This is a genomic window from Candidatus Neomarinimicrobiota bacterium (genome assembly GCA_018647265.1).
In the GTDB taxonomy this organism is placed as follows: domain Bacteria; phylum Fidelibacterota; class Marinisomatia; order Marinisomatales; family TCS55; genus TCS55.
Genome location: JABGTK010000004.1, coordinates 1 through 57,671, shown reverse-complemented (window position 1 = coordinate 57,671; position 57,671 = coordinate 1). Strand labels below are relative to the sequence as shown.

The following is a 57,671-nucleotide window of genomic DNA, read 5'->3' as shown; positions in this document are numbered from 1 at the left end:
TCCAGATCTCCTTGAAATACTATATGTGGATGGTCTTTGGAAACGCGTTTTCCATCACCTAATCCTGTACCCCCCTTATCTCCCGTTTTAGTGGTGACTTTTGAAATCCGCATAAATCAGAAAAATATATAACTAACCAGAAGAAACAATGGAATAAGAATGGGCATGGACCATTTAAATAAGTATCCGAAAAAGGAGGGCATTTCTATCCCCGATGATTCAGAAATAGATTTTACCATAAAGTTGGGCGCATTGCCTATATATGTATTTGCTCCCATGAAAACAGCACCAGCTGAAATGGCCAACAAAGTTTGACTCAAATCACCCATGAGCAATGAAGGATCGCCTCCGGCAGTATTGAAGAACACAAGATATGTGGGTGCATTATCCAAAAAGCTGGACAAAATTCCAGTGGCCCAGAAATACATATAATTAATGGGTCCTGCCTCATTTGAAACAGAATTAATCACCGCAGATAGAGCACCATCTGTACCGGCTTTTAATATGGCGATGGCGGGAATGATTGTAATAAATATTCCGGCAAAAAGTTTGGCCACTTCTACAATGGGAAACCAAGTATACTCATTAGCTTCTCGAATGGTTTGGCTCGTCATTTTCCAACTAGCAACAGTTAAGCCGAGTAAAAGGATATCTCTAACAATATTTTGTAATTCCATATGAACGTGGTAAACATCAAAAGAAATATGGGGATCCCAGAAACCGCTCAACAAAACACCACCGATTACGCCAACCAATAATAAAAGGTTTAATGATCCTTTAATACCCAGTTTCTCAGGAGATACTGGAGCAGGATGGGATTCTTCCCGATTGTATAGAAATGTATCAAAAGCAAAAAAGATAGCTAATAAACAAACAGCCATAAAGAGCATGGGTACAAACATGGCTGATGTGGTCCAGAAAAAATCCACACCTTTTAGGAAACCCAGAAACAGGGGCGGGTCACCAAGAGGCGTCAGGGACCCTCCAATATTTGCCACGAGAAAAATAAAGAATACAATTACATGGACTTTATTCTGTCTATCCTTATTGGCACGAATAAGAGGACGAATCAATAGCATTGCTGCACCGGTGGTTCCCATCCAACTTGCCAAAATTGTACCGATAAGTATTACGCCAGTATTTACAATGGGTTTCCCCACCAACGATCCCGTTAGCTGAACACCACCGGAAATAGTGAATAATGCCAAAAGTAATATGATGAATGGAATGTATTCCAGTAACCCTACGTGGAGGAGTTCATAAAGCGTGACTGAAAAACCAGCACTAAATAAAAATGGAACAATTAATAATAAAGCCCAGAATGCAGAAATTTTTCCAAAATTTCGATGCCAAAAATGGGGTGCCACTAGTGGAAACCCAGCAATGGACAAAAGAATTCCGGCAAATGGGATTACCCATAATATGGATAAATTCGCCCCATCTAAATGGGGAGTACCACTGCTGCCGCTAGCAAATGCCATGACAGGTAACAATAATATGGAGATTAGTATTTTCATTCGAAGTGTATATTTAGGTGTTATGTGTTAATCAATAAGCGTTGAAATTAAACGGTTCAGTACAACCATCCTAATTTTTGATTTGCACTTTCAATCGAAAAAATTTATTAAATTTAACCATGCAAATTTTCTTCGCAATTTTAGTTATCGGTGTGGCCGTCTTGGGAATGTCCATTGGTGTAATTTTTAATCGTAAGCCTCTGCAAGGATCTTGTGGCGGTGTGGCCAGTGATTGCGTTTGCTTGACCGGAGGAATTTGTGATGACCCCTCTCAGAAACCGTAATAATAGCTAATTAACGATTGGCATCCCAGACGATGCCACTGACTTTAATTCTTCATTTTCATTTATGATCCATAATGCTTCGAATCCATCTAATGATTCAACCAATGCTAATCCTTTTTCCACTTCCATAACATTTAGTGCAGTTGCGAGAGCGTCCGCATCCATACAACTTGTTGCAATAACTGTAACTGACGCAATGTTTGATTTGGTGGGACGACCTGTCCGTGGATCAATAATATGGGAGTACTTTACATTGTCGTATTCTTTAAAATTCCTGTAATTCCCCGAGGTGGCCATAGCTTGGTTTGTAACGGATGCTACCAAATAAATTTCTTCCCCAGGAAGGGTACCGACCATAGGATTATCGATTCCAATCTTCCATTGTTTTCCTTTATTATTTTTCCCCATTGTTCGGACTTCACCACCTATTTCTACCATAAAATATTTAACATCAGCATTACGAATGTATTCATAAAGTTGATCGACACCCCAACCTTTTGCAATGGCATTGAGATCTATCATTTGTCCTTTTCGGGATTTTATTAAAGTGGAACGGGATAAGTTGATTCCATTATAACCAACTTTCACCATTGCCTCGACAACTTCTAGATCTGTGGGCGGCTCCCACTGTTCAAGATATTCCCTATCTCCTTTCCCCCTACGCCAAACTAAGACCGATGGCAATACAGTTACATCCAGCGCACCTTCGGTTTTTTCTCCCCAATAAATGGCACGACTCAGGACAGTGGAAAATCCATCAGAAATATTGAGTGCTATTCCGCGACCTAATTTGTTAAATAATGAAATTTCACTATCCAACCGATATGTGGACATTTCTCGATCAATTTTGGACAGGATAGAATCCATGCCAAACTGAAGTTCTTCCAAGTTTAATTCTAATGATGCACTTGGAACAATTCGAATGGAATAGGTCGTACCCATTGTATTGCCATGGATTTCCATATATTTCTTTGGCTGAGAGCAACCCAATAGGCCTGCAATAGTAACAAAGCCCAACAGAAGTCGGGCTTTATTAAAAATTATAATCTTGTTTTGTTTAACCAAATTTATCATAATCGATCATTTCATCTTCTACACCCAAATCATAAAGCATCTTATCCACTGCATCAATCATCATGGGTGGACCACACATATAATATTCGATTTCGGTTGGATCTTCATGGTCTTCCAAATAGAGATCATGAGCTGCTTGGTGAATAAATCCGGTAGCCCCTTCCCAATTATCTTCGGGCATAGGCTCGGATAATGCGACCGTATATTTGAAATTTGGATGTTCTCTTTCTAATCTGAGAAAATCTTCATGGTAAAACATTTCCCGCATGGAACGAGCGCCATAGTAGAATGAAATTTTTCGATCGGTATTTTGTGTGTCCAAAAGATCAAAAAGATGGCTGCGTAAAGGGGCCATCCCTGCACCACCACCAATATATACCATTTCACGATTAGAATCTTTAGCAAAAAATTCACCAAATGGACCTGATATGGTCACCATATCTCCTGGTTTCAAATTAAATATATATGATGAAGCAATTCCGGGCGGGACGTCATTCCATAAAGCTGGTGGAGGTGTAGCAATTCGCACATTGAGCATAACTATATTCCCTTCAGCAGGATGGTTTGCCATAGAATATGCACGAAAGCAATCATCATCATTATTAGCAGTAACATCCCAAATATTATATTTATCCCAATCAGGATGATATTCCTCCTCAATTTCAAAATTTTTGAAACTCATATTTTGATACTCAGGAATATCAATCTGGATATAGCCGCCCGCTTTAAAATCAAGGATTTCACCTTCAGGAAGTTCAAGAATCAATTCTTTAATAAATGTGGCTACATTTTTATTGGAGCGAACTTTGCATTCCCATTTACGGATATTAAATATTTCATCGGCAACATGGATATCCATATTCTCTTTAATCTTAACCTGGCATGCCAAGCGCCAATTGTCCTTCGCATCCTTACGATTAATATGGCCTGTTTCTGTTGGTAAGATTCCGCCACCCCCTTCATTCACCTGACATCTGCACATGGCACAAGTGCCACCACCGCCACAGGCGGAAGGTAGAAAAATATTTTCGCTCGCTAAAGCTGAAAGAAGTGTCGCTCCGGGACGAGTGATAATTGCTTTGTCATCATCCCCATTAATTTTAATGGTTACATCACCTTGAGGAAGCAATTTGGATTCTGCAAAATTCAGGAGGAGTACCAAAACAAGGATTACTCCGGTAAAAACAGAAATACTCAGAATAGTGAAAGCCATTAAAGGTCAATCCCCGAAAATGCCATGAATGCCATTGAAAGCAATCCTGTTAAAAGCATGGTAATGCCTAAACCACGGAGTTTTGCTGGCACATTAGAATAACGAAGTCTATATCTTATGGATGCCATAGATGCAATGGCCAAGAACCAACCTAACCCAGAACCAAAACCAAATACGGTAGATTCTATGAAAGTATAATCCCGTTCAACCAAAAATAATGATCCGCCCAATATGGAGCAGTTTACTGCAATCAAAGGTAAGAATATTCCTAAATTATGGTAAAGTGTTGAAGAAAAGCGATCCATAATCATTTCTACCAATTGTACCATGGCGGCAATTACTGCGATGAAAACAATGAAATTTAAAAAGCTTAAGTCTACATTTGGAAATCCGGCCCAACTCAAGGCACCTTTTTGAAGGAAATAATGATGAATAGCCCAGTTCGCCGGTGCCGTAATGGTCAGAACAAATGTGACCGCTAAACCCAAACCGATAGAAGTATCCACTTTTTTAGAAATAGCCAAAAATGAACACATACCTAAGAAGTAAGCTAATAAAATATTTTCAACAAAAACTGCTTTAGTCAAGAGGCTAATATAATGTTCCATTAATCTAATCCTCCTCTATCTTTGCCACTATTCGCTGGACCCAAACAATAAGTCCCAAAATAATAAATGCACCAGGACTCAATACCATGAGTCCCATATTTTCATAACCAGCAGCGTAGAATGAATCGGGAATAATCTGGAATCCAAAAACAGTTCCACTACCCAATAATTCTCTGAAGAAAGAAACGGCAATGAGAATCATACCATAACCCAATCCATTACCCAGCCCATCTAAAAAAGATTTACCAGGTGGATTCTGCATTGCAAAGGCTTCCGCCCTACCCATAACGATACAGTTTGTAATAATTAATCCAACAAATACAGAAAGCTGTTTGCTTATATCATACATGTAAGCTTGGAGAATCTGATCGGTCAAAATCACCAAGGAAGCAATAACGGCTAACTGAACAATAATACGCACTTTAGAAGGGATAAAATTTCGGAGCATTGCAATGACTGTATTCGATACAGATAATACCGCCACAACTGCCAAGGTCATAACAACAGCTGTATCCATTTTTACAGTAACCGCTAAAGCAGAACAGATTCCCAAAACCTGGAGCGTGATGGGGTTATTGTTCATCAACGGATCATTGAGAACTACTTTTGATTTTTTACTGAATAAAGCCATTAGGCGCCCTCCCCACTTCTAATCCGACGAAAGAAAGGTTCGTAGGTTTTCAGATCTTTGAGTAAAAATTTATTTAATCCTTTTGAGGTCATGGTGGCACCGGAGATACCATCTACCTGGTGGAATGCTTCCGATGATGTCTGGTCAACTTTTCCTTTAATCGCTTGAATTCCAATTAATTCTCCAGAGCTATCAATGAATCGCTTCCCCTTATAATTATTTTGGAACCAGGGTTTTTCCACTTCACCGCCTAAACCAGGTGTTTCACCATGTTTATAAAATGTGATCCCCTTAGTAGTGACACCATCTGCTTCAATGGCAAAATATCCATAAAGGGTTGACCACAGACCTTTACCTGAAATGGGAATGGCATAACCATTGATCTTGCCACTCATTGTCTTTATATAAATTGGGTGCAGATTAACATCCACATCAGAATTAATATCTTCCGGCGTTTTCCCCAATACTATTTCACCATTATTATCTACTACGATACCGGAAATGTAATCATCAAAAATGGTTTGGACAGTTTCTGGAGTCCAGGGATTTTCTTCTGAAGGGGCGAAATCCAGCGAGCGTAAAATGTTTTTCTTAATATCAATTTCAATATTAAGATCCTGCTGCTCCTTAAGCGCTGAAGCAGCCAAGGAAAGGAAAAAACCCAAGATTACCGTAACTACCGTTGTAAAGATTAGTGTATACGAATTACTGCGCATATCGGGCAACTCTTCGTTTAATATTTCCTTGAATTACAAACCAGTCAATTAATGGCGCAAATGCGTTAAGTAAAAGGATTGCCAACATTGTTCCTTCTGGGTAAGCAGGGTTAATTGATCTTACAATGACAGTAAGCATTCCAAACAATATTCCATATACCCAGCGACCTTTATTGGTATGAGATCCCGTTACAGGTTCCGTGGCCATAAAGGCCATTCCGAATAGGAAGCCACCCATAACCAAATGGTAATATCCCGGGAGTGACAGCATCGTGTTGGATGAAAATGAGGCCATTAGATTGGTTAAAAATGCCGTCCCAAATAATCCAAGCAGGGCTCCTGCCATCACGCGCCAGTTGGCAATTTTGGTAATAGCTAAGAATAATGCTCCAAAAATAATGAGAAGCTTACTCGTCTCACCAATCGAACCGGGAATCCAACCTATGAACATATTCCACCATGAAAAATCAAATTGAGTCACACCACTTAACAATGCTTCAGCATTCTGATTAACCTCTGCTGCTGGTACAGCTAAGGCAGTTGCACCGGAATAACCGTCTGGACCGATCACCCAAACCTTATCACCGGAGATTCGTGCGGGATAGGTAAAAAATAAAAATGCACGAGCGACCAACGCAGGGTTGAAAATATTCATCCCAACACCGCCAAAAATTTCTTTCCCAATCACGATCCCAAAAGTAGTGGCAATGGATACTTGCCACAGTGGAATGGATGCAGGCATCACCAATGGAATCAAGGCACAGGTGACTAAGAAGCCTTCACTAATGGGATGCTTTCGAACTATGGCAAACAGAATTTCCCAAAAAGCACCTGTCGTGAAGGTGATAATTATAATAGGTAAAATTGTTCCAAAACCAAACCAAAAGTTTTCCCCATTGGTGCGCTCGATTCCAGTGGCGATACCATTTTGAACACCTACATTCATAGCGCCAAAAATATATAATGGGATGAGTGCCATGACAACCAGTATCATCACCCGTTTTGTATCAACACTATCACGAATATGAGGACCTGATTCCGTCACTTCATCCGTACTGAAAAGAATCGTATCAGTTGCTTCAAATAAGGGATATAATTTCTCTAAAGCGCCGTCCTTTTCAAATCGATGGGCATTGGCTTCTAAAGTTTTTCGGAGAAATTTAAGCATCTATCCTTCTTTCTCCATGAGCTCTAACCCATGGCGGATCATACCGCCAACATTAATCTTACTCGGACAGGCAAAAGAACAGAGGGCGAAATCTTCATCATCACATTCCATTATTCCCAATTGTTCCATCTCTTCAATATCCTCGGCATGAATCGCACGGTAGAGAGCATTGGGCAGAATATCCATTGGAAGTACATCTTCCCAAGCATTAATGGGTACCATATATCTTTCACTACCATTATTCAGTGTATTAAAGAAAAACAGTTTTTTCCCGAATCCCAAAAATGAATTGGTTAAGCTATAGCGCGTCGAGGATGAACCGGGCCGGAGCATCCCCATGAATTCTCGCTCACCGCCTTCAGGCAAGACAGACACCGAGGAATCATAAAAGCCCAAGAATCCATCAGAGTATGTTTTAGTTCCCGTAAGCACATCACCGGAAATGATACGTTGCTCTCCTCCGTATAAATTATCTTTAAGAAGTGCCTCTAATTGAACACCTATTCTAGTTTTAATATGCGTTGGGTTTTTAACGCCGGGTCCGCCAATTGTTGTAAATAAAGTTGTATCATATTTTCCTGTAAGGAAAAGATTACCAATCCGTACAACATCTTGAGCGTTTACCGTCCATACCACATCATGCAATCCCAATGGCCCAAAATGGTGTATTTGAATACCAACATTCCCCGCCGGATGGGGCCCATCAACAGTATATACTTTGGCACCTTGAGCTTCAATGAGAGTATCCGAAACGGTATTTTCATTCATAGACAAATGAACATGGCCATTGGTTAATTTTTGGAGCACATTTATGCCAGTTTGGAATTGCGACAGTCGCCGTCGAAGGGCAACATCTAGATTGACTGAAAGTGGTGCTGTATTCCAGCCAGAAATATAAATATCTCGAGGTCTTTCATCTGGGTTCGCCACTTTATTAAAAGGCCGCTGGCGAATGAATGGAAACATATTTCCATTGAGTAAAGCAGATAATACTTTTTCTCTATCTAATTTTGGTATTTCAGCTGAGCGGAAAATTTTGAATGATTCTAATTCTTCCTTTTCAGCCAATTCAATAATAATTTTTTCTATAACACGCCGTGGACCGTATTGAATAGAGGTTACTTTACCACCACCAGGCGAAGGGTATGATACTTCTGGATTGGTTTTGCAACTAAATAGGGCGGATCCCAATTTTACTGAATCACCCTCTTTCACGCAGAGTTTTGGTTTTAATCCGCGAAAATCAGTTGGTTGAATGGCTACAAATTTGGGTTGATATCCTTTTTGGACCTCATTGCTGGGAACACCCGCGATGCGGATATCATGTCCTTTTCTTATATTTAAATCAGCCAATTATATTTCCCCAAATGGCAAAGTAGATAATGGTTACATTCCCTGAAAAATGACTAAAGATTCACTTACCCAATTCGCTACCGGTCCAAAATACCAACCAAAAACAAAGGTGGGTATTGCCAAAGACAATAAAAGCACTGTAACCAATTTAGAATCCGGCATTGAAACACTTTCACTTCGTTCGCCAATTAAATACATATGCTTCACAACACGAATATAGTAATAAAGAGACACAACACTATTTAATGCACCAACAATAGCTAACCAATAGTATTGCGAACCACCTTCGATAACTGCCGCAAAAATATAAAATTTTCCAATGAATCCAGCTGTGGGTGGCAGTCCCGTTAAGGCTATCATAAATAAGGTCATGACACCACCGACAAAGGGCATATTCCATCCAAGGGCATTGAAGTCCTCAAAATCTTCTCCGCCTGTTTTATTCTGGACAAAAATGACCACAAAGAATGCACCTAGGTTCATGAAAATGTACATAACCAAGTACATCATAATACCATACACCCCAGATTGAGACATCAAGGGTAGGGCCATCATCATATATCCAGCGTGGGCAATACTTGAATAAGCCAACATTCGTTTAACACTTTTTTGTTGAATGGCTACGAGATTACCAATGGTCATTGTTGCCGCTGCCAAGATTGCCAAAAGTTGGGGCCATGGAACACTGTTTACTGCAGACCATGATTCGGAGGCAAACCCATTTCCATCACCAAACACTTGGTTAAAGAAACGAATCAACATGGCAAAACCGGCAGCTTTTGGCGCCACCGATAAGTATGCTGTAATAGTTGTGGGTGATCCTTCATAAACGTCCGGCGTCCAAAAGTGAAATGGAACAGCAGATATTTTATACCCAAATCCCGCTAAAATGAACACAGCAGAAAGAATCAGGGCCAAATTCGCATCAGGACTCAAACCGGCAATAGCCGCTTGCATTTCGAAAAATTTTGTAGTTCCTGTTAAACCAAACAGGATGCTTAATCCATAGAGCATGATTCCCGATGAGAAGGCACCATAAATGACATATTTAAGGGATGCTTCATTGCTTCTTGTCTCTTTTTTAAGGTATCCCGCTAAAAAGAAGGACATAATTGAAACCACTTCTATAGCCAAATACACCATTAGAATATCAATGGCAGATGCCATCATAAATAAACCAAAAGCCATAATAGCCATTACTGAGAAGTATTCACCGACTCTGTATTCTTTAAGCTCATTGCTATTAAAACTCATAAGAATCACTAAGGCTGTAGATATAAGAATGAGGACTTTAAAAAATTCTGAGAATGGATCTAATGCAATAGAGCCCATAAAAAGGTCAGTAACAGCGCTGCCACCAATACGGATGGCAAACAAGGTCATGGCGAGTCCACCAAGCACCCACCATGCTACCTTAAAGGACTCTTCCTTCCGGTAGAAAAGATCGGCTATAATGGCTACCAAAACCGTCACGGTCAGAATTAATTCCGGCCAAAAGTAAGCTAAGCTATTGAGATTGCTCATGCAAATGCCTACATTACGCTGGAGAGTCCACCAAGGGACACAACCTGGTCAATCAAAACATTCATTGTTTCTGCTATCAAATCCAAGAACGGACGTGGATAGACACCTAAGAAGATGGTGATAACAGCCAATGGAACAACGGTGAATAATTCACGTCTATTAATTTCTGGTAAATCATTATATTTTTCATTGGCGGGGCCAAAGAACATCCGTTGGAAAGCCCATAAGAAATAAGCCGCATTCAAGAGAATTCCAAGGGTAGAAATAATTACAATAGCTTTAAAAACCGGGAAAGCGCCGATGAAAATCATCATTTCACTTACAAATCCACTGAACATGGGTAATCCCAGTCCTGCAAAAAATGCAATAGCGACAAAAGCAGTATAAACGGGCATTTGTGATGCAAGTCCACCAAAGCCTTCAATATTCCTATGATGTGCGCGATCATAAATGACTCCAACCAAGATAAATAACATGGCCGAAATAGTGCCATGGTTAAACATCTGGAAGACTGCACCATTAAGACCTGCCTGAGCGCTGACCAAATTATCACCATGCATACCTGCTGCTGCGATGACAGCCGCCATTCCTATCAAAGTATAACCCATATGGTTCACAGATGAATAGGCAACCAATTTTTTGAGATCTGTTTGGGCAAGAGCACACATGGCACCCCAGATCACATTTATTAATCCTAAAACAGCCAATGCGCCCGCAAACCAAAATACACCATCAGGAAGCATTGTATAATTAATTCTAAGGATTCCATAAACACCCAATTTCAATAGAACACCGGCCAAAATTACAGATATTGCTGTAGGTGCTTCTACGTGGGCTAATGGTAGCCAAGTGTGAAATGGGAAAACTGGAACTTTAATCGCAAATCCAATAAACAAAAGTACCCAGATAACTTTGATTGCACTCATTCCCCACCATAGTACGCCGTTCAACGCAGTTGGAGCTGTTTCCATCAACACCAGCATGTCGAATGTATTACCGCAAGTAAAATATAAGGCCAAGATTGCGATTAGCATCAATACAGAACCGAATAAGGTGTAAAGGAAAAATTTAATGGCGGCATATTCTCTTTGTGGTCCGCCCCACATGCCGATGAGGAAATACATGGGTAACAGCATGACTTCCCAGAAAATATAGAACAGGAAGAAATCCAGTGACAGGAAGACACCCATGACACCAGTATTCAACAATAAGAAAAGGGCAAAATACCCTTTTACCGCTTTATTAATGTTCCAACTGACGAACACGCTGATAAAACCGATCAGCGCCATCAGTACAACCATAGGCAGACTTAAACCGTCTACACCCAGGATGTATGTAATGTTAAATGATGGAATCCATTCAGCCCTTTCCATGAACTGGAAGGTACCGACGGACGGATCAAAGATTCGCCAGAGGTATAATGCCAATACCAACTGAATTCCCAATGTGACTGCAGAAACTTGTTTTATGAGTTCCGTTTTGTCACGAGGAATCAAGGCGATTGCAACCATACCGATAACCGGTAGCCAAATGATCCAACTGAGTAAATGATTCATACTTAGCCCTTTATGAAATCTCTATATCGTCTGGATAACCAGAATGATAATTACACCAACCAATGCGAATAACATATAATTCTGCAATCGGCCGGTTTGAATCTGTTTTAATTGTTTTCCGAATCCTTCCGCGGAGCGACCCACGCCATCAACCAAAGTTTGATCTAATCCTTCATAATCCATTCTACCTGTAATACGAGACAAGAACTTTGTTACATGACCAAAACCGTTGATAAAGTATTTATCATAAAGGTCCCAATCCACGTAAGCCACAGCACGGGATAATTTTAAAAATGGTTGATAGAGGAAGCGGTCATAGTTTTCGTCAAAATAATATTTATTCAGGGATAGTTTGTAAAAGAATCCCATTTTTGAAGCCCACATTTGGGGCGAAAGTTTTTTCTTTATATACATGAGATAGGATAGTCCGATACCAAGTGATGCCACTAATAATGAAAGTGCCATGGCAGGATAATGGGCATGGTGAATGCCTTCATATATCGCGTGCGCTGTTGGATTTCCAGGAACGGATGAGTTGCCCGCAACAATTAATTCGGTAAACCAGCCATGATCTGAAATAGGATTAAAATAGGGAAATGTGTAAAAAAGAAAGAAACTCAACCCAGCCAACAATATAAGGGGAAATGTCATGACGCGGGGTGATTCATGGATACCTTTAAATACTTTAGGCATTTTAGCTTCACCATGAAATGTCATAAAGATCAGCCTAAACATATAGAAAGCAGTAATGGCGGCGGCGCCAAAACCAAATATTGGTAGTAAAAAATGTTGAGGATACTGTTGGGCAAAAGACAGACTTCCAGCTAATATTGCATCCTTGGATAAAAATCCTGAGAATAGGGGTACTCCAGAGATCGCCAAAGTGGCAATTGCCATTGTCCAATAAGTAATGGGCATTTTAGATTTGAATCCGCCCATATTTCTCATATCCTGAGGATCTGTATCATCATTATGAAGATCGTGCAAAGAATGATGCATGGCATGGATTACAGAACCGGAACCATAAAATAAACATGCTTTAAACATGGCGTGGGTCAAAAGGTGAAAGAATGCGGCTACATAATTTCCAACGCCAACAGCTAGGATCATATATCCCAATTGACTGACGGTAGAATAAGCTAAAACTTTTTTAATATCGTTTTGGGTAATGGCAATCGTTGCAGCAAACAATGCTGTAAAACCACCGACATAAGCGATGATAGTTAATGCTTCTGGAGAAAATAATGGAAATAATCTAACGGTGAGATAAACACCGGCAGCAACCATGGTAGCAGCATGCATCAAAGCTGAAACGGGGGTAGGTCCTTCCATCGCATCTGGGAGCCAAATGTGGAGTGGAAATTGAGATGATTTCCCCACAGCGCCCATAAATAATCCAGCTCCCGCCAAGGTTAGTAAGGTACCGCTAATCATTCCTTGAGAAACGCCAGCAAAAACTTCCTGAAAATTAAATGAACCGATTGCTGTGAAGATGAGCATAATGCCGATAAAGAAACCAATATCTCCTACCCTATTGGTCAAAAATGCTTTTTTTGCAGCATTGGCGGCTGAATGTTTCTCAAACCAATGACCTATTAATAAAAAAGAGCTGACACCGACCAACTCCCAAAAGATATAAAGGGAGATCAGATTGTTAGCCAATACAATTCCGTTCATGGAAAAAGTAAATAAACCAAGATAAGCGTAATAGGTATTATAACGAATATCGCCCTTCATGTATTCCAATGAAAAAATGTGGGTCATGCTAGAGATTAATGCTACCACCACCAACATTACGATCGTGATATTATCAACCCAAAAACCCAGTTCAATTTTGAAGGCACCTAAATCAATCCAAGTAAACTTAGCTTCATGAGAAAAACCGGGATCCCAATTCATGAACATATTCATCAGTAAGGAAAGGGATAAAATGAGCGTTATTAATACAGCACCAACGGATACCCAATCGCCTTGTCTCGGGAGACGTTTACCAAATATAAAATTGATAAAAAAGGCTCCTAAGGGCAGAAACAGTATCAGTAAGCAAAAATCAGTAATGATGTTCCCTGTAATCATTGTTTCATTTCACTAACATCATCAATGTTGATGGTATTAAAATTGTTAAAAATATTAATTATGATTGCCAAGGCTACTGCCGCTTCTGCCGCAGCTAAAACAATAATGAATAACGCATAAATATGACCGGTGATGTTCATACCGCCAAATCGGGCAAAAGCAACTAAATTAATATTGGCAGAGTTGAGGATCAATTCCACTGCCATCAATACAGCCACACCATTTCGCCGTGTGATTACGCCATACAATCCTAATGAAAAAAGGATTGCGCTCACCAATAAATAATTATTTAAGCTATCCATTAATTCTCTTTCCTTGAGAGAGTGGTTGCACCGATTAATGCGCCCAATAATAAAAGGGATGCCACTTCAAAAGGTAGTAAATACTCCATCATAAGTAATCGCCCAATTGTTGCAGTAGTCTCCACCGGTTCTGTTGTCGCCACTTGATGCCAAGGTGTATTTAAAATCATATATCCTAGAATACCTACAAATCCCAGAACGACAAGAGTGCCACTTCCTTTTTGAACAGACGTATGGTTGATATTTACGGAAGTAATTTTATTCGTCAACATAATTCCAAAAATAATTAAAATCAGTATTCCACCCACATATACAACCACTTGGACAATTGCGATAAAATCCGCCCATAGGAATACATACAAACCCGTCACACCCATAAAAGAGAAAAGGAGCGCATATGCGGAATAGAGTAGGTTTTTACTTTGGACCACCATTAATGCGGATCCAAGGGTAATCCCTACAATTATCCAAAATACAAAATCGGCCATTAGGCTTGCGCCTCCGGTTTTTTAGGATTTTTCAATTCTTCTCTTTGTTCAGATGTAGTGGATTTGGCAAACTGGTATATCAGATCGGTTCGGTCAAACTCTGAAAATTCATAATCTATAGGATGTTTAGAACTGTTTGGACCACCTACCATAAAGATACATTCTTCGGGGCACGGATAAGTACATAGGTTGCAGTAACAACATTCAGACATATCTATGGTAAAGCGACTTACCACCATTGCCTTGTTTGATCCATTGGAGGTCACACCTGTATGGCCAACATCAGGAATATCTTCCCCGCGAATAGGTGCTTTAATTGTATTGATAGTAATACAATCTACCGGGCAAGCACGTTCACATTTGAGACAGCCAATACAATCATCAATATCTACATGAAGCCGTGACCGGATTACATTATAATCTTCATGTTCGAAACCGATATTACGCTCAGGACGGGGCCACCGTTCTTCGGGGTATTGAAGGGTCACATTGTCCCGTTTTATGTTTATCATGTGGCGCCAAGTTATGCGCATTCCAGTCCACAATGTGTTTACGGTATCATAAATATCTGTGAAATACTTTGACATAGTTTATCCGAAAATTAATTTCCAAATACCGACGCCAAATATGTTCAACATAGCGATCGGGATGAATACTTTCCAACATACATGCATGAGCTGATCCACACGAAGGCGGGGAAACGTCCAACGAAACCACATCATGACAAAAATCAATGAAGCTACTTTACCCATAAACCAGAATAATCCCCATGCGCCTGTATCAAATAATCCAGGTATTGGACTCCGCCAACCACCTAAGAATCCAGCCACAGCCAAACCACTGACAATCAGCATATTGGCATATTCGCTTAGGAAGAAGATGGCCCATCGGAAACCGGAATATTCCGTCATCCAACCGGCCACAAGTTCAGATTCAGCTTCAGGAATATCAAAGGGTGTTCGATTCGTTTCAGCAATTGCGCTGATAAAAAAGATGAAAAATGCTAAAAATGAGAAAGGATTATTAAAAATGATCCAATTTGGAAGAATGCCCCAAACAGTACCGGACTGATGATGAATCAATTCTTGGAGATTCATGGTGCCCGCCATCATAATGGGTACAATGATGGATAATCCAGCTGGGATTTCATAACTGATTATTTGAGCGGCAGAACGCATGGCGCCATAGAGAGACCATTTATTATTGGAAGCCCAACCGGCCATAACGATTCCAATCACACCAACGGATCCCACAGCTATAATATAAAAAACACCCACATTAAAATCCACAACTTGGAGCGTTTGGCTAAAAGGAACGGCGGCCAATCCCATGAAGGCACCAATAAAAATAATGAAAGGTGCCATTTTAAATAAAATTTTATCTGACGATTCTGGAACCGTATCTTCCTTTACCAAAAGTTTTATTGCATCGGCAGCAGTTTGGAGTAATCCCCATTTACCGGCATGGAGTCCCGGCCCTTGCCCCATGGGTCCAATTCGATCCATCATGAAAGCAGACACTTTTCGTTCAACATAAACTGCAACCATAGCATTGAGGGCCATCACTAAAAATAATGGAATCCCAGAAATGACGACCGCTAAAATAAACGCCAGAACAGGAAAATCGCCTATCGTGGCTAACCAACCCATGAGCATATCAACGGTCATCGATCGATTTCTCCTAATACAATATCTAAGCTGCCCAAAATAGCAATAACATCCGAAATCATCCATCCTCGTGAAATTTCATCTAAGACCGATAGTGCCGTAAATGCAGGAGAACGCATTTTCACTCGAGAGGCCACCGGCGTGCCGTCACTCACAATATAATAGCCAAGATCGCCACGAGGACTTTCTGTTCTACGATAAATCGAGCCTTTAGGCGGACGAATTTTTTTCGGTATCGCCTGATGTACATCACCACCAGGAATATCTTTCAAAGCTTGGCGAATGATTTTAACACTTTCTATTACTTCTTGCATTCGAACCAAATAACGGTCAAAACAATCGCCAACGGTTCCCAATTCACCCGTCCCTATGGGTACTTCAAAATCAAATCTGTCATAGATTGAATATGGTTCATCTTTTCGGACATCCCATTTTACGCCTGATGCGCGCAAATTTGGTCCAGTTACGCCATAGCTCACAGCCACATCAGCAGGAAGCACTCCCACATCGGCAGTTCTTTCAACAAAAATTTTATTATACGTGAGCAATTCATTGTACTCACTAATCTGCGGTTCAAAGTAATCTAGAAATCCGATACAGATTTTTTCAAAATCTTTAGGTAAATCATGGGATACACCGCCAACCCACATATAATTATAAAGGAGGCGCGCACCACAGGTGTATTCAAACAAATCCAAGATACGTTCCCGATCGCGGAGCATATATAAAAATGGGGTAAAAGCGCCGATGTCTAGGCCGTAAACACCGAGAGCAAGAAGATGACTTGCGATTCGATTCAGCTCCCCCATGATAACGCGGATATAGTCTACTCGTTCTGGCACTTTAATTTCCATTAAGTCTTCCATGGCAACAACATAACCAAAGTTGCTATTCATGGCAGCGAGGTAATCACAACGGTCCGTAAATGGAATCACCTGTTCATAGGTGACATTTTCAGAATGCTTTTCGAAACAGCGGTGAAGATATCCGATATGAGGCCGAATTTCAGAAACGATCTCACCGTCGGTCATAACCTCGAGACGCAACACACCATGGGTGCTGGGATGCTGGGGCCCAATATTGAGGATCATTTGATCGCCCTTAACTACTCCCATCCCGACTCTTCTTTCATTTTTGGTACCACTATTCCGTGGTAATCCAATTGCCCTTCATAATCTTTTCTCAAAGGCCAACCTTCCCAATCATCGGGACATAAAATTCTTCGCAGATCGCGGTGCCCTTCATAAACAATTCCAAACATATCGTATGTTTCGCGCTCGAACCAGTCACCAATCCGCCATAATTGTTCAATAGATGCTACCTTAGGATTGGCGCGATCATGACTGATTACAACTTCGATTTTATGGCGATGCTCCATGGAGTGCAGATTGTAGCGCGTTTGCAAGGGGCCCTCTTCTCCTGTATCAATACCAGTAATACATTCTAATTGATCGAAAGAGAGGTTCGGGTCATTCTTCATAAATGTAGCAACATCCAGCCATTGGTCATCAATTAATTCAACTTGACGGTCTGCCAGTTCCTTGTTTTCAACGATAGTACCAGGAAACTGGCTTTCGATCGCAGCTTTAATTTCAGCTGATGTCATGCAGATTTTCGGGTGAGCGGACGCTCAGTCTGAATTTTTTCCTGGAGTTTCAACAGACCTTCAATCAAGGCTTCTGGACGGGGCGGGCAACCGGGGACATACACATCTACCGGTACTACCAAATCCACACCTTTAAGGACGTGGTATCCATGCTGCCAATAAGGACCGCCGCTTGTGGCGCAACTTCCCATTGAAATCACATATTTGGGGTCGGCCATTTGTTCATATAATTTTTTAACGCGCAGTGCCATCTTCATGGTTACTGTTCCTGCCACAATCATTACATCTGCTTGTCGCGGAGAGGAACGGGGCATCATACCAATCCGTTCTAAATCATGACGACTGGCAGCCGAAGCCATCATCTCGATCGCGCAGCAAGCCAATCCAAACTGGAAATACCATGGCGATGTTGAACGGGCCCATCCTAGGAATTTGTCCAGAGACGCAACGATGACATTGTCTTGAAATCTATTTTCTAAAACACCCATTATGATTCCTGTGTTGTTTGGGATTTCTCAATCAAGTTAGCATATCGGCCACGGCCATACTTCACATTATACTTGACCCAATCCAAGTCACCCTTTTTCCAGACATAAGCAAGACCGATCATTAAAATAACCAAGAAGATTGCCATTTCTACAAATGCCAGCATTCCCAATTCATTAAATACAACGGCCCACGGGAATAAAAATACAACTTCTACATCAAATATGAGAAAGATAAGAGCAACCACATAAAAACGAATATTGAACTGTACCCAGGCAGAGCCTTCAGATTCTTCACCGCATTCATATGTGGCAAGTTTATCAGGATTGGGATTGGAAGGGGCAACCAACTGCTGGATAAGCAACGGTACATAGACGAGTACAATGCCCATGAAAATGAAAATAAATATGGTGCCGAAGTCGCGATACATTTGTTTTTTGACTCGTTTCGAGTCGGCGAATTTAGAATTTATTATTGAGCTTGGTCAAGATAAACTTCATGAATTTTTTACTTATTTTTCTGACGGTAATAACAAATTAATTAAATCAATTTGAATTCCATTTGATGTTCCCTGTTTTACTATCCTAAATTCGTCAACTTATGTTGAGGCTAAATTCATTCATAGCAATACTCATGCCCTACTTCCCAAAATGGTTTGTTCGCCCATTTGCCAAACCGTATGTTGCGGGAGAATCACTAGAAGAAGCACTGGGAATTGTTCAAACACTCAATGATGAAGGGTTCGCTGCTACCATGGATATCCTTGGTGAATTTGTTCATTCCACCGATGAAGCCAACCAGATCAAGGACGCCTATTCTGATGTGATTCAAAGAATTGCTGATGCTAATCTAGATAGTACTATTTCGGTAAAGTTGACCCATTTGGGACTTGAACTCGACCCACAAATGGGAGAAGACAATATCCTTGCATTGGCCCAAAAGGGGAAAGAGAATAATGTGGGTGTCACTATTGATATGGAAAATTCTCCTTACACAACCCAAACATTTGAAATCTACAAAAGAACTCTTTCCATCTACAATAAAATGGGTACCGTGATCCAAGCCTACCTCTTCCGCAGTTTGGATGATATTAAATTATTAGACTCTCCCCTTCTTAACCTACGCATCTGCAAAGGTATATATAAGGAGGCATCGGAAATTGCAATTCAAAAACGAACTGCCATTAATGATAATTATGTGGAGATGGCCAAGACATTATTGAATGGCAGTGGTTATGCTTGTCTCGCCACTCATGACATATCTCTCATTGATAGATTGGAAGCATTAATCGAGACGGAAAACATTTCACCCAACCGCTTTGAATTCCAAGTACTCTATGGTGTTCCCATGGGCAATCGTTTAGAACAGTTGAAAGCTAAGGGATACAAAATTCGTGTTTATGTTCCCTTCGGAGAAGCTTGGTTTGAATATTCTGTCCGACGCCTTAAAGAGAATCCAAAAATTATATCCTATGTGATGGGTAATTGGTTCAAGCGGTAAGAGTTTAAGTATTAACTTTATCCACACTTGAAGGTATAAACACTAAAACACAAGAAGACGCTGATTCATGAACGATTCTACTACAATTAAAAAAATATTTAATTTAAAAACCATCGCCGTGGTGGGTATGTCCCCCAAATCTGAACGGCCCAGTCATTATGTGGCCTTATATTTAAGAGATAATGGATATACCATAATCCCTGTAAATCCGGGACAGACAGAAATTGCAGGAGAGACATGTTACCCTTCTTTAAAAGACATTCCAGTACCTGTTGATATTGTGGACGTTTTTCGCAGATCAGAACATGTTATGCCTATTGCTGAAGCCGCCATTGATATTGGTGCTAAAGCACTTTGGCTCCAGGATAATGTCATCAATGAAGAGGCAGCCCGATTAGCAGAAGAAAAAGGACTGTTTGTGGTCATGAATGATTGTATGATGCGGCGACATAGACAACGTCAATAAAATTAAACGGTACGAGAATCTTTCTCGTGTTGTGCCTCTATTCCCCTCGTTTCCCCCAACCCATTTTTCGGCGGAGCGTCTGAAAATAATTAGAATCCTCAAAATCGATCATGCGGATTTCAAAAGGTGCCCGTTGAATAAATATTTTGGCATTTGGAGCAAGGTATTCACTTACTTGCCCGTCCACGGCAAAGGCTATTTCTTTTAAGTCATCTTTGGGGAAACTAATCTCGAGATTACGATCATCAGGTAGAACAATAGGTCTTAAGGTTAAGGTATGCGGACTAATAGGCGACACGACCATAGCTTTCAGGCGCGGCATCACAATAGGGCCACCTACAGATAAGGAATAAGCAGTTGAACCGGTAGGTGTGGCAACAATAAGTCCATCTGCTTTATAATCAGAAACAAAGCGGTCGTTGGCCAAAAGGCGCATGGTAATAATTCGATTGGATTTTCCCCGATCAATCACAAAATCATTCAGGGCATAAAAAACTTTAAGGCCTTCCCCATTGACAATTTCTGCTTTAAGTACCATTCGCCGCTGAAGCCCATAAGACCCAGCCAAAACCATATCCAATCGACTGAACATTTCATCAACCGTCACTTCCGCCATAAATCCCAATTCACCTAAGTGGATACCCAAAATCGGTGTTTTGCGATGGCCTACTGCTCGAGCCGCAGAAAGCATAGTGCCATCACCGCCCAGTGTTAGCAAAAAGTCAATTTTATAAAAATCTTCTGCCGATTCGATTACATTAAATTTATAATTGGATTCATTCCCGATTTTCTCCCTAATCCGCTTGGTAATAAATGGGGAAATCTTCTTTTCTTCAGCCCATTCCATGATAGGATCAAGTAATTTCCAAAATCGGGTTTTATCCGTATTCCCCCAGATTCCGAAAGATTTTGGTTTTTTTACCGAGGCCGACATTAGCCTTCAAAATCCTCCGTTTTTACTTTTCCATCAGTATCTTTCATAAGCACTTTGATTTGTTGCTCAGCCGATTCCAAATGATCCTTCAATGAATCGGTAAGTTTTACACCTTCTTCAAATAAAGTTAAACTTTTTTCCAGAGATTCACTTTCTCCCTCTAGGGATTCTACTATTTTTTCAAGGCGCCCCAAAACTGCTTCAAATTCAAATGTTTTTTGTTTACTCATCGTTCAATTTAATCTTTGTTTTTATTTTACTCAATTACCTTTAGCACCAGTGGATATCTTCCTCTTTTTCTCAGCTTCCATTGATCCTTGCCCTGTTTTCAATAAAAATGATTCACCCACTTTTAATTCATCTGCATATCGAAGGATACTGCCATCAGACTTAAAAGCTAAGCTGTATCCCCGGTTGAGAATATCGTTTGGATTCAATACAGTCAATTCTTTTTCAAATCCTTTAAGCTTCGTTTTAGCCAAGGATATTAAGTGATTCATGGAAAAACTCAATTGATGAGTCAGAACACCCAGTTTTTCTCGATTACGATTCAAAATAGTACGGGGATGCTGTAAAGTTTGACGATCAATCAAGTGGTCGAGCATTTGCCATAGACGATTCAACCGATGTTGAATTATCATGGTTAATCGGTCGAAGTTTCGGGACAACTCCATTTTAATTTCGTCAGTACTTGGCGCAACCAATTCAGCTGCTGCAGAAGGTGTGGGCGAACGAAGATCAGCCACCATATCACTTATGGTAACATCAGTCTCATGCCCTACAGCCGAAATAATAGGAATGGAACAAGCAGAAATCGTTCGAGCTAACGCTTCTTCATTGAATGCCCATAAATCTTCTAACGATCCGCCACCGCGACCAATGATGATAACATTCACATCTTCCAGAGATTCAAGATCTTTGATACCACCAATAATATCATCTGCTGCTTCACCCCCCTGAACCAATGCCGGTCTTATAATAATTTCTAAATATGGTGCCCGGCGGGACAAAATATTAATCATATCTCGCAGGGCTGCCCCAGTACGAGAAGTGACAATACCAATTTTTTTAGGATAAGATGGTAATGACTTTTTCAAACCTTCATCGAATAATCCTTCAGCAGCCAACTGTTTTTTCAGCGCTTCGAATGCCAAGTACAATGTGCCGATCCCCGCCGGTTCCATCATCTGAACCATCAATTGGTACTGGCCACGGGGCTCGTAGACTGTTATTTTCCCTTGGAGCAAGATATCCATTCCATCTTCAGGTTTGAAGTGGATTGATTGGTTAAATCCCCGAAACATGACACAGCGCAATTCTGCGCCACCATCTTTTACGGTGAAATACATATGTCCGGAAGAATGGTGCTTAAAGTTTGAAATTTCACCCTGAACCCAAACACTCGAAAAGCGTGATTCGATTTGCCCCTTAATCTGGGCGGTAATTTCGGAAACAGATAATGCTGTACGAGATTGGCTCATGGCAATTCTGGGGAACCTGCTTCAAGCCAGCAATATTCCCAAATGGACGCAATTCGAACTACAGCGCGACCTAACCGATCGTTTAGTAACGGCCCTGTCTCTTGATATAAAATATCCAAATATGGCTTTTCGAATGGCAGAATATTATAAGTATTTAATTCTTTAGCCTGATCTATAGTGAGCAATTTCCTAGCCTTTGAATCAGCATCAAAAAGCTGTTCATGTACAGCAAAAGATTCTTTTACAATTTTCATAGAAAATGAAACTGGATCTACCACGACCTCTTTGGAACCGATAGCTTTGATATTTTTAACATATATATCAACAAGACGCCCTTCCCAGCGAAAGTGAACGCCTTCGTTTCCTGTAAATTGACCATTATAATTTAAAACAGTATGCAGTGGCATATGGAGGTCCGCCACGTAATGCCCAAGGACACCCATATAATAGACAGCTTCATCAAATCGTTTAGCCTTAAACAGGTAAATAATTCGATCGCATGTTTTTTCTATGCTCCAAGGCACCATACCCATTTTTTTTACATTCGCTTCACCATATTTTGCTAGAAGCGAATCATAATCCATGGGAATATTATCGAATGGATATTGGTCGTAAAAATCCGCATCAATAAAATGACGGGGAAATTCATTTTTATCGGTCCCTTTGATATAATCAGGGGCCGGAGCATACCATTTCAGAGCGTCTGAATTTCGTTTCAGAAATTGACCGAATGGACCGTTAAGTTGTCGGGATGCTGTATAATTTAATCGACGATGGCCGTCATACCCCCAAGCCCTGACAAAAGATGTCAGGACGAGGGGAACGGTTAAAAGCCAAATAATACTGGCCCGTTTCATTTTAAACGGGTCTTATACTTTTTTCTTTTTATGACGATTGGCGCGCAAGCGTTTTTTCCGCTTGTGAGTATTCATTTTACGCCGTTTACGTTTTTTACCGCAGGGCATGTCACCTCTTTATTTTGTCAGATTTTCGTTTACGTGTAAACGCATATGTTTCGCCGGTTTAAATGTCGGCACATGGCGTTCTGGTAAATATATTGCTTCACCTGTTCCAGGGTTACGTGCTTTTTTGGGCATCCGATGTTTAACACCAAATGTACCAAATCCACGTAACTCAACACGTTCATTCCGTCCTAGTGATTCAACGATAGTGGCCATTACGCCATTCATTACCGTTTCTGTTTCAACCTTTGTCAATCCGGTGGCTTCTGAAACAATATTTACTATATTTTGTTTGGTCATGATTCTTACTCCATCCGCCAGCGATAAGCCGGTAGTTCATCAAACCAGCTGCTGACTGTTTGCCCCAAATTCCCGGAGAACCAGTCCAACAGCGAGGGGCGTTTCTTCTGTTTTCGAACCGTTTTTGGTTTTCCTGAAATATTACCCATTAATCCCGCTAATGTAATAGCATCTTCATAAGTACCAATAACATCAATAAGGCCTAATTCTTTTGATTGCAATCCGGTAAAAACGCGACCATCGGCTAAGAGAATTACATCTTCTTTTGCAATGGTTCGGCTCTCCGAAACAGCGTCAACAAATTGATTATACATATCTGTAACCATTGCATTAAGATGAACCCGATCTGCATCTGTTACATTTCGTGAATATGATCCCACATCCTTTAATTTTCCACTCTTTACTGTTTCAAATTTGATACCGACTTTATCCAATAATTCTGTCAATACAGGATATTGTATAATAACGCCGATACTGCCAACAATGGTACCCGGATTGGCCATCAAAGTATCCGCAGCTACAGCAATATAATATCCGCCTGAGGCTGCTACCGTTCCCAAACTAGATACTACCGGTTTTTCTTTCCGAACCGATTTTACTTTTTCATAAATTTCTTGGGTTGGTGCCACCAATCCTCCCGGTGAATCTATCCGAAGAATAATGGCAGTAATATCATTTCGAGATCTAAATTTTTCTAATTGCTTTACCGTCGATTCAGCAGAAACAATAGGGCCGTTTATATTTACGATTCCAACCTTTTTTCCAGGGCCATCACTAGAAGACCCATTAGACCACGTACCAATCTTAAAAGCCATCACTAAGGCAAAAAAGCTCCCCAACCCCCACCAGAGCCACCTCTGGTTAGATGTGGGTCGTTTTAACCCTGCTTGATCCATAATGTCAATTTTTGCCCGGGATAAATATGCTGCCCGTATTTAATGCCATTCCATATTCTGATTTTGGAAGCACGCGTACCATAATCTTCTGCAATATGACCCAGTGTATCACCCCGTTTAACTTTATACGATACTTTATTATATCCCGACATTGCGGAAGCTGGCACTGATGCTAAATTCATTCCTGGTACAGGGATGGTCAATTTCTGTCCAATGCGTATCATACTACGGTTTTTTAATTTATTTACTGCAGCCAAATCATGAATTGATACGCGGTATTTCTTTGCAATTGTCCAGAGACTTTCACCATTTTTTACTTTATGTGAAATAAATTGAGGCGCAAATCTTTCCGTTTCTGGGAGTGCATTATAATTTTTCACAAAAATATCTTTTTTCCCTTTGGGAATCTTCAATGCATAAGCGCTTGTGGGTGTGGCTGATTGCCGAAGTTCAGGATTAAGATTTTGTAATGTTTTAAACGATGTTTCTGCGGAACTGGCCAGAACAGTTAAATCAGCACTATTTTCAATGGTAACAATATCATAAGCCAGAGCTGATTCTTTTTTCTCCTTAACAAAAAAGCCATATTTCTCAGGCGTTTTTGCAATAATAGTTACAGCCAAAAAATAGGGGATATAATTTTTTGTTTCCCTAGGGAGTGAATGAAGCTGCCAAAAATCCGACGTCTGGTGCAAGCGGGCACCTCTCCTGATTCGGCCTTCACCTGCATTATAAGCAGCCAAGGCTAAATACCAATTATCAAATTCATCATAAAGATCGGTAAGGTAGGCACAAGCAGCACGGGTTGCTTTTTCAGGATCACGCCTTTCATCCACATACCAGTTTCTTTCTAGGCCATACATTTTACCTGTGGAATAAATAAACTGCCACATACCATTGGCCGCAGCTTTAGAATAAGCCTTTGGATTCAATCCCGACTCAATCATGGCCAAATAGATCAATTCTGGCGGCAGGTTACATTCATCTAAAATCTGAGATATCATTGGACCGTACACATTTAATCGATCTAGCCATATTTCAAATTGTCGCCGACCTTTGGTTTGAAAATACTTAATAGTTTGATCCACTTTTTTATTGCGAATCAAGGGAATATGTCCATCACGATCTTCCACTACTGTGAATTGGGATGCTCCCATTTCTACTTCTAACGGTTCGGTAAAAGTGGTTACATCCATCCGTAACTGTTCCGCCGTAATAGCCGCATCCTCTTTATCCAACGTATTGAACCTGTGGATATATAACTCCACTAGCGATTCCTCAAAACGATTGAACTCGTCTTTATCCTCATCATTCTTTTCGCCATATTGGTCTGCTTCAGTTAACAGGTCAAAAATACGATTAAGTGTATAAACAACTTCCAGCGTATCTTCCATAACGTCAGCAATTAAAGCATCGGATAGCAATACTTTTATGTCGCGTAATAATTGCGGTAAACGGTTTTCATTGTTTTCAAAACCGTTCCCATTTTCATAATGTTCTTGTGATTCCTGAACCGGTTTCTCTTCTTGAGAGAAGCCTTGGCCCACACTCAACATTGTTAATATTAAAATTCTTGTAAATGTCTGTTTCATGAATATTTAGGGTAAATTTAGCTGGCGAAATTAGGCGACTGGGGCTTCCCTAGTCAAGACCTTTTCCCCATGTTTTCGAGTATTTTTGTTGTACTATAGCCTTCCAAAAAAGGCAGGATGATTACTTTACCTCCATTAGCTTCAACTTCATTACAGCCGGCAATTTCATCTTTTTGGTAATCACCGCCTTTAACCAATATATTGGGTAATAATTCTGATATTAATTTTTTTGGAGTTTCCTCATTAAAAATCACAACTGCATCCACATAGTCCAGAGCCAGTAGCGCTTCACCCCTTTCCTCTTCTGGATTGAGAGGCCTCTCAGGCCCCTTTAGATGTTGCACCGACTTATCTGAATTAAGACCAATAATTAAAAAGCCACCCAGTTCCCGAGCTTCTTTTAAATAGGTAGTGTGTCCTTTATGGATTATATCAAAACATCCATTGGTAAAAACAACTATTATTCCTGTCGCCTTTAATTGGACAATGTTTTCTATAGCTTCAGACTTAGCCCAGATTGCCATATGATCTCTTTACCGGACAAATTATGCAATGTTTATCATTACAAAATGATTCTTCTAATACAATAAGTCCCTGAAGTATGGAAAATGTTTTTAATTGGCTGGTTGACAAAACACCACTGAATTGTTTTTGAAAACGCCCATAACTATAACCCAGTTTTAAATTGAGCCATTCTTCTTTTAATTTTTTATAGGAATTAAAATCTCTCTGATTCAGGCAAGTGCTTGCAGCTAGTGGGTTAAAAATATTTCCAGTCAACTCAACATACAAATTTAGATTAACCATTGATTTTAGTTTTAATAATACCTCGGCTGGAGGAGTAATTAATATATTTATGTATTGAAACAAATTGTAGACATTTGAAATTCTATTTTCTGGCCAGGCATTAGGCCGAATTCCTCTGTGATGCCATTGAATATTTATCAATTCAGGGGAATCAGGGGTTTTTCCTCTTTGAAACAATTCAAGCAAATGAAGAAAGTTGTTTTCATTTCCTCCCTTACCAAAAAGTTTGAAACTATCTTGAAGCACCCTATTCTTCCAGTTTCGCGATTGATATCGATGCACTTTTTGGGACCAGCGTTTTAATCCAAATTCTATGAGTGATTTTTCTAATGATGGCCCTACGTTAGGCATCTTTAAATCACATTGTAAATCTTCACCCTTGGGGTTAAAATAAATTAGACGGTTATTTAATTTTCGATCTGCCTTATCCGGAAAGGCGGTGATGTGTAAAATTATATTGTTATATTTTGGATCGCTTTCATGCCCGTGGTAAAACCAATCTCTGGCGCGAATATGAACCTCAATTTTTCCAGAAATTAATTTACCTTCAGTGAAAATGATAGCGTCATGAATATCTGGCCCTTCATTTTTATTGACAATGCCCGGATTGATTATCATGATTGGTTGGCGATTAATATCATTAAAAATGGTGCCTTTCCGAACTTTGATCCAAGCATCAACTAGGGATTTTTCATAAATAGGTGATTCTGAAACATACCCACTTTGCCATGGCATAGCGTCCGGAATCGAATAGATTGATTTAGACCGCATTTTGCCATTCTTCTTTTAGAGCCACAACATTCTCCCGCACACTGGCCACAAATTCATTCCGGGAATCATAGGGCTGGGTTTTTGTATCAATTGGACTTCCAATTCGTAACTCAATTGTTTGACTATTTAAAGTTAATCCTTTTTTCTTCATGACATCTCTAGTTCCGCAAAGAGCAATGGGCACAACAGAGATACCCATATTCATAGCCAAAACGAGACCACCCTTTTTAAAAGGCATTATTGCACCATTTAATGAACGGGTGCCTTCAGGAAAAATGATGATTGAGCGAGGGTTTTTAGCCATGGAATCTTTTGCTTTATCCAAGGAATTTAATGCTTTTGCATGATTTCTTCGATCCACAAAAAAGTGCCCACCTGCCATCATGGCCCAACCAAATATTGGAATTCTTTTCAATTCAATTTTTGCAATAGCCACCAAGTGGTAAGGCAAACCTGCAAATACCAATGGAATATCCATTGCTGATTCATGATTGGCGACGAACACATAGTTTCCTTCTTTGTCAAGCTTTTCAAGTCCAACAATTTGATATTGAATACCACCAATCATTAGTAACCACTTGGACCAAGTTTGAGTAATCCAACTTAAAAATTTACCGCGCCACTCAAAGATAGATCCAACAATTCCTGCTGTGGCGAAAATAATCGTCCACAAAACTACATTAATTAAAAACCAAACAGATCGGAGACTAATCTAGGACCTCCGCACCGAGATATGATTGTAGCGGCTTGGGAATATCAATACTTCCATCTTCTTTTTGGTATGTTTCCAGAAGTGCCACCAATAGCCTTGGTGTGGCAACACCACTGCCATTTAAGGTATGGACAAATTCAACTTTCTTATAATTAGCTTTGCGGTAACGAATATTGCCCCGACGCGCCTGGAAATCTTCAAAATTACTGCAAGAAGATACTTCCAACCATTTTCGTTCACCCGGCGCCCACAATTCCAGGTCGTAACATTTGGCTGCAGAGAAACTCAAATCTCCTGTACATAATTCAATCACTCGATATTTCAATCCCAATGATTGCAAGATGTACTCAGCATGGATAACCAATTTTTCCAATTCTTCATATGAATTTTCCGGTTTAACCAATTTAACCAGTTCCACCTTATTAAATTGGTGAAGTCTTAGAAATCCTCTTGTGTCCTTTCCATAAGAACCTGCCTCCCGACGGAAACAAGCCGAATAGGCGGCATAATTAATTGATAATTGATCTTCATTTAAAATTTCATCTTTATGTATGTTTGTCAAGGGTACTTCTGCCGTGGGTATCAGCCACAGGCCATCCTTTTCAGAAAAATACATATCTTCAGAAAATTTTGGTAATTGTCCTGTCGTAATTGCAGATTCTGAGCGAACAAGAAAAGGCGGGAAAATTTCTGTATAACCGTGCTGGTCCGTTTGTACATCCAGCATATAGTTAATCAGCGCCCGTTCCAGCTTTGCGCCCCTTCCTGTATATAATGGAAAACCGGAACCAGCAATTTTAGCGCCCCGTTCAAAATCAAAGAGCCCCAGTGCTTCGCCCAATTCCAAATGATTTTTAAGCTCAAAATCATATTCAGTTGATTCGCCCCATTCACGCACCAATGGATTATCTTTTTCATCCTTCCCTGCAGGTACAGATTCATGTGGAAGATTGGGTAAACCCAATAAAAGCTCATCCAACTTAGTCTTTGATTCCTGAGTTTTTTCTTCTAACACTTTTATATGTTGAGAAACCTCCCGCATGGAGTTAATTGCATCATCCGCATTTTCCCCTGATCTTTTAGCTTTGGCAATTGCATCAGAAGCTTTATTTCTTTTGGCCCGCAAATCATTGGCCTGTCCTAAATCTGTCCGGTACTTTTCATCTAATTTTAATATACCCTCAATTGCTGGATTTTCCCCTTTAGATGTTAGTTTTTGCGCAACTTCTTCTGGGTTATTGCGGATATGTTCAATTGGTATCATTTAGTTCTTTTCTCGGTACATGGGTAACAAATTTGGATCCATATCTTTTAACAAAGGTAAAATATGATCTTTTTCAGATACCAATTTATCACCAATGCCCCATTCAATCCCAATTTCAGGATCATCCCAGTAGATACCATATTCATCTTCCGGATGATACACATCAGTACATTTGTACTGAAATATGGCCGTTTCCGATAAAACAAAATATCCGTGGGCAAACCCCGGTGGAATATAAAAACGGGTGTGTGTTTCGTTATCCAAAAGGGCTGATTCAAATTGGCCAAAGGTGGGCGATCCTTTGCGGATGTCCACAGCCACATCCAATACTTTACCTTCACTTACCCAAACCAATTTCCCCTGGGCAAAATTCAATTGATAATGCAATCCGCGCAATACACCTTTGGATGACTTGGCTTGGTTATCTTGCACAAATTTGGAAGGTAAGCCATGAGCCTCAAAATCAGAAGATTTAAAGGATTCAAAAAAGTATCCCCGATTATCTAAGTGTACATTTGGTTGGATTTTAACCACCCCACCGATGGATGTTTGGGTTACTTTCATTATGATTTTTTGCGCCCCACATTATCGTAAGTAAATCCTAATGAATTTAATTTATCCATACTTAAAATATTTTTTGTGTCTAGAACAATAGGTGTTTTCATTAAGGATTTCAATTCATTCAAATCCATCCCTCGTAATTCATTCCACTCTGTCAGAATCACACAAGCGTCAGCACCATCAACTGCATCTTGCCAAGATTCATAATACTGAATTTTGGGATAGTGTTTTTTAAAATTTCCCATGGCTATTGGATCATAAGCACGAACATTTACACCGGAATCAATTAATTGTGGTATAATCACTCTTGAAGCAGCTTCCCGTACATCATCTGTTTGGGGTTTAAATGCCAATCCCAATATAGCCACTGATTTTCCATTTAATTTATTATTCAGAAGATTATTTATTTTTGAAACCATTCTCTGCTTTTGAGATGCATTCGTTTTGATAGCTGCTTCTATTGTGGGCAAGGGACTACCATTTTTTCGGCCGGTAGCCGCTAGTGCGTGGGTATCTTTTGGAAAACAAGAGCCACCGAATCCAGGTCCAGGATGTAAAAACTTAGGACTTATCCGTCCGTCGATACCCATCGCTTGAGCAACTTCATGAACATCTGCATCAACAACTTCGCACAAATTTGCAATCTCATTGATGTAACTTATTTTCAATGCCAAAAATGCATTTGCAGCATATTTAATCATTTCAGCCGTTTCAACTGAAGTAGAAAGGATTGGTGTTTCATTGATGTAAAGAGGGCGATAAACTTCTCGCATAATATCAATTGCTTTATTTGTTCTGGCGCCAAGTACAACTCGATCGGGATGTAAAAAATCTTTTACGGCAGCTCCTTCCCGCAAAAACTCCGGGTTGGAAACATAATCAAATTCTGCTTCAGGATTTATGGATTGAATAATTTCTTCAATCTTTTTTCCTGTTCCAATGGGGACGGTGCTCTTGGTACAAATTATTTTATACTCATTTAAATTTTCACCGATTGCTTTTGCTACTACTTCAACAGCATCCAAATTTGCTTCCCCATTACTACCTTGGGGTGTACCTACAGCAATAAAAATAACGTCCGATTCTTTTATTGCTTCAGCCACATCTGACGAAAAATGCAAACGACCTTTTGTTACATTTTGTTTCACCAGAGATTTGAGCCCCGGTTCGTAAATTGGAACTTTTCCCGATTTTAATTGATCAATTTTATCAATATCAATATCAACACATGTAACATGATGACCAAATTCAGAAATACCAGCGCCACTCACCAAGCCAACATATCCAGTGCCAATTATTGTAATTCGCTTCATTTAAATTCTTTCTTCAAATTTTATGATAATCCTCTTTTTCGGCGGATAAACCACTCAATGCATAAAAGGAGAATCATGATAAATAATAAGATTCTACTCTCGTTAAATTTAACAATTTCTGCCTTGAATTCACGACGTACTTTTGGATTGATTTTAATTAAAATACTATCTCGTGATGTCCATTTGAAAAATTGTCCATTAGTATTATCTGAAATGGATGTGAGCAACTTTTTGTTTAAATGAACTTGATTGAGTTCAATCTGGCTTTCCAGTACTTGAAATGCACCTGATTGGATTGGGATTTTTTCTGAATTAAACTGGATAGAATAGTTATATTCGCCAGGACCGGGTGCTCGGAATTCTCCTACCCAACGTTGCTCTTCTATATTGAATAATATATCTCGAGAAATAATATTTGTGACACCATTTTTGATATTAATAATTATATTTACCGCTGCACCCATTTCTTGATTAAATGGTTGTGTTCCTGTAATCTGCACCATTTCTCCCTGTTGATATCGATCTTTATTGAAACGAAAAAAGTTCTCATGTTCACCACCAGTTTTCAACAGCCATGAAATGGATTGATCCCAAATGATCGAAAACGGCCCGTCCTTATCTAACTTTTGGTCATTAAAGTAAAGTATATTAATCCCTGGGGATGTCCACGTCATCGTCCGGATATTGCCATTCTCATTTCTTAACCAAAGGGGCCAATTCGATTCGGAAATTGCTAGAGTATCTGAAGTTAATTCTCTTCCAGAAATAAGAATATTTTGATTTAAGGGCGGCAGATCAGTTTCATCGAAATTTTGTTCCTCAACAAAATTCCAATAATTAGGTTCAGTTTCTGGGACACTGTCTATAGTGGCAATACCGAGAATGGATGTTATCCCCTTTAAAGATGAATTAGACTGATTAGGGCCTGAGAATAAAAGAAGCGCAGCTTGATTTGCCAAAACTTTTTTTCCAAGAATTCGAATAAAATTAGAAGATAATGGTTTTATTGGATAATTTTCAAAAATGATTAATTCATAAGGTGTTTCCCAAAAAGATTTAATGGCAGGACGAAAACGCTTTTCTGTCATTCGTGTAAAATGATCCAATTCTATTCGCGGATTTTGCTTTAGAACTCGCTTTAAAACAGCTGTATTTTTATTTGGACTCCCAGTTAAAAGTGCCACTTTATATCGATCTTTCAATACAAGAAGATTGAAATTCTGTCGGTTATTTTGAATGTTAATTTCATCTTCTACCGATGAAACTCTGACCTCATACTTTTGTTTACCAATTTCTTTGGGCCGAAAACGAAAATTTACTTCCCTTCTGGATCCCTGTCCCGCGAGTCGAATATGTTTTGATCCTACCAAGGATTGATTATTATAAAGTGACACACTGAGTCGATCGCTTATATTCCCAACAGATTGGATTGTAGTACGAACATTCACACCATCACTTTTTAATACAACCGTTGGTACATCAATAGACTGAATCGCCACATCAACCAACTCACTGTTTTCCCCTATTCCTAGTGTATAAACAGGAATATTAACGTTTTCAAATTTTAAAATCGGATTTTTTCCTTCTGTGATTATACCATCAGAAACGATTACAACACCAGCGAGATTCTTTTCATCTTTTTTTATTTTTTCCGAAACGATTCCCAAATTTGTTGTAACGCCCATTCCATTTAGTTTTGGGGAATTCACTTTTTTGATTTTGTCTGAAAATTGATATAAATCGTAAGAAATATTTTTTTCCTTCAAGCGGTTCATAAATGACAGCACCCCAGATTGAATCGCATTGAGAGACGGTGTTTGATGATACTTTATACTGGCGGAATTATCAATAAAAATGGCCCAATCCAGTTTTTTCTCTTTTTCACCCGAAAAATTTACAATTGGGTTTAATAACAATAATCCAAAAATGATAAAGATTAGGATGCGACAACCAAGTAATAATTGATACCATTGTTCATTTGAAAGAATTTTATATAAATAGTAAATCAATCCGATGCCAATAAAAATTGTCGCCCAAAAAATAAAGTCCACCTCATGGAGAAAATTAAAATCCATTACTTATGCTAATTTCAAATTAGGTTGAATAGGGAAATCGATATTACTTTTTATCCCCCGCGACAAATACAATTCACCCAAATAAGCAATCATTGCTGCATTATCAGTACAAAGGGATAATTCAGGAAAAATCACTTTTTCTGTAGCTAACATTAATTCCACATTTTTTCGCAAAGATCGGTTGGCCGCTACGCCGCCAGCAATAACACAGGTAATGCAGTCTGTTTTTTTCATAGCCCATTTTAATTTGGTAATTAATACATCTACAATAGCCTGTTGATAACTTGCTGCCACATCATTCATATTTTCATTTTTATGGCTATCCATATAATAAAGAAGGGATGTTTTTAGTCCACTAAAACTGAACTCAAGATTGCCCTTTTTCATCAATGCCCGTGGGAATTTGATAGCATTTCTATTTCCGCTAATACTCAATTTTTCTATTTCAGGACCGCCGGGATATCCCAGACCCAATATCCTCGCCCCTTTATCAAATGCTTCACCGGCTGCATCATCCCTGCTTTCGCCCAACATAGAATAGTCATTCACATCCTTAACGTGCCATAATTGAGTATGCCCACCAGAAACTAGGAGACAGACAAAAGGGAATTTTAACGCAGGATCAGCCAGAAAGTTCGCAAAGATATGGGCTTCTAAATGATTTACACCAATAATGGGAAGCCCAAGCCCTAAGGCTAATCCTTTTGCAAAACAAATTCCGGTAATCAATGTTCCCGATAAACCAGGACCTTGAGTCACAGCTATTCCTTCTAATTCTTGAGGGGATATTTTCGCATCCTTTAATGTATCCGAAACCATGTCATTTAATAATTTCTCATGTTCGCGGGAAGCGATTTCAGGAACGACACCACCATACTTTTGGTGAATGGTTTGGGTACTAATTTGCGATGAGATTATTGAACCATCCATAGATACTGCCGCTGCAGTTTCATCGCAGGATGTTTCAATCCCGAGGACGATCAACCGACCCTCTTGGTCACCACTAATTCAATACTTTGTGGGGAGAGATCCATCCATTCGATCACATCTAATGGTGTGTGGACTTTTACATCATAAAATTGCTGTTGTGAATTCCACTGGTTAAAATCTACTGTGATTAAAATATCATCCGATTTCAGATTAGCGATAAAATCAGTTCCTCCAACTACTGTAAGGGCTACCGTTTGTGGACTTACAAACGCCTGAAGGTTATCACGTTCATTCAAAATTTTAACTGGGATTTCACTAATAATCCGTTCGCTAATTGATTGAACTTTTTGCCGATATGTTATCGTTTTGGGCGTGTATTCAATTAATTCACCACGGGCCACTTTCAAAGTAAGAGTTGTAAAAATATTCGAAGTTGCATTCAAAATAGTATCTGATTCTGTAAATACTTCAGATACATTTTCAACAATATTTCTTGAACCGGCTATTTTTACTGATTTTGGTGAAACATTTGGTTGTCCAACCAAGGAATAACCCGGCGCCGGTTTTATCAATATATCCAAACGAACAGAAACATTCTTTTCTTTATACTCATCAAGGCTGATGTGCACCGAACTGGGATAAATGACTTCCACATATTTCACTTCAAAAGTAGATGGAATGACAACTTTTTGTGGGTATCTCTCGAAATAATCATTCAGGATAAAATCGTATTCTTCAGAAATGCGTTCTAAATCCAGAACTAGTTTAAAATTTGGAATAAAATTTTTGAGAATGACTGTTTTAAATAACGAACGACCCCTTCCGCGCAATCGCACCTTTGCTACATCAGGAACTTCTTCTTTCAAAGCATGGCGGGCGGGCAAGTTTCGTGCTTCGATCGGCACATCCACTACCATAGTATATTCATTCTCACTGACAACAAATAACCACAGCAGCACAGCCAAGCCGATGGCACCAAGTCTAATTCCCAGCTTTTGCAAGGAGAGGAAGGACTTTAGGCTATTAGGATTGAATCCCTTCCCCATATTTATTTAGGAGACTGAGAGACGGAAATTATTCCTCCACCGCCTCAGTATCGCCTTCAGTTTTTTCTGTAGCACCAGTGGGTATTTCGATTTTTTCACCTTCAGGCTCATCTTGGCTTTCAAGATATTCCTGAACTTCATCAACCTTACCCGGTTTATCGCTACTCAGTTCTTCTACGTAAAGAACAACTTTTTTATCGTCCGGTTTAACTTCCATAACAACACCACTCATTTTTTGACCGGCTTTGTACTTGGAAGAAAGCGCTTTGCGCTGGCGTTTGGGTTGGCGACCAAAAGGAATTATTCCCTCCACATCCTGATCCAGCATTAAAATTATGCCTTTATCCAGTACGCGAACCACTTCACCTTCTATTTCTTTCCCTGTTTCAAATTGTTTTACCAATTCTGGCCATGGGTCTTCTTCCACTTGTTTCAGTCCAAGGGCAATGCGTCTGCTTTCACGGGAAACTTCTAATACGCGAACTTCGACCGTTTGGCCTTTTTCAATAATTTCCTTTGGATGACGAACTACTTTTGTCCAAGACAAATCAGAAACATGGATTAAGCCATCAATACCTTCTTCCAATTCAACAAAAGCGCCAAATTGAGTCAGATTAATGACTTTTCCTTTCACAATTGTCCCAACCATATATTTTTCTTCAATCTGATCCCATGGATCTGCTTGGAGTTGCTTAGCACCCAAACTGATTTTTCGTTCTTCAGCATTGATAGCCAATACAACTGCTTCAACTTCATCACCCAGTGAAAACATTTCTGATGGGTTTTTAATATGGCGAGTCCAAGACATTTCTGAAACATGGACCAATCCTTCAACTCCCGGTTCAATTTCAACGAATGCACCGTAGTTGGTTAAGCTGACAATTTTTCCACTAATCTTGGTTCCTTCAGGATAGCGATCTTCTAAATTCTCCCAAGGATGTGGCGTCAGTTGTTTGAGCCCCAATGAAACGCGTTTTTTCTCTTTATCAAAATCTATGATCTTAATAGTAAGTGTATCATCCATACCAATTAATTCTGATGGATGATTAACGCGGCCCCAGCTAAGGTCGGTAATGTGGAGCAAGCCGTCGATACCGCCAAGGTCAATAAATACACCAAAATCGGTAATATTTTTAACGCGGCCTTCCATGACATTGCCCACTTCCAACTTCTCGAATAATTCGTCCTGCTGTTCAGCCAGACTTTCTTCAAGAATCGCTTTGTGGGACACAACTACATTTTTACGGAATTCATTGAATTTCACAACCCGCAATTCCATTTCGGTATCAATATATTTATCAAAATCCTTTACAGGGCGAACGTCAATTTGCGATCCAGGTAAGAAGGCTTGAACACCTTCTAAATCCACAACCATACCACCTTTAATTCGACGAACAATGCGACCACTGATGATTTCACCGGTTTCGTGAATTTCACGGAGTTGGGTCCATCGACGAAGAAAATCTGCTTTTTCTTTTGAAAGAACAGTTTTTCCACTTTCATCTTCCATGCGCTCAAGGTAAACATCCAGTTTTTCACCCACTTCAGGAAGGGTGTCTTCAGTGAATTCATCTCGGTGGATGACACCTTCAGATTTAAAACCGATATCAATCAGTATCTCTTTTTCATTCATCCCGATGACACGGCCGGTTACGATTTCACGTTCATTTATTTCTGAAAAAGTCGATAAATACCTATCTTGTTCTTCCTGTGAGACCTCTTCAATTACCGCGGAGCTCATTAGTTCCTCGAGGGATACTTGGCGCACTTCATTAAATAAATCTGAAGCCAAGTAATTTAATTCTGGTTTTGGCACATCCTTGCCAGGAGCATCAGCTCCGTTAGAAGTCGTAGGCGCTTCGTCCACTATTTCAGCGCTGACCGCTAATTCAGGAGAATCATTGGTCTGTTCAACGACAGGTTCTTGTATTGTTTCACTCATGTTGGTTTAGTTTCCTATTGTTAATGTTTTTACTTTGTTGACCATAAAGTCAACCTGCTCATTGATTGTCATTTTAGATGTGTCCACTTCGATAGCGTCATCGGCTTTTCGTAATGGTGAATGGGATCGTCCTGAATCCAGAGCATCCCGTTGGCGAATTTCTTCAACCAACTCATCAATAGATTTTTTCTCTCCAATTGCTAATAAATCCAATTGGCGTCTTTCCGCCCGAATCTTATCATCTGCAATCAGGAAAAATTTGAATTCGGCATTGGGAAACACAACAGTTCCTATATCCCGGCCTTCCATGACACAATTTTGATCTTTCGCAATATTTCTCTGGAAATCAACTAAAGCAGACCGAACTTGGGGTAGCGCACTCACGGCGCTCACCTGGGAGGTAACTTTAGCTTTTCGGATTTCAGTTGAAACATCTTCCCCGTTTAAATGAACGACCAAACGGTCGTCAGTTTTATCGAGTTGGATATTCATACTTTTGAGCAATTGCTCAAAAGCTCTCTCATCATCCAAAGAAATCTGATCCCTCAAAACAGCCAATGTAACGCATCGATACATAGCACCTGTGTCTAAATAAGTGAAGCTCAATTTCTGGGCCACTAATTTAGCTGATGTACTTTTTCCTGTTGCTGCAGGTCCGTCTATGGCGACAATCATCTATTTTCCACTCTCAATGAGCCAAGAAATTTAAGGCTTTCTTTATAAGATTACCAATTTAATAAGACAAATTTAGAATGAAGTAATTCCTCAGGAATTAAGTTTATCAAGTGCCTTTAGTTCACTCTCATTTAAGTCCCGCCATGCACCACGAGCAATGTTTCCAAGTTCAATTGGACCGAACTGAATTCGGTCTAAACTGAACAGTTTTCTTTTCATCCTGTACATCATTCGCCGAACTTCCCTCTTTTTCCCTTGGTAAAGACGCAATAATACTGTCGCACGGCCTTTCACTTGTTGCTGTTCAACAACTTCTGCTCTACCCCATTCTTTCTGTCCAATATATACTCTAGTTGCCAAGCGTTTAACTTCCCAACCGCGGAATACTTTATCAATTACAACTTTATAAATTCTGGGAATTCTATTCTTCGGATGCATAAGTTTGTTCGCCAATGCACCATCATTCGTCAATAATAATAACCCAGTGGAATCTTTATCTAAACGGCCAACGGGGAATAGGCGTTCTTCCGTCTGAATTAGATCCATCACCGTCTTTCGCCGCATGGGATCTTTCACCGTAGTAATATATCCTTCGGGCTTATTTAATAGGATGATTCTTATATTTGATTCCGGTTTAATACGAGCATTGTCATATCGAACATCATCGGAAACTTGAACATCATAGGCGGGGTTTACCTCCACCACACCATTGATCGTAACAGTGGCACCTTTTATCAATTTATCCGCTTCTCGCCTAGAGGCGATACCAGCTTGGGCTATAAATTTATTTAAACGCATTAATTTGCTCTGTAAGGGCTGGTTGCTCCTCTAATAATTCAGCTACTTCTTTAAGTTTTGGTAAATCTGCAATACGGCTCAATCCAAAAGCCTGCAGAAATTCACCAGTAGTGGCATACATTAAAGGCCGACCGGGACCTTCATCCCTACCTTTTATATTTATGAGGGATTTTTTTAATAAAGTTTTTAGGACACCTGCACAATCCACACCACGAATGGCCTCAATATCGGATCGGCTGATAGGTTGCTTATAAGCCACAATGGAAAGGGACTCTAGAGACGCTTGAGAAAGATGGAGTTGACCTGTTTTGTTCAATAATCGGCGAACATACATATCATACTCCGGTAATGTCCGCAGTTGAAATCCACCAGCTACTCTTTGAATTTCGAAAGCATTTCCCTGAGCCAAATATCGTTCAGAAAGTTCTTCAGAAACTTCTTCCAAATTGGGCGATTCATTTTCAAAAATTAAATTAACCTTTTTCTGCGTAAGTGGTTCCGGGCTTGCAAATAACAATGCTTCTATTATTAGTTCAATATTTTCCATGATTATCTTTTAATTTTTTTCGAGTCGATGAATTTCCATATCATCAAATAACTCATTTTGATAAACAACAACTTCAAACAACCTCATAAGATCGAGGATGGCTAAAAAAGTAACAATAACTTCTATTTTATCTTCACATTTTGATAATAAATATTTGAATCTTAAAATACCGTCCCCATCAAAAGATTTAAGGATAAAATATTTTTTGTCATCCAAACTGACCGGTTCTCTGTGCATTTCATACGAGGTGATCACAGGCCTTCTGTCCATAGCTTCTTTAAAATATTGAGCCAAATCAAAAAGATTTACTTTGCGCAAATAAACGCCTGGATCATCCATTCCTTCTATATCTTGAACAGTTGTCCGCTCATGGCGATAACTTTGCTCATGCCATTGCATCGATAAATCTGTTGACACATCCTTAAAGCGTTGATATTCCAATAACTGTTTCACCAACTCTGTTCTTGGATCAATTGGTTCACCTTGATCATCCAATTCAGTGCGTGGAATCAACATTTTAGATTTTATACGCATTAGCGTAGCAGCCATTAGAATGAATTCACCGGCAACTGAAAGATTCATTGATTTCAAATCTTCAATAATTTGCAAATATTCCGCAGTAATTTGGGCAATGGGGATATCATAAATATCAATTTCATCACGACGAATAAAATATAGCAATAAGTCCAATGGCCCTTCAAATTGACTGAGTTGAACTTTATACATTTACTTCTCCATATTGCAACCCCATCGCCTCCCTGGCTTTGGTTAAATATGAATCGGCTACAGCGCCAGCTTTCTCAGCGCCTTCATTTAATTTTTGTATAACATAGTCTTTATGACCGGTCAAGTATTCTCGTTTTTCCCGGAACGGTTCAAACTGTGCCCAAAAACATTCGAATAATTCCTGCTTCACATCGCCATAACGCATACCAGGTGTTCCGAATCGATCGGCCAAAGTTTCTCGTTCCGAATCATTCAGGAATAGGCTATACAACTGGAATAAGGGTGAGTTGATATCTTTTGGTTTATCAATTTCAGTAGAGTCGGTAACGATTGACATAAACTTTTTTCGAATCGCTTTTTCAGCGCCAAAAATTGGAATGGTATTTCCATAAGATTTACTCATTTTCAGACCATCAATTCCCGGTACTAATTGTGTGGTTTTTTCAATATCCGGTTTAGGAACGACAAATACTTCACCAAAAGTTTTATTAAATCGAATGGCCATATCCCGGGTCATTTCAAGGTGTTGTTTTTGATCTTTACCAACAGGAACAATTTCGCCCCCAAATAAAAGGATATCAGATGCCATTAGAATTGGATATGAATAAAGACCAACATTGGCGGTGATTCCTTTGGCAAGTTTATCCTTATAAGAAGTAGCTCGATCTAAAAGGCCAACATTCACAATATTGGATAAAAGCCAAGTGGATTCACATACTTGTGGCACATCACCTTGAATCCAAAATGTTGATTGATCAGGATCCAGCCCAAGAGCCATAAAATCCATTGCTGCATTCAATGTATTGGAAGCCAGCCGATCTTTATCTTGGATGGTTGTTAAAGCATGATAATTCACGATAAAACAAAATAGGTCATTTTCTTCCTGATACTTAATCATTCTGGACATCATTCCAAAATAATTTCCCAAGTGTAGATCACCTGAGGGTTGAATTCCACTCAAAACACGTTTCATTTAAAAAGACTCCATAAATAAATAGGGCCGCCATGCCGTTTGTTTATCTTGAATAAATTGTTGAAAATGATGAATTTTATTGGGCTTTTTCGGCATCCGCTTTAAAGGCATTTTGGCTTCGAATGGTGTTCGGTTACCTTTTTTTCTGTTGCAAACCTGGCAAGCGGTAACAAGATTTTCCCAAGAATCGCCACCACCTTTATTTTTCGGCATTACATGATCAAGCGTCAATGGACCTTTTTTAATCAAGCAATACTGACACTGATGCTTATCCCGAATTAATAAGTTCTTTCGACTTAATACTACATCCATTTTGTGATGCCGAACAAAATCTTTTAGCTTAACAATGCTTGGCAAGGATAACGTTACCGACGGTGAATGAACCGATTCATTATATGATTCCAGGATTTCTACCTTTTCATTATAAAAAAGACAAATTGCATGGCGCGCTGTACAAATATCCATTGGTGAATAATTCGTATTTAGCACCAAAACGGAGCGATTTAGGATAGAGCCATTTATTGTTGGCGAAATCATAGCACAGAATTTACACCGTTGTTTCATCAGACTGAATCTATAAGTGCATCAATTTTTGAAAAATTTATTTAATTTGCATTGATGCATTTTAAGTAATGGTTTTATGCTACTAAATTCGAACCGTTATTTGAAACATTTTTGCCGCAGGGAAGCTCGTTTAATTCGGGCACAGTACCCGCTACTGTAATCGCTATAATACTATTTTAATGGTGTTCCACCAGCGTAAGTCAGGAGACCTGGGCAAGAATGTACATCCACTGACTTTCGGGAAAAAAAGTCATGATTCGATCAATTGAATTCACTCACAATTCGACCATCGTAGACTTTTTCCTGCCACCATTGGCGAGAATCATTGTCTAGATTTCTTCCATACATATTGTTTTTATCTATTGCTTTGGGCACGGAGCCTCAAGTGAGAGGTCTTGTTCAAAATGGTAACCGTCCAGTTTCCCATGCAATTATTGTTCACGATTCTTCAGGCTCATGGACCATGTCTGGTGAATATGGTTTTTTTACCACGGTCGGTGAATTGGGGGACAGTATTACCGTTTATCATTATGGGTTCAAAGATCAACATTTCGTTATTACCAATAATTCAGAATATATCGTTCAATTAAAAATGGACCCTGTCGAAATGGATCCCATAAATGTAAAGGGATTCCGACCGATTCATTCAAATAATTTTCAAGCCAAGAATGGGCGAAACCTTTCATCTACTATGGCGTCAATCCCTTCCCTTTCATTACGAACTTATGGCGGCATTGGAGGGTTGGGTACACTATCTATTGATGGGGGATTGACCTCTCACACCAAAATATTATGGAATGGGATCGATCTTACCAGTCCCCAAAATGGTGAAACTGATATATCACAAATGCCTTTTTTCATAATTAATAATTTGACCATTTCCCGAACACCGACATTATCTTATGGATCTGGAAGTATTGATGGTTCAATTTCAATTACAAACTCTAAAACTCCACGTATTAAAATAACATCTGGCAGTTTTGGTCTCCGTTCCATCGCAGGTCAAATCAAGATTCCATCTGAAACTTGGGAAACACATCTTGGATTTGGAAAATTAAGGTCAACTGGGAATTTTGATTATAGTCATTTAGGAAAAAGCGGGAAGATTCAAAATAATATATTTAAACAATCGTTTTATTCTATTGATACCAATTGTGCTATTTCAAATAGATGGTTTATATCTATTCAATCCCTTTTAACTCAACAGGACCGCGGTATTCCCGGGTTGGTTTTTTCGCCATCCCCAAAAGCAAAACGAAAAGATGCCCTTCAATTATTCAACCTTAGATCAATATGGCAAATACCCAACCATCTTTTTTCTGTTTCATTAACTTCCCGTCAAAGCGATGAACACTACATTAATCCACAATATGCCGTGGATAGTCGACATGACTTAACCGCATCCCAACTTGAAATGAGTTGGAAAACATCACCGCATAAATCCATCGAAATAGATCAAAAGCTATTCCTTAAAAAAGAAGAAATTTCCAGTACAGATACGAAGAATCATAATCGTGTTATTCAATCTTATGCCAATAGGATTATTTGGGCAATTTCAGAAAAGTTTTCGAATGAGAGCGGTGTTCGATTCGATCGGGAAAAAGGAAGATTCAGCATCTGGACATGGCAATCGGGGTTGGAATATGGAATGAAAAATGCTTCTGTGTCTATCATGGCGGGGAATGGATTTCGTTACCCAACTTTTAATGATATGTTCTGGAGTCCTGGTGGAGACCCATCCCTTTTGCCGGAAACAACACATTGGATTCGCGCTCATTGGGAAACAACTTTCCAGAAACACAATTTATCGATTCGCCACAGCTATAAAAACAGTAAAAACCTGATTCAATGGGCGCCAGGAGAAACCTATTGGCAGCCCCATAACATTGCCAATACGCTGCGGAATACAACCACCATCACATTGGATGGAGAATTAATCAAGAACATCCGCTATACTGCTCATTTCAGTTATAATAATTCTAAAGATTTGACCCAAAATAAACCATTGCGCTATGCACCAAAATATTTAGGTTCATTCAGTATAGAGGCCAATATCCTATCTTTGAACTACTGGCTGCAAGGACAATATACAGGTGAAAGAATTTCCCTATATAGTTGGCCTAAAGATGTCACAATAGCTCCCTATTTTATTTTTTCGGGCGGACTCGATTGGTCTGTGAACAAACAAATCAATATTCTTATTTCAGTAGAAAATTTTCTCAATAAAAATTATATGACAGTGAATAGTTATCCAGAACCGGGACGCAGTTTTTCACTTTCTATTCAATACAACCCTCAATTCAATAGGACTAAATAATGAACCGTGTATTTAAACTTGTTTTCTTTATTCCAGTGACGATTTTTTTTGGATGTGAAAACCTCTATAACAATGATACCGATCCTTTAACAGAAATGAATGTGTTCGTTCTCTGCGAAGGAAATTTTGGACAATCGAATGCCAGCCTTTGGATGTTAAATCCTGAGAAGCCGGAAATATCTGGCCCCATTTACCAAAACCAAACCGGTCAATCTTTGGGCGATATTTGCCAATCCATGACCGTGGATAACGACCGTCTTTTTGTTGTGAATAATAACAGTCATTCAATTGAAGAATTTTCTCTTGGCGGTGAACAAATCATCCATGTTAAGAAGATTGGTCTGGCCGGCGCTAGTCCTCGGCATATGGCTGTTTATAAAAATAAGGGCTATATCACCGCATGGAACGTAAACGGCATAATCGTGATGAATCTGAAAACATATGCCATTGAAGATACAATCCCCGTTAACGGCCTTCCTGAAATGATTATCTTCTATGAGGATTATCTATACACCAGTATTACTATGAAACCAGATTGGACAGCTGATAATCGCGTTTTAAAGATCTATAATGATGGAACGCTTTCTAAAACATTTGAAGTTGTTAAAGGCCCCGGGAATATGGTCATCCATGATAAGAAACTCTACGTCGCTAGCACCTACTATAACCCGGACTGGAGCACCACTGTGGGTAATTCTCTCATTGACTTGGTCACAGGTAAAGTAGATAAAAATGACTTGGGAAAAACAAGTGACTACGGCGCTGATATTTTGGCTTTTAATAATACTGTTTATCGATCATTCAAAACTGGAATTGCTCCATTGAACCCAAATTTATCAGCCGATGTAAACAGTATAATCGGGAAGACAAGCAGTACATATTCAGCAGCGGCGTTTGGAGAATTTTTATTTTTAGCTGATACTGATTACCAAGCCCCAGACAATGTTTATGTATACGATAATAAAGGTACCTTGGTTCACCAATACCAAGTTGGGGCTATCCCCGGTTCATTTGCTGTTTTTGAAAAAGAAGTGGATTAATTCTTAAAAGTCCAAGTTACACCAAATTGCATCATGCGTCCCAACTTTGAATATATATGGTTGGGGCGTGCCCAAACTAAATCTTCTGAAGAGGCACCACTAACACTTCCCACCGCATTCAGGATATTATTTACCTTATACGTAACTAACACACCTGATATATTAGCAATCGCTTCAAAATGAAAAAGCCATTGGTCCGGCAATATCCAATCGGCATTTGTATTGTTAAATGGTATTTGCCTGATTGGATCAAATCCAAAAGATTTCAATCGCGCGGCCGTACCGCTCCCCCATAGATGCGCATCAATTTTCATATTATTCTTAAATAAATTTAAATTCCCTTTTACTCCTAAAGAAGAAAAGGTACCAAAACCGCCTCCATTAATGGATGAATCTATTTGGGTAATTACATTCGAATAAACTGACCATTCATTTTTAAAAGTGTATCCGAAACCGACACCTGCAAATATGATTTTTTCATCAGTATTTGAATCTATTCCCTTTTGAACCAATGAAAGCGATCCAGTAATCCTCAACCCACCTTTATCTAACCCTCCTTTAATATCGGAATGACTCCAAAATTCAAATGATGATTTATCTGAGGGATCATCCAATTCAGGATGTTTTGGTTTCGGAGAACCACTTGATGAAAATTGAAAATATCCATTATTATATTTTTTAACATAATCCATATTAAATAAAAATGGGAATGCATCATCTGAATTCAATATTTGAAACCCTCCCATCAAAGATAGATTCCCAATTAATTTTGCCGAATACAATTTAGTCCAATTCAATGACCGGTTATGACGATTATCATTCACCTGTTGAGATTCTTGGACAAACCCAAATTTTATGCCACCCGATGATTCAATTTGAATATTGATACTACCACGGTTTACATCACGGTAATTTGAATCTACCAAAGATGAATGATGAATTAGACGATGCTGAAAAAATTGACCCACATAAGTATCCATGGTCCAATTTCCAAGTGGGTGTTGATAGCGAATTCCAGCACTGATTATATTTTCATTCTCAAGGCCGTTTGTAGTTGAATCCGGCAAACCACTGCGAGTAACAAATCTCCCAGCTGATAATTCCAATTTCTGCTCACCCTTTTTTGCACCATAGTTCACACGGTAGGAATGATGAATTGGGGAAGAACCGCCAGCGGGATGAAGGTAATGTCCTGTGTTTCCACCATGATTTCTCTTAAATCCTCGAATCTGGATTAGTCGATTTGGCTCCTCATAATCGGCGCCAATTTCCATTTGGTTATACAGATAATCTCCACGGTAATAATCAAAATAACTTTCTACATTATTTGAATCTGGCAAAACACTAAACTCGGGCAATAGACCTGTTTTAGACGGTTGAAATTTTCGAGATGTATAAGATCCATACCGATTGGGATATGACGTGTAGGATCCGTCAAAGAGGAGCATACCAGAGGTCCAGTCTCTATTCCAGAATAAAGCGCCATCGTTAATCATAATACCATTTTGACCGGCCCAATCAAAAGGAATTACAAAAGAACTTTGAGAAAACAATCCTACATTCAAGCTTAATAGAACAACCAATTTTCTCATATTTTATTTTAGATATTTTACCACACTGGGAACGGCAACAACAAATACTACAGCATTAGATATTTCATGCAAAATGATAAAACCCATACCTTTAACCAAAGCGGCCAAAACTCCTGCCATACCCAACCCTGCCGAGATGGGATAAGACACCAATGTTAAAACATCATAAATGAGTGTAACTGAGAAACCGACAATACTCAATCCAGCCAAAGAAATTACACTAAACTGTTTTCGATAGAAAATGGGGCGAACGAAACCACCCACTGCACCGGTGATGGACATACCAATTATCTGCATTAGAAATAAAGGCGGAAAGCTAAGGCCTGACCCCATTGGATTCAGTCCCGAATAAATAAAAATTGCCGTGCCCCCGACCAAGGTGCCCCACTTTGCTCCTAATGTTAATCCCGATAAAAAAACGATTACTGTAATAAGTTCCACATTTGGGACAAGCATAAGAGAAAAACCCATTCCAATTGCCAGGGCGCAAAATATCGCAGCCCGGACCAAATTATTCAAACCCATCTGCACCTTTGTATAACGGGATACGAAAATAATTATGCCTGTTAGTGAAGTCCCCATCTTCTCTATCTTCCTTCAAAGCCATGTCCATGATATTCATCTGTGAATCAGTTACATCAATAAGATGAACCAAAAGCGCTTCTTTAAAAGCCGGTTTTTTGGGACTTTGCCATTCATACTTCCCTTGATGGGCAAGGATGATATGTTCCACTTTTAATAGTAGGTTTTCGGGGAATTTTTTAATTTTCTTCGCAGCGGATCGGGCCATATCCCGACCCATAACTATATGGCCAATCAAATTACCATGTTCCGTAAAGGTAGCTTCGTAATCTGATTCAATCTCATAGATTTTACCTATATCATGTAAGAGGACCCCGGTAAGGACCAAGTCAGTATCTAGTTGATAATGGGGCGCCAGCTGCACAGCCATTTTTGACATGGACAGAATATGTTCTAAAAATCCGGAACGATAATTATGATGCATAGATACGGATGCAGGATGAGTGAATAGTTTTTCTTTATTTTCCGAATAAATATTTCCACATAGTTTTTTCAGAAAAGGATTTTTCATTTTTCGAATTAATGAATTAATATTCTTCCACATATCCTTAGGATCTGCTTGGGCAGTTGGCATCACTAAAGCAGGATCAAATCCATATCTGGCATAGTTTTGAACCGTAGCCTTATTAATTCTTTTGATAGATAACTGTGGTCTTTCGAGAAAAATATCCACCTCACCTTTGATAGCTACAGCATCACCACTTGAAAATTTTTCATTAAATTCGGCCACTTTATCCCACACTTTACCATGGACTTGACCGGTGCGATCTCTCAGAATTAAATCTAAATAAAGATCACCGGCGCGAGTATGACGAAGGTGTTTTTCAACACAGAGATAAAACCCCTGGATGGTGTCGCCTTCTTTAAATTTTGAAATGGTAACTATGGACTTCATTGGTTCTAAATTTCAGGCATAAACTTACGAAAATATCAGTAAAGAACACCTATGTCCATCACAATCAAAAAAGTCAGTTACACCAAACCTAAGGATGCCCGCATCTTAGAAGCGGTCATGACAAAATGGTTTAAGAATCCTAAAGATTTGAATTTAACAGACCCACGGATGGCCTATCCCTTCAGTTTTAAAAAATGGGTTGCCATGACCTATGCCAATGATGACATCCATAGTTTCGCATTGGTCAATGAAAAATGGATCGTGGGGATTGGAAATCTCATGATTATCCAGGATTCAAACCGCGCCCATGCACTCCATATTTATATCGATAAAGAATATAGAGGACAGGGATTAGGTGAAAAAATGATGAAATATCTTGAATCACTCGCACGGGAAAAACAAATTGAAACAATGACACTTCGGGTTATGCCAAAAAACGAACCGGCTAGAAAGTTATATGAAAAGCTGGGATTTGAATTGAATGGAACTTCCAAGCTGGGGAGCCTTATGCTGGAGAAAAAACTAGTTTGACTCTTCTTTTTTATCCATCATGTCAGGGACAGGACAATCATCACACTTAGGATCAACTTCCGGTTTATTCAATTGCCGAACAAAAACACTAATAACATATCCAGTGGCAATGATTCCAATTCCAATCGCAATAAGCGTTTGCATTTCCATTAGCTAAAACCCAATAGCAACCCGCACTGATAAACTACCATAGCGCCAAAATAGGCTAAGGCGGTCATATAGGCGACCATGAACAGAGGCCATTTCCATGAGTTTGTTTCCTGGCGCACAATGGCAAAGGTAGCCATACATTGAGCGGCAAAAACGTAAAAAACCATCAATGCCAATGCTACCAACGGCGTATATACAGGCAACCCAGTTTTATCATCAGTATCGTTTAGCATTGCCTCCCTCAAGTTAACAGTTTCATCCCCACTATCTTCAACATTGTAAATGGTTGCCATTGTAGAAACCATTACCTCTCTTGCCGCAAACGATGTTAACAATCCAATGCCGATCTTCCAGTCAAAACCCAAAGGACGGATGACCGGCTCCATGGCATGGCCAATCTTGCCTGCGTAACTATGATGAATGGGATTCACATCAACTGATTGTGGATCCACTTTTGGGAAGGATGCTAAAAACCATAATAATATGGAAATAGCCATAATAATCTTTCCCGCATTTACCAAAAATAATTTCCCCCGAATGAAAACATGACGAATAACGGAACGGGCAATAGGAACACGATATGGAGGCAACTCCATTACAAAAGATGATGATGATTTTTCTTTGATAAATTTGCTGAATATTTTAGCTAGAATCAGCGCGGTTACGGTTCCCAAAAAATACATAAATACTAATGTTAATCCCTGAAGATTAAAGATACCACCCACAATTACAGGCGGTATAAAAGCACCGATTAACAGGGTATAAACAGGAAGACGGGCGCTACAGCTCATGAGAGGTAAAATTAAAATTGTAACCAACCGCTCCTTCCAACTGTCAATTGTTCTTGTTGACATGATTCCAGGGATGGCACAGGCATAACCGCTCATTAAGGGTAAAACTGATTTACCGTGGAGTCCCATTTTTGTCATTCCTCGATCTAGCATAAAAGCGACCCGTGCCATATAGCCCGTATCTTCTAATATTGTCAGGAAGAAACTCAATATTAAAATTTGCGGCAGGAAAATAACGATAGCACCAACACCAGCGATAATTCCTTCAACCAATATATCACGAAGCATTCCTGAAGGCATATTGGACAAAATAAATACAGAAACTTGGTCGACCCCCGCTTGGATCCAATCCATGGGAACTGTGGCCCATGTAAATATGGATTGAAAAATGAAATATAGAATAGTGATAAATATGGCCGGTCCTCCCCAGCGATGGGTAAGGATATTGTCCCACTTTTCACTGCGAGATTCCTTTTCAATCTTCGGTCTGCTTCGCTTATGAACTGTATTAACAATGTCATCAATCCAACGATATCGAAGGGTAGCTTCAACCGTTTGGGGCTGATATCCCAGTTCAAAGATTGCTTCATTGATAGAATTAAATTGGGATGAATCGCCATTTACATTTCTGAAATGGGTGACCTTTCGCAATAATTGGGCTACAGCAAAATCTTTCGAATAAAATTGAGGGTCTATTAATGGAGATAGGTGTTCTACTATTTTATCATTCAACCAGGGCAATGAATGTTTTGAACATTTACCCGATCTCAACACTGTCCCAATCATTAATTTTAGTTCATCCAACCCCTGATTCTTTTTTGCTGAAATAGGAACAACGCCATTAACTCCCAATTTTTTTGCCAGTTTCTTGCAATCGATTTGTTGGCCATCGTTCAGGAGATCCATCATATTCAATGCCACAATTACAGGAATATTTAAATCGAGAAGTTGGGAAGTGAGGAAAAGATTTCGCGCCAAATTTGAGGCATCAACCACAGAAATAATGATAGCGGGAGGCGATTCACCTTTGGCCCAATCGGTAACCTGTTCCGAAACAATTTCTTCGTCGAATGATTCCGGTTGAAGACTATAAGTCCCGGGTAAATCCAATACTTTGTATGATAGATTTTCCGAATAAACTAAACCGATTTTTTTCTCTACTGTTACACCAGGATAATTGGATACTTTTTGGTTCAGTCCTGTTAGTAGGTTAAAGATTGCCGTTTTACCACAATTGGGATTCCCTACCAGAGCTACCCACTTCGAATCAGTATCCAAGGCAGGGTTATTTTCAAAAAAATGCTGTTTCATTTTATCAGGTCAATTTGACGGGCATCTTGCCAACGAATTGACAAATAAGAATCACGAAATTTTATTTCAACAGGACCTTTAAAGGGCGCTTGTTTTACCATTCGAACTTCAATTCCAGATAGGAGACCCAGTTCAACCAAACGATTTTGGAGATGAGTATCCCCTTTTATATCATTTATGGTACCTGTTTCTCCCGGATTTAAATCGGTTAAAATCATGCTTTTTTACACTCACTACAAATCACAAATAATTGATGAATATGACGAATAAGTTTAAAGTTAAACTTTTCTACTATTTTATCCTGACGCTCTTCAATCACCTCATCCATAAATTCTTCAATTTTGCCACACTGGACGCAAATCAAATGGTCGTGATGAGTCGAATCTATCTTATGTTCATAGCGTGCACGGCCGTCTCCCAATTCTAATTTGCGAACCATATTATTTTTCACCAATACATCAATGGTTCGATAAACAGTAGCCCGGGATACGGTTAACCCTGAATTTCTTAGAGATAAATAAATTTCTTCTGCATCTCGATGAGCATCCGTTGCACGTAATTCATCCCAAACAGCTTGTCGCTGCTGAGTATATCTAAGTCCTTCTTTTCTTAATGCTTTTTTTAGTGGTTCTGGGGATGCCATAAAATCATTCTATTTTATTGAGATTGAGTCTCATAAAATAAGAACAAACACGTTTCTAAATAAAGGAATATATAAAATAATCAGTCGGACTCGACCGCGATTATACTTGGGGAGATTCGACTTTCTTTAGGTTGGCAAATTTAACAACGAGTTTTTTCTTAAGCCCATCTTTAAATACAATACCTACGCGCTGGTTTTCACCTTGGCCACTCAAAGCCATAACTTTACCAATTCCAAATATGGCATGTTCTACAAAGTCACCAACGATAAAATCATCAAAAACCACAACTGTACGACTTACAGCAGTCTTTGTATTATAACCTGGTCTGCCACCCACAACTTTTCGTGTAAGTGCAGATGTAAATGAAATTTTCTCTAATTTATCTTCGGGCATTTCATGGACAAACCTTGAAACCATACCGTAAAGATCTTCAGAGCCAAAACGACGACGGTGATTTGCATACATGAGATAAACTTTTTCCATGGCGCGGGTTAACCCTACATAAAATAATCGCCGTTCTTCTTCAAGTTTCTCTTGCGCTTCTAGTGCACTATAAAGGGGAAATAATCCATCTTCTAGTCCCGTGATAAAGACGACAGGGAATTCCAATCCTTTGGCCGCATGAAGTGTCATTAATGTTACGCGGTTTGTTTCATCATTCCATTGATCTAAATCGGTCAACAGAGATACTTCTTCTAAAAACTGGGATAGGCCACCTTCAGGTGTACGAAGCATGAATTCATCTACACTTCGGAGGAATTCCATCACATTTTCTAATCGATCCCGATCTTCCGGCGCCGAACTGGCGCGATAATACTGAATAATTCCAGCTTCTTCCACCAAGGTTCGAACCAACTCACCCGCATTTAATTTTGGAAGGAGTTCATTGTATTTTTTAATAATTGTGAAAAAGGATTGTAATGAATCTGCCTGTTTCCCACGAATACCCATATTCCCTGGAAAGTTCAAAACTTCAATCATATCGGTCTTTTTATCCGCAGCCTCGATAACACATTTATCCACTGTTTTCATTCCAATGCCGCGAGGTGGAAAATTAATCACTCGGCGCATAGAAATTGTATCTTTTGGATTTACAATTAAGGAAATATAGCCGATTAAATCTTTAATTTCTTTCCGTTCATAAAATCGGAAACCACCCACAATATTATAGGGAATCCCGGAACGGCGGAAGGCATCCTCCAATGAACGTGATTGAGAATTGGTGCGATACAGGATAGCAAAATCACTGAAATTGCGTTTTTGAAGTTTAATTTCTTTTTCCAATGCATTCACCACAGCATCTGCTTCTTCCATCTCATCATTGGTTTCAATCAAACCCAGTTTTTCACCGGCACCATTATGAGGTATTAATTCTTTTGGTGCACGATTAACATTGTTTTTTACGACAGAAGCGGCCGCTTCCAAAATATGTGCAGATGATCGATAATTTTTTTCCAGTTTAAACACTTCACAATTTCCAAAATTCTTTTCAAAATCAAGAATATTTCGAATGTCTGCGCCACGCCATCCGTAAATAGATTGATCATCATCACCCACCACACAAATTTGTTGGTGTTTTTGGGCCAAGTATTTAACCAGCATAAACTGTGGTTTATTTGTATCCTGATATTCATCCACCAAGATATATTGCCAGTTTTCACGGTATTTTTCTAAAATAGCCGGATGTTTCTCAAAAAGTTCTATAGGAAGCAGTAACAAATCATCAAAATCGACAGCATTATTTTTTGCCAACGCTTTTTGATAATTTTTATAAATATCCGCGTAGGTTTTTTCGATTACTAAATGTGCTTTCTTTTTAGCTTCTTCTGGTTTGATTAGTTTATTTTTGAAATAACTGATCTTATGACGAACCTCTTGTGGCGTAACATAATTCTTGGGTATATCCATGGCTTCGAGGACCACTTTAACTAAGGTAACCTGGTCCGCAACATCAAAAATAGAAAAATCAGAAGAATAACCTAGATGATGAATCTCTTTACGTAAAACACGCGCACAAATAGAATGAAATGTGCCAATGGTTGACCTCATTTTAGATTCCTTAATCAGGCCATTAACCCGACCACGCATTTCTTGGGCTGCTTTATTTGTAAAAGTAACCGCTAATATATTTTCGGCAGGAACCAGATTATTTTCTATTAAGTGGGCAATCTTGTGGGTTAATACGCGCGTTTTCCCACTGCCGGCACCAGCAAAAATCAAGACAGGTCTTCCAAAAGCTTCAACAGCTGCTTTTTGCACTTTATTCAGATTTCGTTTACTCATTTGGTATGTGTACTATCCCTTTTTTGCTTTTTGTCTTCTGTTCTTACGCCGGATTTTTTGAAATTCACGTTTGGCCTTAATATGTTCATCCTGTGTCCGCGAAAAGGTATGATATCCATCCCCCTTAGCCACGAAATACAAATATTCTGTATTCGCAGGATACAACGCTGCTTTTATAGATTCTATCCCCGGGTTATTAATCGGCCCCGGTGGAAGTCCATAATTCAAATATGTATTGTACGGCGATTTGATTTTCAAATCTTTATTAAACAAGCGCCGCGGGCTGTCTTCAATAATATATTGGATTGTAGGGTCAGCCTGGAGCCGCATGCCTTTTTTCAGGCGATTGTGATATACACCTGAAATTACCGGCCTTTCACGATTGTAAATCGCTTCACCTTCAACGATAGAAGCAAGGGTCAAGACTTCCGTTTCTGTCATACCTACTTCATTCATCCGCACTTTCAAATCTTCTGTAAAATTTTTCTGGAATTCTTCCATTAACCGGTTGATTACATCCTGTGGCGCTTCATCTTCTGCAAAGCGATAAGTTTCAGGAAAAAGATATCCTTCAAATGAATCAGCCTCAATTCCCCACTTCCAGAGCAGTAATTTATTTTTACAGGCATTTTCGAATAACTGAGAATCCATTCCAATTTTAGATTCAAGTTCTCGAGCAACCATAGAAATCGTCCAGCCTTCCAGAATTGTTACCCTTTTATTCACATGGGTTCCATTCACCAATTGGTCGATAATATCAAAATTGGTTTGCGCTTTAACCAATTTAAATCTTCCGGCGGGAATGTCCTTTTCATACCCCAGTGCCTTAACGGCTAAAAGAAACGATCGTTCGTTGCGAATCACTTTATAATCCTGCAATTGGGTACTCACCTCTTTAAGGGAAGCACCTTTTGATATGGTCACCTTTACCGAATCATAGGGATTTCCCTGGGGCCAGAATAATACGAGGCTATAAAAAGCCAATAAAATGCCCAGCACGACAGCCGCTGTAATTCCAATAAAACTTTGACCCAAATGAAACTGATATTTTTCCATCGTTTATGGGGGCGAAAGTTATACGTATTTACCCACGCAAGGCAATTTCTATTGTTTAGAATCTTAATAACCCCAATACACACCCTATAAATTCAACTAAAATCATAAAAACTCATTGGCAGAGCATATCGAAAAGTGTAATTTTGCCGTCGCAATGAGTAATAATAATACAAATGGTGTCTCTCTTTTTGAAGGGTGGGCTTTTGGGAAAATCAATTATATCCTATTCGCATTTGGTGTTAGTCTTCTTTTAGTCGGTTATGCCTTAATGGCGACCGGATCGGTAAACAGCTTTCAAAGTCTCACGCTTGCCCCCATTCTTCTTTTTTTGGGATATGTGATTGTGATTCCTTTCTCCTTGGTTTATCGCTTAAAAAAGTAAGTTCATTTATATTTGGGATCGTAGTTCAGTTGGTTAGAACGCCGGCCTGTCAAGCCGGAGGTCGAGGGTTCGAGTCCCTTCGGTCCCGCAGTAAATTGAAGCCCTGTTTATCCTCGATAAACGGGGTTTTTTTGTAGCCTTAAGAAGCAGTAGTTAATATCAATGAACTTTTGGGATTTAAGCTCTCAAGTAGCAAATAGTGCTACCATAGTGCTACCCTTCTACCCTTTCTAATCAAAAAACTCAACCAAAGTTCCAACCTGTAAAAACCAAATGGGGGGTGTACCCTTTAAATAAAAGACACACCCACATTGCTGGGTAATTTTTTGTAATTTCCTGTATGAAACGCCTCTGGTTCAAATAAAAGAGATATTCATGAATATCTCAAATAAGGGAAAAAAAGCTTCAGGTTTTACTGAGTCTACAATAAATAGTATGCATTGGAGATGGTATCTAGGTGAGTTTGATAACCTTGAAGTGTTTGATGAAGGTCTTTGGTTTGCCGTAATAGATATTAATTTTGTATACAATGGAACTAAATATGTGAAATTCAAACCAAAAATTCCACTTGAGGATGGTGCAGAAAAATGGGCAAAGCAATCGTATATGTTAGAATACGGGTTTGTTGATTCATTTTTTCACTTAGCCAAAAACATGTCATCATGGGAAGGCGATTATTTAATATTAAAATACAAAGATAATTAATAATGAAGTATTGTGAATTTTTCAAAAAGAAATATGGTGTATGAAAACCACCCAAAGGATTGAAGCAAGAGCCCCGCCAAGTAGCGGGGTTTTTTGTTTATAAAAGAGACACCCACATTATTATATAATTTTTTGTAATTACTTTCATTGTGGTGTAATATTACTCTATCTTGTAATAAAAGGAGTTCGGTATGAATAAAACTCAAAAAATATTTGTGCTTATTATCTCTTTTCTTGTTCTTTTTACAATATGTATATGGCTTTGGCAACTGGACGACCCGACTCGGGTAGATGCTTGGGTTCTACCACTCATTATAACTGCAATAATCGGTTTCTTTCTTTTCAAAGACAAATAAGTCTAAATGAAACGCCTTGGGGTTAAATAGCCCCACACTCGTGGGGTTTTTGTTTGGTGGACATTTGGGGTTAATCAGTTGTAATATAATTTATTATGAGACAATGTATAGCACTCTTTATGCTTATTGGCTTAACATATGGGCAAGATTTACCTAAAATTGCAGTTTACGGAATAAAGGGAGGTACATTTGGTTCAGAAGATTCAGAAAAATTTAGTATTGCATTAGAAAAATATTTGCTCATAAGTAAAAAATACAATGTAATTGATAGAACGAGTATTAACACTATTTTGGATGAATCGGGTTTGAGCCAAAAAGGATTTCTTGAATCCCCGAGTAAGTTTAGTGGATTAATAAATATTGATTATCTGATTACAGGTCGAGCACCATTTGTTAAAATGATTGATGTAAGAAATGGATTGATTATTGGTGCTGCATCCTTTGATTTTCCTGCAGATGAATATAGTAGTTACAATAGTCAAGAGGCTTGGAAAAAGGAAATAGATAAAACTGCACAATTAGTAATTAATCAATTAACTGGTATTGATAATTCAAATAATTCGATTATATATACAAATGATTATTTATTGAGCAAAATAAAAGGTGCTGAGAGCCTAATGAGTATGGGATTTATGATTGATATTCTGTTTGCCTTATGTTTAGTAATATTGACATTTTGAAAGAGTCAATTAAATGAAACGCCTCTGTGTCATATTATTTGTATTTCCAATCTTTGCTCAAAATCAATGGGGCAGTACAGAAGTTCAAGACCCTTGCAATAATCAAGAATATCTAATTTTTAAAGAAATAGTTGATACCAAAGGAACCATAGGTCTGACAAAGATTGTTAATGGTGTTGTTGATTATGAAAAAATGTGGTCGTACAGAATATATGAGGACCGATGTAATGCATATCAGCACAACCCTGGTGG

At 39.2% G+C, this 57,671-nt stretch carries 61 protein-coding genes, 1 tRNA gene and 1 riboswitch (1 of these 63 running past the window's edge); of the genes, 10 read left to right on the top strand and 52 right to left on the bottom strand.

Features of this window, described 5'->3' with window-relative positions:
• Both HN459_00390 and HN459_00385 read right to left on the bottom strand, forming a co-directional pair.
• Positions 1-113, bottom strand: the 5' portion of a protein-coding gene (locus HN459_00390) for a cob(I)yrinic acid a,c-diamide adenosyltransferase (GenBank protein ID MBT3477899.1). Its footprint begins 433 nt before the window's first position; 113 of the gene's 546 nt are visible here — the first part of the coding sequence; it begins with the start codon at positions 111-113; its stop codon lies off the left edge, out of view.
• A 3-nt stretch (positions 114-116) separates the two neighbouring features.
• Positions 117-1,481: a sodium:proton antiporter gene (locus tag HN459_00385; GenBank protein ID MBT3477898.1), complete on the bottom strand. Its 1,365-nt coding sequence runs from the start codon at positions 1,479-1,481 to the stop codon at positions 117-119.
• Positions 1,482-1,636: 155 nt separating this feature from the next.
• Here HN459_00385 and nqrM point away from each other — a divergent pair, with 155 nt between their 5' ends.
• Positions 1,637-1,801, top strand: a complete 165-nt coding sequence (gene nqrM / locus HN459_00380) for a (Na+)-NQR maturation NqrM (protein MBT3477897.1) — start codon at positions 1,637-1,639, stop codon at positions 1,799-1,801.
• 6 nt (positions 1,802-1,807) lie between these two features.
• On the opposite strand, the gene HN459_00375 is transcribed toward nqrM, so the two are convergent.
• From HN459_00375 to ndhC, 18 genes are read right to left on the bottom strand one after another with little or no spacing between them, the layout of a single operon-like run.
• Complete coding sequence (locus HN459_00375) at positions 1,808-2,875, bottom strand: FAD:protein FMN transferase (GenBank protein ID MBT3477896.1); 1,068 nt, start codon at positions 2,873-2,875, stop codon at positions 1,808-1,810.
• On the bottom strand, positions 2,859-4,088 hold the full coding sequence (locus HN459_00370; protein ID MBT3477895.1) for an NADH:ubiquinone reductase (Na(+)-transporting) subunit F: 1,230 nt from the start codon (positions 4,086-4,088) through the stop codon (positions 2,859-2,861). The genes HN459_00375 and HN459_00370 overlap by 17 nt, the downstream gene beginning before the upstream one ends.
• The gene (nqrE, locus tag HN459_00365) at positions 4,088-4,696 is read right to left on the bottom strand and encodes an NADH:ubiquinone reductase (Na(+)-transporting) subunit E (protein ID MBT3477894.1); all 609 of its coding nucleotides are present in this window, start codon (positions 4,694-4,696) and stop codon (positions 4,088-4,090) included. The genes HN459_00370 and nqrE overlap by 1 nt, the downstream gene beginning before the upstream one ends.
• A 4-nt stretch (positions 4,697-4,700) precedes the next feature.
• Positions 4,701-5,327 (bottom strand): NADH:ubiquinone reductase (Na(+)-transporting) subunit D, encoded by a 627-nt coding sequence (locus HN459_00360; protein MBT3477893.1) that lies wholly within the window; start codon positions 5,325-5,327, stop codon positions 4,701-4,703.
• Positions 5,327-6,043 carry an NADH:ubiquinone reductase (Na(+)-transporting) subunit C gene (nqrC, locus tag HN459_00355; GenBank protein ID MBT3477892.1) on the bottom strand — a complete coding sequence of 239 codons (717 nt, stop codon included), beginning with the start codon at positions 6,041-6,043 and terminating at the stop codon, positions 5,327-5,329. The genes HN459_00360 and nqrC overlap by 1 nt, the downstream gene beginning before the upstream one ends.
• Positions 6,033-7,211: an NADH:ubiquinone reductase (Na(+)-transporting) subunit B gene (locus HN459_00350; protein ID MBT3477891.1), complete on the bottom strand. Its 1,179-nt coding sequence runs from the start codon at positions 7,209-7,211 to the stop codon at positions 6,033-6,035. Before HN459_00350 ends, nqrC begins: the two co-directional genes overlap by 11 nt.
• Complete coding sequence (locus HN459_00345) at positions 7,212-8,564, bottom strand: Na(+)-translocating NADH-quinone reductase subunit A (protein MBT3477890.1); 1,353 nt, start codon at positions 8,562-8,564, stop codon at positions 7,212-7,214.
• A 33-nt stretch (positions 8,565-8,597) separates the two neighbouring features.
• Positions 8,598-10,088, bottom strand: coding sequence for an NADH-quinone oxidoreductase subunit N (locus tag HN459_00340; GenBank protein ID MBT3477889.1), 1,491 nt, complete (start codon positions 10,086-10,088; stop codon positions 8,598-8,600).
• A gap of 8 nt (positions 10,089-10,096) precedes the next feature.
• On the bottom strand, positions 10,097-11,644 hold the full coding sequence (locus HN459_00335; protein MBT3477888.1) for an NADH-quinone oxidoreductase subunit M: 1,548 nt from the start codon (positions 11,642-11,644) through the stop codon (positions 10,097-10,099).
• Positions 11,645-11,665: 21 nt separating this feature from the next.
• Entirely contained in the window at positions 11,666-13,720 is a 2,055-nt protein-coding gene (nuoL, locus tag HN459_00330; protein ID MBT3477887.1) for an NADH-quinone oxidoreductase subunit L, read from the bottom strand.
• Positions 13,717-14,022, bottom strand: coding sequence for an NADH-quinone oxidoreductase subunit NuoK (nuoK, locus tag HN459_00325; protein ID MBT3477886.1), 306 nt, complete (start codon positions 14,020-14,022; stop codon positions 13,717-13,719). Before nuoK ends, nuoL begins: the two co-directional genes overlap by 4 nt.
• Positions 14,022-14,510 (bottom strand): NADH-quinone oxidoreductase subunit J, encoded by a 489-nt coding sequence (locus tag HN459_00320; protein ID MBT3477885.1) that lies wholly within the window; start codon positions 14,508-14,510, stop codon positions 14,022-14,024. The genes nuoK and HN459_00320 overlap by 1 nt, the downstream gene beginning before the upstream one ends.
• On the bottom strand, positions 14,510-15,097 hold the full coding sequence (locus tag HN459_00315) for a 4Fe-4S binding protein (protein MBT3477884.1): 588 nt from the start codon (positions 15,095-15,097) through the stop codon (positions 14,510-14,512). The genes HN459_00320 and HN459_00315 overlap by 1 nt, the downstream gene beginning before the upstream one ends.
• Before the next feature lie 3 nt (positions 15,098-15,100).
• Positions 15,101-16,177 (bottom strand): NADH-quinone oxidoreductase subunit NuoH, encoded by a 1,077-nt coding sequence (nuoH, locus tag HN459_00310; GenBank protein ID MBT3477883.1) that lies wholly within the window; start codon positions 16,175-16,177, stop codon positions 15,101-15,103.
• Positions 16,174-17,292 carry an NADH-quinone oxidoreductase subunit D gene (locus HN459_00305; GenBank protein ID MBT3477882.1) on the bottom strand — a complete coding sequence of 373 codons (1,119 nt, stop codon included), beginning with the start codon at positions 17,290-17,292 and terminating at the stop codon, positions 16,174-16,176. Before HN459_00305 ends, nuoH begins: the two co-directional genes overlap by 4 nt.
• Complete coding sequence (locus HN459_00300) at positions 17,283-17,783, bottom strand: NADH-quinone oxidoreductase subunit C (protein MBT3477881.1); 501 nt, start codon at positions 17,781-17,783, stop codon at positions 17,283-17,285. Before HN459_00300 ends, HN459_00305 begins: the two co-directional genes overlap by 10 nt.
• Positions 17,780-18,271 (bottom strand): NADH-quinone oxidoreductase subunit B, encoded by a 492-nt coding sequence (locus HN459_00295; protein ID MBT3477880.1) that lies wholly within the window; start codon positions 18,269-18,271, stop codon positions 17,780-17,782. Before HN459_00295 ends, HN459_00300 begins: the two co-directional genes overlap by 4 nt.
• Positions 18,271-18,699 (bottom strand): NAD(P)H-quinone oxidoreductase subunit 3, encoded by a 429-nt coding sequence (ndhC, locus tag HN459_00290; GenBank protein ID MBT3477879.1) that lies wholly within the window; start codon positions 18,697-18,699, stop codon positions 18,271-18,273. The genes HN459_00295 and ndhC overlap by 1 nt, the downstream gene beginning before the upstream one ends.
• A gap of 170 nt (positions 18,700-18,869) precedes the next feature.
• Between ndhC and HN459_00285 the strand changes: the two genes are divergently transcribed.
• A complete protein-coding gene (locus HN459_00285) occupies positions 18,870-19,769 on the top strand; it encodes a proline dehydrogenase (protein MBT3477878.1) in 900 nt (299 codons plus the stop codon).
• 67 nt (positions 19,770-19,836) lie between these two features.
• A complete protein-coding gene (locus tag HN459_00280; GenBank protein ID MBT3477877.1) occupies positions 19,837-20,235 on the top strand; it encodes a CoA-binding protein in 399 nt (132 codons plus the stop codon).
• Positions 20,236-20,272: 37 nt separating this feature from the next.
• On the opposite strand, the gene HN459_00275 is transcribed toward HN459_00280, so the two are convergent.
• The 23 genes from HN459_00275 to HN459_00165 all read right to left on the bottom strand — a co-directional run bounded on the left by HN459_00275 (position 20,273) and on the right by HN459_00165 (position 42,077).
• Positions 20,273-21,169, bottom strand: coding sequence for an NAD(+)/NADH kinase (locus HN459_00275; protein MBT3477876.1), 897 nt, complete (start codon positions 21,167-21,169; stop codon positions 20,273-20,275).
• The gene (gene xseB, locus HN459_00270; GenBank protein ID MBT3477875.1) at positions 21,169-21,399 is read right to left on the bottom strand and encodes an exodeoxyribonuclease VII small subunit; all 231 of its coding nucleotides are present in this window, start codon (positions 21,397-21,399) and stop codon (positions 21,169-21,171) included. Before xseB ends, HN459_00275 begins: the two co-directional genes overlap by 1 nt.
• Before the next feature lie 30 nt (positions 21,400-21,429).
• The gene (xseA, locus tag HN459_00265; protein MBT3477874.1) at positions 21,430-22,650 is read right to left on the bottom strand and encodes an exodeoxyribonuclease VII large subunit; all 1,221 of its coding nucleotides are present in this window, start codon (positions 22,648-22,650) and stop codon (positions 21,430-21,432) included.
• Positions 22,647-23,507: a hypothetical protein gene (locus HN459_00260; protein MBT3477873.1), complete on the bottom strand. Its 861-nt coding sequence runs from the start codon at positions 23,505-23,507 to the stop codon at positions 22,647-22,649. The genes xseA and HN459_00260 overlap by 4 nt, the downstream gene beginning before the upstream one ends.
• Positions 23,508-23,624: 117 nt before the next feature.
• Complete coding sequence (locus tag HN459_00255) at positions 23,625-23,912, bottom strand: integration host factor subunit beta (protein ID MBT3477872.1); 288 nt, start codon at positions 23,910-23,912, stop codon at positions 23,625-23,627.
• A gap of 5 nt (positions 23,913-23,917) precedes the next feature.
• Positions 23,918-24,808 carry a signal peptide peptidase SppA gene (gene sppA / locus HN459_00250; protein MBT3477871.1) on the bottom strand — a complete coding sequence of 297 codons (891 nt, stop codon included), beginning with the start codon at positions 24,806-24,808 and terminating at the stop codon, positions 23,918-23,920.
• Positions 24,790-26,400 carry a LysM peptidoglycan-binding domain-containing protein gene (locus HN459_00245; GenBank protein MBT3477870.1) on the bottom strand — a complete coding sequence of 537 codons (1,611 nt, stop codon included), beginning with the start codon at positions 26,398-26,400 and terminating at the stop codon, positions 24,790-24,792. The genes sppA and HN459_00245 overlap by 19 nt, the downstream gene beginning before the upstream one ends.
• 53 nt (positions 26,401-26,453) lie before the next feature.
• A complete protein-coding gene (gene rfaE2 / locus HN459_00240; GenBank protein ID MBT3477869.1) occupies positions 26,454-26,924 on the bottom strand; it encodes a D-glycero-beta-D-manno-heptose 1-phosphate adenylyltransferase in 471 nt (156 codons plus the stop codon).
• The gene (locus HN459_00235) at positions 26,908-27,978 is read right to left on the bottom strand and encodes a DUF2851 family protein (protein MBT3477868.1); all 1,071 of its coding nucleotides are present in this window, start codon (positions 27,976-27,978) and stop codon (positions 26,908-26,910) included. Before HN459_00235 ends, rfaE2 begins: the two co-directional genes overlap by 17 nt.
• Complete coding sequence (locus HN459_00230; GenBank protein ID MBT3477867.1) at positions 27,968-28,651, bottom strand: 1-acyl-sn-glycerol-3-phosphate acyltransferase; 684 nt, start codon at positions 28,649-28,651, stop codon at positions 27,968-27,970. Before HN459_00230 ends, HN459_00235 begins: the two co-directional genes overlap by 11 nt.
• Positions 28,652-28,685: 34 nt before the next feature.
• Positions 28,686-29,954 (bottom strand): serine--tRNA ligase, encoded by a 1,269-nt coding sequence (gene serS, locus HN459_00225; GenBank protein ID MBT3477866.1) that lies wholly within the window; start codon positions 29,952-29,954, stop codon positions 28,686-28,688.
• Positions 29,955-30,518 carry a dTDP-4-dehydrorhamnose 3,5-epimerase gene (gene rfbC / locus HN459_00220; protein ID MBT3477865.1) on the bottom strand — a complete coding sequence of 188 codons (564 nt, stop codon included), beginning with the start codon at positions 30,516-30,518 and terminating at the stop codon, positions 29,955-29,957.
• On the bottom strand, positions 30,518-31,828 hold the full coding sequence (locus HN459_00215) for a UDP-glucose/GDP-mannose dehydrogenase family protein (GenBank protein ID MBT3477864.1): 1,311 nt from the start codon (positions 31,826-31,828) through the stop codon (positions 30,518-30,520). Before HN459_00215 ends, rfbC begins: the two co-directional genes overlap by 1 nt.
• A gap of 20 nt (positions 31,829-31,848) precedes the next feature.
• The gene (locus HN459_00210; GenBank protein ID MBT3477863.1) at positions 31,849-33,903 is read right to left on the bottom strand and encodes a hypothetical protein; all 2,055 of its coding nucleotides are present in this window, start codon (positions 33,901-33,903) and stop codon (positions 31,849-31,851) included.
• 3 nt (positions 33,904-33,906) lie between these two features.
• Complete coding sequence (gene tsaD, locus HN459_00205) at positions 33,907-34,887, bottom strand: tRNA (adenosine(37)-N6)-threonylcarbamoyltransferase complex transferase subunit TsaD (GenBank protein ID MBT3477862.1); 981 nt, start codon at positions 34,885-34,887, stop codon at positions 33,907-33,909.
• Positions 34,884-35,879 carry a hypothetical protein gene (locus tag HN459_00200; protein ID MBT3477861.1) on the bottom strand — a complete coding sequence of 332 codons (996 nt, stop codon included), beginning with the start codon at positions 35,877-35,879 and terminating at the stop codon, positions 34,884-34,886. The genes tsaD and HN459_00200 overlap by 4 nt, the downstream gene beginning before the upstream one ends.
• 28 nt (positions 35,880-35,907) lie before the next feature.
• Positions 35,908-37,821: a 30S ribosomal protein S1 gene (gene rpsA / locus HN459_00195; protein ID MBT3477860.1), complete on the bottom strand. Its 1,914-nt coding sequence runs from the start codon at positions 37,819-37,821 to the stop codon at positions 35,908-35,910.
• A gap of 6 nt (positions 37,822-37,827) precedes the next feature.
• Complete coding sequence (locus HN459_00190) at positions 37,828-38,496, bottom strand: (d)CMP kinase (protein ID MBT3477859.1); 669 nt, start codon at positions 38,494-38,496, stop codon at positions 37,828-37,830.
• 90 nt (positions 38,497-38,586) lie between these two features.
• On the bottom strand, positions 38,587-39,294 hold the full coding sequence (locus HN459_00185; protein MBT3477858.1) for an rRNA pseudouridine synthase: 708 nt from the start codon (positions 39,292-39,294) through the stop codon (positions 38,587-38,589).
• Positions 39,281-39,841, bottom strand: a complete 561-nt coding sequence (gene scpB / locus HN459_00180) for an SMC-Scp complex subunit ScpB (GenBank protein ID MBT3477857.1) — start codon at positions 39,839-39,841, stop codon at positions 39,281-39,283. The genes HN459_00185 and scpB overlap by 14 nt, the downstream gene beginning before the upstream one ends.
• Before the next feature lie 9 nt (positions 39,842-39,850).
• Positions 39,851-40,567, bottom strand: a complete 717-nt coding sequence (locus HN459_00175) for a segregation/condensation protein A (protein ID MBT3477856.1) — start codon at positions 40,565-40,567, stop codon at positions 39,851-39,853.
• The gene (gene trpS / locus HN459_00170) at positions 40,560-41,540 is read right to left on the bottom strand and encodes a tryptophan--tRNA ligase (protein ID MBT3477855.1); all 981 of its coding nucleotides are present in this window, start codon (positions 41,538-41,540) and stop codon (positions 40,560-40,562) included. Before trpS ends, HN459_00175 begins: the two co-directional genes overlap by 8 nt.
• Positions 41,541-42,077, bottom strand: a complete 537-nt coding sequence (locus tag HN459_00165) for an HNH endonuclease (GenBank protein MBT3477854.1) — start codon at positions 42,075-42,077, stop codon at positions 41,541-41,543.
• A gap of 108 nt (positions 42,078-42,185) precedes the next feature.
• Positions 42,186-42,336: riboswitch (cobalamin riboswitch) on the top strand.
• Between the two features lie 153 nt (positions 42,337-42,489).
• Between HN459_00165 and HN459_00160 the strand changes: the two genes are divergently transcribed.
• Both HN459_00160 and HN459_00155 read left to right on the top strand, forming a co-directional pair.
• The gene (locus HN459_00160) at positions 42,490-44,421 is read left to right on the top strand and encodes a TonB-dependent receptor (GenBank protein MBT3477853.1); all 1,932 of its coding nucleotides are present in this window, start codon (positions 42,490-42,492) and stop codon (positions 44,419-44,421) included.
• Positions 44,421-45,461 (top strand): hypothetical protein, encoded by a 1,041-nt coding sequence (locus HN459_00155; protein ID MBT3477852.1) that lies wholly within the window; start codon positions 44,421-44,423, stop codon positions 45,459-45,461. The genes HN459_00160 and HN459_00155 overlap by 1 nt, the downstream gene beginning before the upstream one ends.
• On the opposite strand, the gene HN459_00150 is transcribed toward HN459_00155, so the two are convergent.
• From HN459_00150 to HN459_00140, 3 genes are read right to left on the bottom strand one after another with little or no spacing between them, the layout of a single operon-like run.
• On the bottom strand, positions 45,458-47,053 hold the full coding sequence (locus HN459_00150) for a hypothetical protein (GenBank protein ID MBT3477851.1): 1,596 nt from the start codon (positions 47,051-47,053) through the stop codon (positions 45,458-45,460). The two genes, HN459_00155 and HN459_00150, sit on opposite strands and share 4 nt — an antisense overlap.
• Before the next feature lie 3 nt (positions 47,054-47,056).
• A complete protein-coding gene (locus HN459_00145) occupies positions 47,057-47,572 on the bottom strand; it encodes an ECF transporter S component (GenBank protein ID MBT3477850.1) in 516 nt (171 codons plus the stop codon).
• Entirely contained in the window at positions 47,565-48,530 is a 966-nt protein-coding gene (locus HN459_00140; protein MBT3477849.1) for an HD domain-containing protein, read from the bottom strand. The genes HN459_00145 and HN459_00140 overlap by 8 nt, the downstream gene beginning before the upstream one ends.
• A 51-nt stretch (positions 48,531-48,581) precedes the next feature.
• On the opposite strand from HN459_00140, the gene HN459_00135 reads away from it, so the two are divergent.
• The gene (locus HN459_00135) at positions 48,582-49,061 is read left to right on the top strand and encodes a GNAT family N-acetyltransferase (protein ID MBT3477848.1); all 480 of its coding nucleotides are present in this window, start codon (positions 48,582-48,584) and stop codon (positions 49,059-49,061) included.
• Here HN459_00135 and HN459_00130 read toward each other — a convergent pair.
• The 6 genes from HN459_00130 to mltG all read right to left on the bottom strand — a co-directional run bounded on the left by HN459_00130 (position 49,053) and on the right by mltG (position 55,296).
• Entirely contained in the window at positions 49,053-49,211 is a 159-nt protein-coding gene (locus tag HN459_00130; GenBank protein MBT3477847.1) for a hypothetical protein, read from the bottom strand. The two genes, HN459_00135 and HN459_00130, sit on opposite strands and share 9 nt — an antisense overlap.
• Positions 49,211-51,313: a ferrous iron transport protein B gene (gene feoB, locus HN459_00125; protein MBT3477846.1), complete on the bottom strand. Its 2,103-nt coding sequence runs from the start codon at positions 51,311-51,313 to the stop codon at positions 49,211-49,213. The genes HN459_00130 and feoB overlap by 1 nt, the downstream gene beginning before the upstream one ends.
• Positions 51,310-51,531, bottom strand: coding sequence for a ferrous iron transport protein A (locus HN459_00120; GenBank protein MBT3477845.1), 222 nt, complete (start codon positions 51,529-51,531; stop codon positions 51,310-51,312). The genes feoB and HN459_00120 overlap by 4 nt, the downstream gene beginning before the upstream one ends.
• Positions 51,528-51,956 carry a transcriptional repressor gene (locus tag HN459_00115; GenBank protein MBT3477844.1) on the bottom strand — a complete coding sequence of 143 codons (429 nt, stop codon included), beginning with the start codon at positions 51,954-51,956 and terminating at the stop codon, positions 51,528-51,530. Before HN459_00115 ends, HN459_00120 begins: the two co-directional genes overlap by 4 nt.
• A gap of 100 nt (positions 51,957-52,056) precedes the next feature.
• Positions 52,057-54,240 carry a UvrD-helicase domain-containing protein gene (locus HN459_00110; GenBank protein MBT3477843.1) on the bottom strand — a complete coding sequence of 728 codons (2,184 nt, stop codon included), beginning with the start codon at positions 54,238-54,240 and terminating at the stop codon, positions 52,057-52,059.
• Positions 54,241-54,252: 12 nt separating this feature from the next.
• On the bottom strand, positions 54,253-55,296 hold the full coding sequence (gene mltG / locus HN459_00105) for an endolytic transglycosylase MltG (protein MBT3477842.1): 1,044 nt from the start codon (positions 55,294-55,296) through the stop codon (positions 54,253-54,255).
• 154 nt (positions 55,297-55,450) lie between these two features.
• Here mltG and HN459_00100 point away from each other — a divergent pair, with 154 nt between their 5' ends.
• The 4 genes from HN459_00100 to HN459_00085 all read left to right on the top strand — a co-directional run bounded on the left by HN459_00100 (position 55,451) and on the right by HN459_00085 (position 57,419).
• Positions 55,451-55,678, top strand: a complete 228-nt coding sequence (locus tag HN459_00100; GenBank protein MBT3477841.1) for a DUF3098 domain-containing protein — start codon at positions 55,451-55,453, stop codon at positions 55,676-55,678.
• Between the two features lie 14 nt (positions 55,679-55,692).
• A tRNA-Asp gene (locus HN459_00095) sits at positions 55,693-55,766 on the top strand.
• 287 nt (positions 55,767-56,053) lie between these two features.
• A complete protein-coding gene (locus tag HN459_00090; protein ID MBT3477840.1) occupies positions 56,054-56,383 on the top strand; it encodes a hypothetical protein in 330 nt (109 codons plus the stop codon).
• 475 nt (positions 56,384-56,858) lie between these two features.
• Complete coding sequence (locus HN459_00085) at positions 56,859-57,419, top strand: hypothetical protein (GenBank protein ID MBT3477839.1); 561 nt, start codon at positions 56,859-56,861, stop codon at positions 57,417-57,419.
• Positions 57,420-57,671 lie beyond the last annotated feature (252 nt).

What these genes read in the sequence shown, in the direction of transcription:
- HN459_00385 (MBT3477898.1), bottom strand. Translation starts at nt 1,481, where the DNA reads ATGGCATTTGCTAGCGGCAGCAGTGGTACTCCCCATTTAGATGGGGCG.
- nqrM (MBT3477897.1), top strand. Translation starts at nt 1,637, where the DNA reads ATGCAAATTTTCTTCGCAATTTTAGTTATCGGTGTGGCCGTCTTGGGA.
- HN459_00375 (MBT3477896.1), bottom strand. Translation starts at nt 2,875, where the DNA reads ATGATAAATTTGGTTAAACAAAACAAGATTATAATTTTTAATAAAGCC.
- HN459_00370 (MBT3477895.1), bottom strand. Translation starts at nt 4,088, where the DNA reads ATGGCTTTCACTATTCTGAGTATTTCTGTTTTTACCGGAGTAATCCTT.
- nqrE (MBT3477894.1), bottom strand. Translation starts at nt 4,696, where the DNA reads ATGGAACATTATATTAGCCTCTTGACTAAAGCAGTTTTTGTTGAAAAT.
- HN459_00360 (MBT3477893.1), bottom strand. Translation starts at nt 5,327, where the DNA reads ATGGCTTTATTCAGTAAAAAATCAAAAGTAGTTCTCAATGATCCGTTG.
- nqrC (MBT3477892.1), bottom strand. Translation starts at nt 6,043, where the DNA reads ATGCGCAGTAATTCGTATACACTAATCTTTACAACGGTAGTTACGGTA.
- HN459_00350 (MBT3477891.1), bottom strand. Translation starts at nt 7,211, where the DNA reads ATGCTTAAATTTCTCCGAAAAACTTTAGAAGCCAATGCCCATCGATTT.
- HN459_00340 (MBT3477889.1), bottom strand. Translation starts at nt 10,088, where the DNA reads ATGAGCAATCTCAATAGCTTAGCTTACTTTTGGCCGGAATTAATTCTG.
- HN459_00335 (MBT3477888.1), bottom strand. Translation starts at nt 11,644, where the DNA reads ATGAATCATTTACTCAGTTGGATCATTTGGCTACCGGTTATCGGTATG.
- nuoL (MBT3477887.1), bottom strand. Translation starts at nt 13,720, where the DNA reads ATGATTACAGGGAACATCATTACTGATTTTTGCTTACTGATACTGTTT.
- nuoK (MBT3477886.1), bottom strand. Translation starts at nt 14,022, where the DNA reads ATGGATAGCTTAAATAATTATTTATTGGTGAGCGCAATCCTTTTTTCA.
- HN459_00320 (MBT3477885.1), bottom strand. Translation starts at nt 14,510, where the DNA reads ATGGCCGATTTTGTATTTTGGATAATTGTAGGGATTACCCTTGGATCC.
- HN459_00315 (MBT3477884.1), bottom strand. Translation starts at nt 15,097, where the DNA reads ATGTCAAAGTATTTCACAGATATTTATGATACCGTAAACACATTGTGG.
- nuoH (MBT3477883.1), bottom strand. Translation starts at nt 16,177, where the DNA reads ATGACCGTTGATATGCTCATGGGTTGGTTAGCCACGATAGGCGATTTT.
- HN459_00305 (MBT3477882.1), bottom strand. Translation starts at nt 17,292, where the DNA reads ATGGGAGTAGTTAAGGGCGATCAAATGATCCTCAATATTGGGCCCCAG.
- HN459_00300 (MBT3477881.1), bottom strand. Translation starts at nt 17,783, where the DNA reads ATGACATCAGCTGAAATTAAAGCTGCGATCGAAAGCCAGTTTCCTGGT.
- HN459_00295 (MBT3477880.1), bottom strand. Translation starts at nt 18,271, where the DNA reads ATGGGTGTTTTAGAAAATAGATTTCAAGACAATGTCATCGTTGCGTCT.
- ndhC (MBT3477879.1), bottom strand. Translation starts at nt 18,699, where the DNA reads ATGTATCGCGACTTCGGCACCATATTTATTTTCATTTTCATGGGCATT.
- HN459_00285 (MBT3477878.1), top strand. Translation starts at nt 18,870, where the DNA reads ATGTTGAGGCTAAATTCATTCATAGCAATACTCATGCCCTACTTCCCA.
- HN459_00280 (MBT3477877.1), top strand. Translation starts at nt 19,837, where the DNA reads ATGAACGATTCTACTACAATTAAAAAAATATTTAATTTAAAAACCATC.
- HN459_00275 (MBT3477876.1), bottom strand. Translation starts at nt 21,169, where the DNA reads ATGTCGGCCTCGGTAAAAAAACCAAAATCTTTCGGAATCTGGGGGAAT.
- xseB (MBT3477875.1), bottom strand. Translation starts at nt 21,399, where the DNA reads ATGAGTAAACAAAAAACATTTGAATTTGAAGCAGTTTTGGGGCGCCTT.
- xseA (MBT3477874.1), bottom strand. Translation starts at nt 22,650, where the DNA reads ATGAGCCAATCTCGTACAGCATTATCTGTTTCCGAAATTACCGCCCAG.
- HN459_00260 (MBT3477873.1), bottom strand. Translation starts at nt 23,507, where the DNA reads ATGAAACGGGCCAGTATTATTTGGCTTTTAACCGTTCCCCTCGTCCTG.
- HN459_00255 (MBT3477872.1), bottom strand. Translation starts at nt 23,912, where the DNA reads ATGACCAAACAAAATATAGTAAATATTGTTTCAGAAGCCACCGGATTG.
- sppA (MBT3477871.1), bottom strand. Translation starts at nt 24,808, where the DNA reads ATGGATCAAGCAGGGTTAAAACGACCCACATCTAACCAGAGGTGGCTC.
- HN459_00245 (MBT3477870.1), bottom strand. Translation starts at nt 26,400, where the DNA reads ATGAAACAGACATTTACAAGAATTTTAATATTAACAATGTTGAGTGTG.
- rfaE2 (MBT3477869.1), bottom strand. Translation starts at nt 26,924, where the DNA reads ATGGCAATCTGGGCTAAGTCTGAAGCTATAGAAAACATTGTCCAATTA.
- HN459_00235 (MBT3477868.1), bottom strand. Translation starts at nt 27,978, where the DNA reads ATGCGGTCTAAATCAATCTATTCGATTCCGGACGCTATGCCATGGCAA.
- serS (MBT3477866.1), bottom strand. Translation starts at nt 29,954, where the DNA reads ATGATACCAATTGAACATATCCGCAATAACCCAGAAGAAGTTGCGCAA.
- rfbC (MBT3477865.1), bottom strand. Translation starts at nt 30,518, where the DNA reads ATGAAAGTAACCCAAACATCCATCGGTGGGGTGGTTAAAATCCAACCA.
- HN459_00215 (MBT3477864.1), bottom strand. Translation starts at nt 31,828, where the DNA reads ATGAAGCGAATTACAATAATTGGCACTGGATATGTTGGCTTGGTGAGT.
- HN459_00210 (MBT3477863.1), bottom strand. Translation starts at nt 33,903, where the DNA reads ATGGATTTTAATTTTCTCCATGAGGTGGACTTTATTTTTTGGGCGACA.
- HN459_00200 (MBT3477861.1), bottom strand. Translation starts at nt 35,879, where the DNA reads ATGGGGAAGGGATTCAATCCTAATAGCCTAAAGTCCTTCCTCTCCTTG.
- rpsA (MBT3477860.1), bottom strand. Translation starts at nt 37,821, where the DNA reads ATGAGTGAAACAATACAAGAACCTGTCGTTGAACAGACCAATGATTCT.
- HN459_00190 (MBT3477859.1), bottom strand. Translation starts at nt 38,496, where the DNA reads ATGATTGTCGCCATAGACGGACCTGCAGCAACAGGAAAAAGTACATCA.
- HN459_00185 (MBT3477858.1), bottom strand. Translation starts at nt 39,294, where the DNA reads ATGCGTTTAAATAAATTTATAGCCCAAGCTGGTATCGCCTCTAGGCGA.
- scpB (MBT3477857.1), bottom strand. Translation starts at nt 39,841, where the DNA reads ATGGAAAATATTGAACTAATAATAGAAGCATTGTTATTTGCAAGCCCG.
- HN459_00175 (MBT3477856.1), bottom strand. Translation starts at nt 40,567, where the DNA reads ATGTATAAAGTTCAACTCAGTCAATTTGAAGGGCCATTGGACTTATTG.
- trpS (MBT3477855.1), bottom strand. Translation starts at nt 41,540, where the DNA reads ATGAAACGTGTTTTGAGTGGAATTCAACCCTCAGGTGATCTACACTTG.
- HN459_00165 (MBT3477854.1), bottom strand. Translation starts at nt 42,077, where the DNA reads ATGATTTCGCCAACAATAAATGGCTCTATCCTAAATCGCTCCGTTTTG.
- HN459_00155 (MBT3477852.1), top strand. Translation starts at nt 44,421, where the DNA reads ATGAACCGTGTATTTAAACTTGTTTTCTTTATTCCAGTGACGATTTTT.
- HN459_00150 (MBT3477851.1), bottom strand. Translation starts at nt 47,053, where the DNA reads ATGAGAAAATTGGTTGTTCTATTAAGCTTGAATGTAGGATTGTTTTCT.
- HN459_00140 (MBT3477849.1), bottom strand. Translation starts at nt 48,530, where the DNA reads ATGAAGTCCATAGTTACCATTTCAAAATTTAAAGAAGGCGACACCATC.
- HN459_00135 (MBT3477848.1), top strand. Translation starts at nt 48,582, where the DNA reads ATGTCCATCACAATCAAAAAAGTCAGTTACACCAAACCTAAGGATGCC.
- HN459_00130 (MBT3477847.1), bottom strand. Translation starts at nt 49,211, where the DNA reads ATGGAAATGCAAACGCTTATTGCGATTGGAATTGGAATCATTGCCACT.
- feoB (MBT3477846.1), bottom strand. Translation starts at nt 51,313, where the DNA reads ATGAAACAGCATTTTTTTGAAAATAACCCTGCCTTGGATACTGATTCG.
- HN459_00120 (MBT3477845.1), bottom strand. Translation starts at nt 51,531, where the DNA reads ATGATTTTAACCGATTTAAATCCGGGAGAAACAGGTACCATAAATGAT.
- HN459_00115 (MBT3477844.1), bottom strand. Translation starts at nt 51,956, where the DNA reads ATGGCATCCCCAGAACCACTAAAAAAAGCATTAAGAAAAGAAGGACTT.
- HN459_00110 (MBT3477843.1), bottom strand. Translation starts at nt 54,240, where the DNA reads ATGAGTAAACGAAATCTGAATAAAGTGCAAAAAGCAGCTGTTGAAGCT.
- mltG (MBT3477842.1), bottom strand. Translation starts at nt 55,296, where the DNA reads ATGGAAAAATATCAGTTTCATTTGGGTCAAAGTTTTATTGGAATTACA.
- HN459_00100 (MBT3477841.1), top strand. Translation starts at nt 55,451, where the DNA reads ATGAGTAATAATAATACAAATGGTGTCTCTCTTTTTGAAGGGTGGGCT.
- HN459_00090 (MBT3477840.1), top strand. Translation starts at nt 56,054, where the DNA reads ATGAATATCTCAAATAAGGGAAAAAAAGCTTCAGGTTTTACTGAGTCT.
- HN459_00085 (MBT3477839.1), top strand. Translation starts at nt 56,859, where the DNA reads ATGCTTATTGGCTTAACATATGGGCAAGATTTACCTAAAATTGCAGTT.